Annotated in this window: 40 protein-coding genes, 1 tRNA gene, 1 rRNA gene and 1 pseudogene; 9 read left to right on the top strand and 34 right to left on the bottom strand. The window is 77.2% G+C overall.

Translation table 11 applies throughout. The features are described 5' to 3' along the window. Positions 1-201, bottom strand: a 201-nt coding sequence (locus ACFY07_RS26530) for a hypothetical protein (protein ID WP_390872078.1), incomplete at its 3' end; no start/stop codon positions are given. Positions 202-394: 193 nt separating this feature from the next. On the opposite strand from ACFY07_RS26530, the gene ACFY07_RS26525 reads away from it, so the two are divergent. Beyond that, positions 395-1,093 carry a site-specific integrase gene (locus ACFY07_RS26525; RefSeq protein WP_390872069.1) on the top strand — a complete coding sequence of 233 codons (699 nt, stop codon included), beginning with the start codon at positions 395-397 and terminating at the stop codon, positions 1,091-1,093. 78 nt (positions 1,094-1,171) lie between these two features. Here the strand turns inward: ACFY07_RS26525 and ACFY07_RS26520 are convergent. The 4 genes and pseudogenes from ACFY07_RS26520 to ACFY07_RS26505 form a co-directional block, all read right to left on the bottom strand. Beyond that, a tRNA-Pro gene (locus ACFY07_RS26520) sits at positions 1,172-1,245 on the bottom strand. A gap of 144 nt (positions 1,246-1,389) precedes the next feature. Next, positions 1,390-2,661 carry an MFS transporter gene (locus ACFY07_RS26515; protein WP_390872076.1) on the bottom strand — a complete coding sequence of 424 codons (1,272 nt, stop codon included), beginning with the start codon at positions 2,659-2,661 and terminating at the stop codon, positions 1,390-1,392. Positions 2,662-3,119: 458 nt separating this feature from the next. Continuing rightward, positions 3,120-3,983, bottom strand: coding sequence for an acyl-CoA thioesterase (locus ACFY07_RS26510; RefSeq protein ID WP_390872068.1), 864 nt, complete (start codon positions 3,981-3,983; stop codon positions 3,120-3,122). A gap of 405 nt (positions 3,984-4,388) precedes the next feature. Then, positions 4,389-4,964: pseudogene (locus ACFY07_RS26505) on the bottom strand (transglycosylase family protein); the annotation flags it as partial. A gap of 1 nt (position 4,965) precedes the next feature. Here ACFY07_RS26505 and ACFY07_RS26500 point away from each other — a divergent pair. Further along, positions 4,966-5,202: a hypothetical protein gene (locus ACFY07_RS26500; RefSeq protein ID WP_390872077.1), complete on the top strand. Its 237-nt coding sequence runs from the start codon at positions 4,966-4,968 to the stop codon at positions 5,200-5,202. Positions 5,203-5,540: 338 nt separating this feature from the next. On the opposite strand, the gene ACFY07_RS26495 is transcribed toward ACFY07_RS26500, so the two are convergent. Next, complete coding sequence (locus tag ACFY07_RS26495; RefSeq protein WP_390872067.1) at positions 5,541-6,272, bottom strand: transglycosylase family protein; 732 nt, start codon at positions 6,270-6,272, stop codon at positions 5,541-5,543. A gap of 592 nt (positions 6,273-6,864) precedes the next feature. Between ACFY07_RS26495 and ACFY07_RS26490 the strand changes: the two genes are divergently transcribed. Further along, positions 6,865-7,707: a hypothetical protein gene (locus tag ACFY07_RS26490; RefSeq protein WP_390872066.1), complete on the top strand. Its 843-nt coding sequence runs from the start codon at positions 6,865-6,867 to the stop codon at positions 7,705-7,707. 511 nt (positions 7,708-8,218) lie between these two features. Beyond that, on the top strand, positions 8,219-8,653 hold the full coding sequence (locus ACFY07_RS26485; protein ID WP_390872065.1) for a hypothetical protein: 435 nt from the start codon (positions 8,219-8,221) through the stop codon (positions 8,651-8,653). A 124-nt stretch (positions 8,654-8,777) separates the two neighbouring features. Here the strand turns inward: ACFY07_RS26485 and der are convergent, their stop codons facing one another. The 5 genes from der to ACFY07_RS26460 all read right to left on the bottom strand — a co-directional run bounded on the left by der (position 8,778) and on the right by ACFY07_RS26460 (position 14,546). Continuing rightward, positions 8,778-10,250: a ribosome biogenesis GTPase Der gene (gene der / locus ACFY07_RS26480; RefSeq protein ID WP_230654407.1), complete on the bottom strand. Its 1,473-nt coding sequence runs from the start codon at positions 10,248-10,250 to the stop codon at positions 8,778-8,780. 98 nt (positions 10,251-10,348) lie between these two features. Further along, complete coding sequence (locus ACFY07_RS26475; RefSeq protein WP_390872075.1) at positions 10,349-10,948, bottom strand: lysophospholipid acyltransferase family protein; 600 nt, start codon at positions 10,946-10,948, stop codon at positions 10,349-10,351. A 128-nt stretch (positions 10,949-11,076) separates the two neighbouring features. Then, positions 11,077-11,796, bottom strand: coding sequence for a (d)CMP kinase (cmk, locus tag ACFY07_RS26470; protein WP_230654409.1), 720 nt, complete (start codon positions 11,794-11,796; stop codon positions 11,077-11,079). 233 nt (positions 11,797-12,029) lie between these two features. Further along, positions 12,030-13,115: a prephenate dehydrogenase gene (locus tag ACFY07_RS26465; protein WP_390872063.1), complete on the bottom strand. Its 1,086-nt coding sequence runs from the start codon at positions 13,113-13,115 to the stop codon at positions 12,030-12,032. Between the two features lie 417 nt (positions 13,116-13,532). Beyond that, positions 13,533-14,546 carry an ADP-ribosylglycohydrolase family protein gene (locus ACFY07_RS26460; protein ID WP_390872062.1) on the bottom strand — a complete coding sequence of 338 codons (1,014 nt, stop codon included), beginning with the start codon at positions 14,544-14,546 and terminating at the stop codon, positions 13,533-13,535. A gap of 197 nt (positions 14,547-14,743) precedes the next feature. Between ACFY07_RS26460 and ACFY07_RS26455 the strand changes: the two genes are divergently transcribed. After that, entirely contained in the window at positions 14,744-15,106 is a 363-nt protein-coding gene (locus ACFY07_RS26455; protein WP_390872061.1) for a DUF952 domain-containing protein, read from the top strand. Between the two features lie 138 nt (positions 15,107-15,244). Here ACFY07_RS26455 and ACFY07_RS26450 read toward each other — a convergent pair whose 3' ends face one another. The 10 genes from ACFY07_RS26450 to ACFY07_RS26405 all read right to left on the bottom strand — a co-directional run bounded on the left by ACFY07_RS26450 (position 15,245) and on the right by ACFY07_RS26405 (position 29,338). Then, positions 15,245-16,225, bottom strand: a complete 981-nt coding sequence (locus ACFY07_RS26450; protein WP_390872060.1) for a helix-turn-helix domain-containing protein — start codon at positions 16,223-16,225, stop codon at positions 15,245-15,247. 174 nt (positions 16,226-16,399) lie between these two features. Further along, positions 16,400-17,605: a pseudouridine synthase gene (locus tag ACFY07_RS26445; protein ID WP_390872059.1), complete on the bottom strand. Its 1,206-nt coding sequence runs from the start codon at positions 17,603-17,605 to the stop codon at positions 16,400-16,402. Positions 17,606-17,653: 48 nt separating this feature from the next. Continuing rightward, positions 17,654-18,235: an SMC-Scp complex subunit ScpB gene (locus tag ACFY07_RS26440; protein WP_390872074.1), complete on the bottom strand. Its 582-nt coding sequence runs from the start codon at positions 18,233-18,235 to the stop codon at positions 17,654-17,656. A gap of 641 nt (positions 18,236-18,876) precedes the next feature. After that, on the bottom strand, positions 18,877-19,965 hold the full coding sequence (locus ACFY07_RS26435; RefSeq protein WP_390872058.1) for a segregation and condensation protein A: 1,089 nt from the start codon (positions 19,963-19,965) through the stop codon (positions 18,877-18,879). Positions 19,966-20,058: 93 nt separating this feature from the next. Further along, on the bottom strand, positions 20,059-20,631 hold the full coding sequence (locus ACFY07_RS26430; RefSeq protein WP_390872057.1) for a hypothetical protein: 573 nt from the start codon (positions 20,629-20,631) through the stop codon (positions 20,059-20,061). Then, positions 20,628-21,755, bottom strand: coding sequence for a ParA family protein (locus tag ACFY07_RS26425; protein WP_390872056.1), 1,128 nt, complete (start codon positions 21,753-21,755; stop codon positions 20,628-20,630). The genes ACFY07_RS26430 and ACFY07_RS26425 overlap by 4 nt, the downstream gene beginning before the upstream one ends. Before the next feature lie 518 nt (positions 21,756-22,273). Then, positions 22,274-23,389, bottom strand: coding sequence for an alanine dehydrogenase (ald, locus tag ACFY07_RS26420; RefSeq protein WP_230654425.1), 1,116 nt, complete (start codon positions 23,387-23,389; stop codon positions 22,274-22,276). A 287-nt stretch (positions 23,390-23,676) separates the two neighbouring features. Next, entirely contained in the window at positions 23,677-26,511 is a 2,835-nt protein-coding gene (locus tag ACFY07_RS26415) for a tetratricopeptide repeat protein (RefSeq protein ID WP_390872055.1), read from the bottom strand. A gap of 301 nt (positions 26,512-26,812) precedes the next feature. Continuing rightward, positions 26,813-27,457 (bottom strand): NUDIX domain-containing protein, encoded by a 645-nt coding sequence (locus tag ACFY07_RS26410; RefSeq protein WP_390872054.1) that lies wholly within the window; start codon positions 27,455-27,457, stop codon positions 26,813-26,815. A 219-nt stretch (positions 27,458-27,676) separates the two neighbouring features. Then, positions 27,677-29,338 (bottom strand): CTP synthase, encoded by a 1,662-nt coding sequence (locus ACFY07_RS26405; protein WP_390872073.1) that lies wholly within the window; start codon positions 29,336-29,338, stop codon positions 27,677-27,679. A 582-nt stretch (positions 29,339-29,920) separates the two neighbouring features. Here ACFY07_RS26405 and ACFY07_RS26400 point away from each other — a divergent pair. Next, positions 29,921-31,846, top strand: coding sequence for a glycoside hydrolase family 15 protein (locus ACFY07_RS26400; protein WP_390872072.1), 1,926 nt, complete (start codon positions 29,921-29,923; stop codon positions 31,844-31,846). 86 nt (positions 31,847-31,932) lie between these two features. Here ACFY07_RS26400 and ACFY07_RS26395 read toward each other — a convergent pair whose 3' ends face one another. From ACFY07_RS26395 to recN, 4 genes are all read right to left on the bottom strand, one after another. Beyond that, complete coding sequence (locus tag ACFY07_RS26395) at positions 31,933-32,643, bottom strand: acetoacetate decarboxylase family protein (RefSeq protein WP_390872053.1); 711 nt, start codon at positions 32,641-32,643, stop codon at positions 31,933-31,935. Positions 32,644-32,869: 226 nt separating this feature from the next. Continuing rightward, positions 32,870-34,036: a glycosyltransferase family 4 protein gene (locus tag ACFY07_RS26390; RefSeq protein ID WP_390872052.1), complete on the bottom strand. Its 1,167-nt coding sequence runs from the start codon at positions 34,034-34,036 to the stop codon at positions 32,870-32,872. A 196-nt stretch (positions 34,037-34,232) separates the two neighbouring features. After that, positions 34,233-35,099, bottom strand: a complete 867-nt coding sequence (locus tag ACFY07_RS26385) for a hypothetical protein (protein WP_390872051.1) — start codon at positions 35,097-35,099, stop codon at positions 34,233-34,235. A gap of 131 nt (positions 35,100-35,230) precedes the next feature. Further along, on the bottom strand, positions 35,231-37,015 hold the full coding sequence (gene recN, locus ACFY07_RS26380; RefSeq protein ID WP_390872071.1) for a DNA repair protein RecN: 1,785 nt from the start codon (positions 37,013-37,015) through the stop codon (positions 35,231-35,233). 219 nt (positions 37,016-37,234) lie between these two features. On the opposite strand from recN, the gene ACFY07_RS26375 reads away from it, so the two are divergent. Further along, positions 37,235-37,516 carry a hypothetical protein gene (locus ACFY07_RS26375; RefSeq protein WP_390872050.1) on the top strand — a complete coding sequence of 94 codons (282 nt, stop codon included), beginning with the start codon at positions 37,235-37,237 and terminating at the stop codon, positions 37,514-37,516. Positions 37,517-37,628: 112 nt separating this feature from the next. On the opposite strand, the gene ACFY07_RS26370 is transcribed toward ACFY07_RS26375, so the two are convergent. From ACFY07_RS26370 to ACFY07_RS26355, 4 genes are all read right to left on the bottom strand, one after another. Further along, positions 37,629-38,531 (bottom strand): NAD kinase, encoded by a 903-nt coding sequence (locus ACFY07_RS26370; protein WP_230654437.1) that lies wholly within the window; start codon positions 38,529-38,531, stop codon positions 37,629-37,631. A gap of 116 nt (positions 38,532-38,647) precedes the next feature. Next, positions 38,648-39,454 carry a TlyA family RNA methyltransferase gene (locus tag ACFY07_RS26365; protein WP_390872070.1) on the bottom strand — a complete coding sequence of 269 codons (807 nt, stop codon included), beginning with the start codon at positions 39,452-39,454 and terminating at the stop codon, positions 38,648-38,650. Between the two features lie 21 nt (positions 39,455-39,475). Beyond that, on the bottom strand, positions 39,476-39,832 hold the full coding sequence (locus ACFY07_RS26360; protein WP_390872049.1) for a hypothetical protein: 357 nt from the start codon (positions 39,830-39,832) through the stop codon (positions 39,476-39,478). Further along, positions 39,825-40,835: a hypothetical protein gene (locus ACFY07_RS26355; RefSeq protein WP_390872048.1), complete on the bottom strand. Its 1,011-nt coding sequence runs from the start codon at positions 40,833-40,835 to the stop codon at positions 39,825-39,827. The genes ACFY07_RS26360 and ACFY07_RS26355 overlap by 8 nt, the downstream gene beginning before the upstream one ends. 280 nt (positions 40,836-41,115) lie before the next feature. On the opposite strand from ACFY07_RS26355, the gene ACFY07_RS26350 reads away from it, so the two are divergent. Then, a complete protein-coding gene (locus tag ACFY07_RS26350) occupies positions 41,116-41,463 on the top strand; it encodes a sterol-binding protein (protein WP_230654442.1) in 348 nt (115 codons plus the stop codon). 74 nt (positions 41,464-41,537) lie between these two features. On the opposite strand, the gene ACFY07_RS26345 is transcribed toward ACFY07_RS26350, so the two are convergent. Both ACFY07_RS26345 and ACFY07_RS26340 read right to left on the bottom strand, forming a co-directional pair. Further along, positions 41,538-42,638 (bottom strand): HAD-IIA family hydrolase, encoded by a 1,101-nt coding sequence (locus ACFY07_RS26345; RefSeq protein WP_390872047.1) that lies wholly within the window; start codon positions 42,636-42,638, stop codon positions 41,538-41,540. Next, positions 42,635-43,258 carry a tetratricopeptide repeat protein gene (locus tag ACFY07_RS26340; protein ID WP_390872046.1) on the bottom strand — a complete coding sequence of 208 codons (624 nt, stop codon included), beginning with the start codon at positions 43,256-43,258 and terminating at the stop codon, positions 42,635-42,637. The genes ACFY07_RS26345 and ACFY07_RS26340 overlap by 4 nt, the downstream gene beginning before the upstream one ends. Positions 43,259-43,346: 88 nt before the next feature. Here ACFY07_RS26340 and ACFY07_RS26335 point away from each other — a divergent pair, with 88 nt between their 5' ends. Then, a complete protein-coding gene (locus ACFY07_RS26335; RefSeq protein ID WP_390872045.1) occupies positions 43,347-44,747 on the top strand; it encodes a DUF1015 family protein in 1,401 nt (466 codons plus the stop codon). 103 nt (positions 44,748-44,850) lie between these two features. Here the strand turns inward: ACFY07_RS26335 and ACFY07_RS26330 are convergent, their stop codons facing one another. The 3 genes from ACFY07_RS26330 to rrf all read right to left on the bottom strand — a co-directional run. After that, positions 44,851-45,834, bottom strand: a complete 984-nt coding sequence (locus tag ACFY07_RS26330) for a tetratricopeptide repeat protein (protein ID WP_390872044.1) — start codon at positions 45,832-45,834, stop codon at positions 44,851-44,853. Further along, positions 45,801-46,961, bottom strand: a complete 1,161-nt coding sequence (locus ACFY07_RS26325) for a hypothetical protein (protein ID WP_390872043.1) — start codon at positions 46,959-46,961, stop codon at positions 45,801-45,803. Before ACFY07_RS26325 ends, ACFY07_RS26330 begins: the two co-directional genes overlap by 34 nt. Positions 46,962-47,319: 358 nt before the next feature. Continuing rightward, positions 47,320-47,396, bottom strand: a 5S ribosomal RNA gene (rrf, locus tag ACFY07_RS26320); the annotation flags it as partial.

Genomic DNA, 47,396 nt, shown 5'->3' with positions numbered 1-47,396 from the left:
TGAACTCGCCGTCCAGGGCCTCGATGAGCGCCGGGATCTTATTGCGGGCCTTGCCGCGGGCCAGGTCTGCCAGGCGTCCAGGGTCGCGTTCTCCGTCCGCGCGGCCACCCGGATCACCTCGCCCTCGTCCGCGACGTCCTCGACAACCAGCGCCGACAGACCGGAAAACACCATGTTCACCAGGGTGTTGGCATCGAGCACGCCCGAGCATGGCATCCCGTCGCTGATCGTTACCACCGATTACGGGACAGAGCCGCTGGCTGTACAGACCCACGCCCGGCGGGACGAGGGCTCCCGTCGCTGCTGCGCCGCCGGCCGGTGCTGCCGGAGCACGCCGTCGCCCCGGACGGTCCGGGGAGCCCGCGCGGTCCTGCGCAGCGCTCTGGGCAACGCGATGACGGAGGAGGTCATCTCCAGGAACCCCGCTCAGCTGATCAAGCTCTCCACGCCCCGCCGCAGCACACCGGACCCCTGGTCGGTCGAGGAGGCCAGACGGTTCCTGGAGGCGGCCAAGGCGGCACGCGACCCCCTGTTCCCCGCCTACGTCCTGATCCTCGTCCTGGGCCTGCGCAAGGGCGAGGTCCTGGGACTCACCTGGGACGACGTGAACCTCGACGCCGGGGAGCTGCGCATCCGCCGGCAGCTCCAGCAGGTCGGCGGCCGCCTCCTCCACGCGGAGACCAAGACGCAGGGCTCCGCCGACGTGCTGCCGCTGCCGGCCGTCTGCGTCGACGCCCTCACCGCGCGAGCCCAGGCCCAGGAGCAGGCCCGGGCCGCGGCCGGCGAGCTGTGGACCGACTCGCGGTTCGTCCTCACCACCCGCTACGGCACCCCGGTCGAACCGCGGAACTTCAACCGGGAGTTCGCCCGGCGCTGCGAGCGGGCCGGCGTGCGCCGCATCCGGGTCCACGACACCCGGCACACCTGCGGCTCCCTGCTGGCGGCCCTGGACGTGCACCCGCGGATCGCGATGCAGATCCTCCGGCACTCGCAGATCGCCGTCACGATGGAGGTCTACACCCACGTGCCTGCCGAGAGCACCCGCAAGGCCCTGCGGAAGCTCGGCAGCACCCTCGGGGACCTCGGCCCCTGACCCCCGTTGCTGTACTTCGCTGCTGTACGCAGCACAAAGCCCCGACCAGATCGCTCTGGTCGGGGCTTCCGACTTGCGTCGGGACGACAGGATTTGAACCTGCGACCCCTTGACCCCCAGTCAAGTGCGCTACCAAGCTGCGCCACGTCCCGAGGCCTCGCTGCTTTCGGCCTTGCGGCTTCCGGCTTTGCGGCCCGTCCCCGGTGTCCCGGCGACGAGGAAAACAATACAGCACGTCGGGGGGTGCTCGCTGCCGGGTTGCGGGTGGGTCGGGCGTGGCGTGGCTGGTCAGGGGTTCAGGGGGTGGGGCGGCGGGCGTCGTAGCGGGCGAAGGACGGGTAGCGGGCGGTGAGGGCGAGGATGGCGGCGACACAGGCCAGGCCGCCGCTGACGACCGAGAACGCCGTGGTGGTGAGGGCGGCGACGGTGCCCGACTCGAAGTCGCCCAGCCGGGGGCCGCCCGCCACGACGACGATGAAGATCCCCTGGAGCCGTCCGCGCATGTCGTCGGGGGCGGCCGCCTGCATGATCGTGTTGCGGAAGATCATGCTGACGGTGTCGGCGCAGCCCGCGGCGGCGAGCAGGAGCAGGCCGAGCCAGAGGTTGCGGACCAGGCCGAAGCCGGCGATGGCGAGGCCCCAGGCGGCGACGGCGGCGATCACGGCGAGTCCGTGGCGGTGGACGCGCCCGACCCAGCCGGAGAAGAGGGCCCCGGCGAGGGCGCCCACCGCCGGCGCCGAGACCAGCAGCCCGACGGTGCGGGCGTCGCCGCCGTAGAAGCCCGCGGCGATGGCGGGGAAGAGGGCCCTCGGCATGCCGAAGATCATGGCGGCGAGGTCGGCCAGGAAGCTGGTGCGCAGGTTGGGGCGGTCGCGGAGGAAGCGGAGTCCGTCCAGGACGGAGGCGCGGCCCTTGCGGGCGCCCTCGGGCCGCATGGAGGGCAGCCGCCACATGGCGTAGAGGGTGGCGCTGAAGGCGAGGGCGTCGACGAGGTAGGCCGACTGGTAGCCCCAGACGCCGATGAGGACGCCGCCGAGCATGGGGCCGACGGTGAGCCCGAGGTTCATCGAGACGGTGGCCAGGGCGTTGGCGGCGGGGAGCTGCTCGGCGGGCACCAGGCGGGGCACCATCGAGCTCCGGGCCGGGGAGCTCAGGGCGAAGAAGACGGCCTGGAGGGCGACGGCCGCGTACAGGACCGCGACCTGGCGCAGTCCGAGGGCCGCCTGGGCGGCGAGGATGGCGGAGACCGCCGCCAGGCCGGCGGCGCCGACGAGGCCGAGCCTGCGGCGGTCCACGCTGTCGGCGACGGCGCCTCCGTACAGCCCGAAGACGACGAGCGGGACGAGGGAGAAGAGCCCGACCAGTCCGGTGGCGAAGCTGGAGCCGGTGAGGGCGTAGACCTGGACGGAGACCGCGACGGCGGTCATCTGCTGGCCTATCGAGGACACGGTCTGGCCGAACCAGACCCGGCGGTAGTGCGGGCTGGTGCGCAGCGGGGTGACGTCGGCGAGGACGCTGCGGGCGGCGCGGCGCAGCCGGCCCGGTGGGGCGGGGTGGGGAGGGAGCACGGGAGGACGGGGCGGCGCCGTCGGACCGGTTGCGGCGGTGGCGACCGGGGCGGCGGTGGCGGGGTCGGGCGGCGGTTCCGGGGCGGCGGACGGGGCGGCGGGACGGGGGGCGGGCGGTGTGGACACGGGGTCTCGTCCTTGCGGCAGGGGGCAGGGGGCGGGACTGCGCGGGTGGGGGTTTGCGGGGTCGGGGCGGGAGGGTGCCGAGGAGCGGTGCCGTGACCGGCGGGCGCCGGGGGGCGGAGGCGAGGCTCGGGGGTGGAGGCGGGCCGGGCCGCCCGGGCGGTGGAGCGGCCCGGCGGGGGACGCCCGGTGTGGGGCGCCCCGCGCCGGGGCGGGTGGTCCTGCCTCCGAGAGGTGTTCTGCGGCCCGGCCGGGGGCGTCGACGCTTCCGGGGTGCGCCGCGCCGGGGCGGGCGCCCGGGGGCCGGGAGGGGGTCCGGCCCGGGGCGGGGCCCGTCAGCCGCGGGCGACGGGCCGGAAGAGGCCCTCCTGCATCACGGAGACGACGAGCTGCCCCTGCCGGTCGAAGATCTGGCCCCGGGCGAGCCCGCGGGCGCCGGTGGCAACCGGGGACTCCTGCTGGTAGAGCAGCCACTCGTCGGCACGGAACGGGCGGTGGAACCACATGGCGTGGTCGAGGGAGGCCATGTCGAAGGTGCGCGGACCCCAGAGGGGTTCGACGGGGGCCCGCACCGAGTCGAGCAGCGTCATGTCGCTGGCGTAGGTGAGGGCGCAGACCTGGATCAGCGGGTCGTCGGGGAGCCTGCCGTTGGTGCGCAGCCAGACGCTGCTGCGGGGCTCGACGCCGACGAGCTCCTCCTTGGTCCAGCGGAGGCGTTCGACGTAGCGGATGTCGAAGGGCTGCCGACGGCTGATGAAGGGCGGCCGCTCGCCGATGCGCGCGCTGACCTCGTCGAGGGCGCTGGGCAGGCCCTCGGGGTCGGGCACGTCGGGCATGGCGTCCTGGTGTTCGAACGCGGCGGGCTCGGGGACGTGGAAGTCCGCCGTGAGCGCGAAGATGCTGCGGCCCTTCTGGATGCCGAGGACGCGCCGGGTGGTGAACGACCTGCCGTCGCGGATCCGGTCCACCTGGTAGACGATCGGCACGCCGGGCAGACCCGGGCGCAGGAAGTAGGCGTGCAGGGAGTGGACGGGGCGCCCGGCGTCCACGGTGCGTCCTGCGGCCACCAGCGCCTGGCCGGCGACCTGGCCGCCGAAGGTGCGCTGCAGCTCCTCCTCGGGGCTGCGGCCTCGGAAGATGTTGACCTCGATCTGCTCAAGATCGAGCAGGTCGACGAGGTGGTCGACGGGGCTGCCCATGTCTGTGCTTCCTCTCCGTGGACGGCAGTGCCGTGGCGGGGTCTCCGGCCGGCTCGCGCTGCCTCTCCGCTGAGGGAAAGTCTGCGCCGGTCTGCGGCATTCCCCGGCATCGGGCCGGAGCGGGGCGGCGCGGTGGGTGGGAGGACACGGCGCCGCAGCGGTGTTCGGGGGACATCGGCCGGAAGCGCTGCCGGCCGGGGGACGGAACGGCGGACGGCGGGGAGCCGGGGCGGACGCGAGGACGCAGGGGCACCCTCCAGGCGGCTCCGGCGTGGCCGTCCGGGCCCCGGGGGCGGTCCCGACACGGCCGTGGGGGCTGTCCGGGCTGCGGTCCCGGCGGGTCCGGGCGGTCCCGGCGGCGTCACGGGCGGGGCAGGGCCGCCGGGCGCACGGGCGGCCTGCCGGTCACAGGGCGGGCCACGCCGCCGCGGGCGGCGTGGCGGCTTCCGGACCGGGCCGTCCCCCTGCGCCGGGATACGGGACGGGCTGCGGCACCTGTCCGGCCGCCGCCGTGCCCGGGTCGGGCTCCGGGGGCCTCCCGTGCCACGGGCCCGTTCCCGGGTGCGGCCCGTGCCCCGGGTACGGGCCCGTACCGGGGCGGGGATGGCGTCCGGGGCGGTGGCCGTGTCCGGGGTGCGGCTCCCGGCCGGGGTGCGGGCCGCGTCCGGGACGCCGGTCCGGGCGCGGAGCCGGGCGCGGGTGGAGGACCGGGGGCGGGAAGACGCCGGGGTCCTGCGGGTCGGACGGGGACCCGGGGTCCGGCGACGGCTCCGGGGCGGGGCCCGGAACGGGGTCGAGGAGCCCGAGCCGGCGGGCGCAGGCCGGCCAGGCGGGCCAGCCCTGGAGGCGGAAGATCTCCTGCCCCACGGTGATCTGCTCCTCGCGGACGGCGAGGTCGGGGCGGCGGGCGAAGCGCAGGCCGCCCGCCCACCGCCAGGTGCCCAGCAGGATCTGGAGGCCGCCGTAGAAGCCGTTTCCGGTGTTGGACCGCCAGTTGCCGCTGCTCTCGCACGCGGCGAGGCGGTCCCAGACCGGATCGTCGAGCGCGGGTGCGGCAGGGGCGGCCGCAGCGGCGGGCGTCGCCGCGAGGACCGCGGCCGCGGCCGCGACGGCTGCGGTGGCGGAGGCAGCGACGGTGACGGCGGTGGCGACGGTGACGACGGTGACGGCGGTGGCGGCGGTGCAGGGCGCCGCGACGACCGAGCGGAAAGTCCTATGAGCACACTGGGTCGACGCTACGGCCGCCCTGCGCGGCGGCGGGCTGCCCCGGCGCCCGCCGCGCCGCGGGGTTCCACCGGTCGGCGCAGGGGCGCGGAGGGCGGCCCCCCGAGCGCGCCCCGCCGCCGCGGGTCGGGGCCGGGGCCGCGGCCGGACCGGAGGACGGTACGGCGGCCCCGGACGGGCCTGCCGGAGCGCCCGGCCCGTACGCCCGCACACCCGCACGGCGGTCCGGGAACGCCGAGCGGGGCCCGGTGGGTACCGGGCCCCGCGAGAGGGGCGTGCCGGGCGCTGCGCGCCGGGCACGGGGCGACCGGTCGCGAAACCGGCGCGCAGGGGTCAGACGGAGAGCTTCTGCCCCGGGTAGATCAGGTTCGGGTTGCCGCCGATGACGCCGCGGTTCTCCAGGTACAGCTTCTGCCAGCCGATGCCGTACCGGTCGGCGATGCGGCCCAGGGTGTCGCCGGCCCGGACGGTGTAGTGGCGCCCGGAGGTGTTGACCGGGGAGGCCCCGGCCGAGGAGCCGCCGGTGTGGCGCCGGCTCTGCACCGCACCCGCCGAGGAGTGCTTCCAGGACCGGTGCCAGGTGCTGCGGTGCTCCGAGCGGCTGCTGCGCGAGCCCGCGGAGACGTCGACCCGGGCGGCGGCGCCGCCGCTGCTCAGGCCGGCCCGGGGGCCGCAGACGGGCCAGGCGCCGGGGCCCTGGCTGGCGAGGACCTTCTCCGCGACGGCGATCTGCGCGCCGCGGCTCGCGTTGTCGGCGGTGGAGGCGTACGCGGTGCCGCCGTACGCGGCCCACGTGCTGCGGGTGAACTGCAGGCCGCCGTAGAAGCCGTTGCCGGTGTTGATGCTCCAGTTGCCGCCGCTCTCGCACTGCGCGACCCGGTCCCAGGTGGACGCGGAGGCGGCGGAGGCGGAGGTGGCCGTGACGAGGCCCACCGCCGGGACGGCGGCGACGGCGCCCGCGACGACGGCGGCGCGGACCCGGTTGCGGCGGACGGCCGCACCGTTCCGGTCGGCGCCCTGCCCGGCGTTCGCGGTGGCGGCGTCGGTCTCGTGACGAAGGGTCATTGCTTCCTCTCGACAGCCCCGGGCGGGCCGGTCGGCCGGTGTCCGGTGGTACCGGAGCCGTCCGCCGCCTCGTCCGCTCCGGCGGCCGTGCACGTGTCGGACGTGACGTGCCGCCGCGGCCGCCCGCCACGCGCCGCCGGCCTGTCAGTCACCGGCGGCGGACACCTGACCGCCGCTCAACTGCGGCCGTCCGGTGCGCTGGAGGGCGTACCCGGGTGGTGCTCGTTGCACCGGTGACAGACCGTAGGAAAGCTTCCGTGCCGCTTTCAACCGGTTCACGGTTCTTCCAGATCACCTGACCGTTACCGGCGGTAATGATCTGTCGCGGGCGGCCGTTTTGCACACTCTGTCGGCATTTTCCGATCGGGCAGGCCGCGCCGGTGTGTCCTGACGCACGCCCGGCACCCTGTGACCTCCGACACGTTGTCGACACGGAGTGGACGGTCGTGCACGCTGCGCAGTCGGATTCCGCCGAATTCACGACTGCCCGGGGGCGTGGCCGTGACCCCCGCCACATCCGCCCGTTGGGTTAGGAGGCCGGGTGCACCCCGCATCCGGCGCCCCGATCCAGGAAACGATCCGAGGAGTCCCCGTGCCGCGCATGCTCGACGTCAGCGACGAGGTCCGCGCCGAGATCGGCGACGACGAGGCCGACCGGCTGCTGGCCGGCGGCAACGCCCCCGACACCTACGACTGCACGTCCTGCCGTACCCCGGGCGACTCGCTGCGCGAGCAGACCAGCACCGTGCTGTTCATGGGCGAGGAGACCGCCGTCCTCGCCTTCGCCCACGCCCGCTGCATCCCTTCGCAGGTCGTCCCGGTGACGGAGGAGCAGCTGCGCGGCGCCATGCGCAGCATCGGCGGCGACCGGGCCGGGGACGGCTCCCGGCTGCCCGCCGCCCCCTCCCCCGCCGCCCGGACCGCCCCGGCCGTCCCCGGCGACGGCGGCCCGGCGGAGGGCAGCCAGCCGGCGGTGCTCTCCATCACCTGCGGGCTGGTCCTGGTCGGCGACACCCCGCACGCCGCGCTGGTCGTCGAGCCGACGGTGCCCGTGGGGCGGCCGGGCAGCACCTCCGGCGAGGACGAGTTCCTGCAGCTGCTGCTGGAGCACGGCTTCGGCGAGGTGAAGGACGTGGACCGGACCCCGGAGCCGCTGGCGGGCTGGTCGGTGCTGATGGCGATGGGCCAGCTCCACGCGGTGCTCCAGCCGGGCCCGCAGGGCGGCACCGTGGCGTGGTGGCAGGCGCACCAGCCGCTGCAGGTCACCGACACGTGGCGGGCCGCGGCCAGCCGGCAGTCGCAGGTGTACATGTACGCGGCGCCGGTGGGCACCATCGGCAGCCAGCCCCGGGAGGACCTGCTGCGCCAGGCGCTGGACCGGGCCGCCGGGCAGGGTGTGCTCGCCGGGGCGGTGCTGCCGCTCGCCGGCACCTGATCCCGCAGCGACGCGGGAGGGCAGGGCGGCCGGGAGGGCAGGGCGGTCGGGAGGGCAGGGCGGTCGGGAGGGCGGGACGGGCGACGACACCGCCGACCCGGACCGGCCCGCCCCGCGGCTGCCGCGGACCGGCAGGACGGGGCGCACGGGACACCCAGGGCGCACGGGGCGGACGGAGCGCGGGGGGGGGGGGGGGGGGGCGCCCCCCCGGCCCCCCCCCCCCCCCCGCGGGGGGGGCGGGGGGGGCGCGCGCCCCCCCCCCCCCCCCCCCCCCCCCCCCCCCCCCCCCCCCCCCCCCCCCCCCGCGGCGGCCGGGGCCCGGCGGGGGGGGCCGCCCGGCCCCCCCGGGGCGCGGGGGGGGGCGGGCGGGGGGCCGCGGGGGGGGCCCCCCGCCGGGCGGCCGCGCGCGCCTGCGGTCGGCCCGGTGCGCGGAGGCCGCCGCACACCGGGCCGACCGCAGGTCAACCGCCCTCAGGCCGCATCCCGGAGGCCGCGCGGTCGTTGGCCGTGTGTGCAGACCTACGACCCCTCCCCCACCCCCACCCGGCGGCACGCCGGCGCCCATGCGATCCCCGGCATGCGGCCCGCGTACGAGGCGGAACGCCCCGTCTCCGCCACCCCCATCTACGACAGCCTCTGCGCCGAGTACCGGCGGCTGTTCCGCACCCTCCCCGGCGACCGGACCGGCGAGGAGGACATGAAGTTCACCGGGTTCGGCCTGCGGCGGTCGTACGGCAGCCGGGACGCGGAGCGGCAGCTGCCGGACCCGCCGGCCTCCGGTCCGGGCCACGGCGGCGCGGGGGCGGCGGGATCGCCCTTCGCCCAGGGGCACCAGTACGGCGGCGGGTGGACCCCCGTCGGGCACATCCCCCCGTCGACGGGCCGCGGCGGCCGGCACCGGGGGATGCTCTCCCTGCCGCCGGGCCGCGCAGGCGGCTCGGCCTGACGGTTCCGGCACACGGCGGACGGGCCCCGGCCGCTCCCCCGCGGGGGAGCGGCCGGGGCCCGTCCGTGCCTGCGCGTGCGGGCGGCTCCGGGGCCTGCGGCCCGCCGGCCGCCCGCGGCGGCCGCTACTTGCGGCGGCGCTTCTCGCGCACCCGCACCGAGATGGAGATCGGCGTGCCGGCGAAGCCGAACTCCTCGCGCAGCCGGCGCTCGACGAAGCGCCGGTAGCCGGCCTCCAGGAAGCCGGAGGCGAAGAGGACGAACCGCGGCGGCCGGGTGCCGGCCTGGGTGCCGAAGAGGATGCGCGGCTGCTTGCCGCCCCGGATGGGGTGCGGGTGGGCGGCGACCAGCTCGCCGAGGAAGGAGTTCAGCCTGCCGGTCGGCACGCGGGTCTCCCAGCCCTCCAGCGCGGTCTCGATCGCCGGGACCAGCTTCTCCATGTGGCGGCCGGTGCGGGCGGAGACGTTGACCCGCGGCGCCCACTTGACCTGGACGAGGTCCTTCTCGATCTCCCGCTCCAGGTAGTAGCGGCGCTCCTCGTCGAGCAGGTCCCACTTGTTGTAGGCGATGACGACCGCGCGCCCGGCCTCCACCGCCATGGAGATGATGCGGGTGTCCTGCTCGGCGAGGGTCTCGCTGGCGTCGATGAGGATGACGGCGACCTCGGCCTTCTCCAGGGCGGAGGCGGTGCGCAGCGAGGCGTAGAAGTCGGCGCCCTCGGTGAGGTGGACGCGGCGCCGGATGCCGGCGGTGTCGACGAACTTCCAGGTCCTGCCGCCGAGCTCGATCAGCTCGTCGACCGGGTCGCGGGTGGTGCCGGCGACCTCGTTGACGACGACCCGGTCCTCGCCGGCGACCTTGTTGAGGAGGCTGGACTTGCCGACGTTGGGCCGGCCCAGCAGCGCGACGCGGCGCGGGCCACCCAGCGGGGTGCCGAAGGTCTGCGGCGGGGCCTCGGGGAGGGCCGCCATGACGGCGTCCAGGAGGTCGCCGGAGCCGCGGCCGTGGAGGGCGGAGACCGGGTGGGGCTCGCCGAGACCGAGCGACCAGAGCATGGCGGCGTCGGCCTCGGTGGAGGGGCCGTCGACCTTGTTGGCGCAGAGCACGACGGGCTTGCCGGACCGGCGCAGCAGCTTGACGAGGGCCTCGTCGGTGTCGGTGGGGCCGACGGTGGCGTCGACGACGAAGAGGACCGCGTCGGCGCTCTCGATGCCGTACTCGGCCTGGGCGGCGACGGCGGCGTCGATGCCGAGGACGTCGGCCTCCCAGCCGCCGGTGTCGACGAGCTTGAAGCGGCGGCCGGCCCAGGACGCCTCGTAGGTGACGCGGTCGCGGGTGACGCCGGGGCGGTCCTCGACGACGGCCTCGCGGCGGCCGATGATCCGGTTCACCAGGGTCGACTTGCCGACGTTGGGGCGGCCGACGACGGCGAGCACCGGGAGCGGGCCGTGGGAGGCCGCGGCAAGGTCGCCGTCGACGTCCTCGGCGTCGAAGCCCTCCTCGGCGGCCAGTTCCATGAACTCGGCGTACTCCGCCGGGTCCAGCTCACCGTGCTCGAAGGCGCCCGCCTCCGAAGCGGCGGTGTTCTCGTTGCTCATGTCCAGTGCCGTCTTTCGTCCGTCGGTCCGGCCCGGGGGCCGGGGGTCGCGCCGCGGGTGTCGCGGCGCAGAAGGTCTGGGGGCGCGGAGGCCGGGGGTCAGCGGCCGGTCAGCTCCCGCGCCTGCGCGAGGTGCCCGGCCAGCCGGGTCTGCAGCCGCTCGGAGGCCTCCCGCATGGCCCTGCGGGTACGCAGCCGCGAGCCGTCGGAGGCGTCGAAGGGGTCGCCGAAGACCACGTCGATGCGGCCGCGCAGCGGCGGCAGGGCGCCCAGGGTGCGGCCGCGGTCGCCGGTCCCGAGGACCGCCACCGGGACCACCGGCGCCCCGGAGCGCAGCGCGAGGTACGCGAGGCCGCCCTGGACCTGCGCGAAGTCGGCGTCGCCGCGGGTGCCCTCGGGGAAGACGCCCAGGACGCCGCCGTCGGCGAGGACCTGCAGGGCGGTGGTGATCGCCGTCCGGTCGGCGCTGGCGCGCCGCACCGGGATCTGCCCGACGCCGCGCAGGACCGCGCCGACCGGGCCGGTGAACATCTCCTCCTTGACGAGGAAGTGCGTGGGCCGCGGGGACATCCCCATCAGCAGCGGGCCGTCGACCAGGTTGGCGTGGTTGGCGGCCAGGATCACCGGCCCGGAGGCCGGGACGCGCCAGGCGCCGAGCACCCGCACCCGCCAGCCCGCGCGGGCCAGGCCGATGCCGATGCGGCGGCCGACGGCGGCGCCGCGCGCGGTGGGGCGCTGCGGTGCGGCGGCGGTGCGGGCCGGGGGCGCGGCGGCGAGGCGGCCCGCGGGAGCGGGCCGCCGGGTGTCCGCACGGGTTCCGGTGGCGCTCACCCGGCGGCCGCCGGGCGGGGCGCGCGGGCCTCGACCAGGTCGACGACGTGGTCGATGACCTGCTCCAGGGTCATGTCACTGGTGTCCACCGCGACCGCGTCGTCGGCCTTGGCCAGCGGGGCGGTCGTGCGGCTGGAGTCGGCGGCGTCGCGGCGGCCGAGGTCGGCGGCCATGGCGGCGATGGTGGCCTCGTCGACGCCCTTGGCGCGCAGCTCGGCGGCGCGGCGGGCGGAGCGGGCCTCCTCGGAGGCGGTGAGGAAGATCTTGACGGTGGCGCGGGGGAAGACGACGGTGCCCATGTCGCGGCCCTCGGCGACGATGCCGCGCTCGGCGGCCCCGGCGGAGGTGCGCTGCAGCTCCACCAGGCGGGAGCGGACCTCGGGCACGGCGGCGACCGCGGAGACCCGGGAGGTGACCTCGGGGCCGCGGATCGGGCCGGAGACGTCGCGGCCGTCCACGGTGATGGTGGGGCCGGCGGCGTCGGTGCCGGAGACGATCACGGGCTTGGTGCAGGCGGTGGCGACCGCGTCGGCGTCGTCGACGTCGACCTCGTTGGCCAGCATCCACCAGGTCATGGCCCGGTACATGGCGCCGGTGTCCAGGAAGCTCAGCCCGAGGCGGGCGGCCACGGCACGCGAGACGGTGGACTTGCCCGAACCCGAGGGTCCGTCGATGGCGACGACGACCGGGGCGCTCGCTCGGCCGGCAGTTTCCACGGGGGACCTCTCTTCGGGACGTGGTGCAGGGGTTTCGGTGCGGGGGTCTCCCTCAAGGTTAGTCGACCCGCGGAGGCCGCCGGACCGGGACCGCACGCTCCCGGCGGGGCCGCGCACGGGAGGCGGGCCGGGGCGCGGACCGGGCGCCCCGGCGGCCGGGGCCGGGGACCGAAGGCGAGGACCGGCGGCGAGGACCGGGGCCACCGGTCGCGGACCCGCCGGCCGCGGACCCGTCAGTCGCGGACCCGCCAGCCCCGCTCGCGCAGCGCCGCGGCGAGGCCGGTCGCGGAGGACGGGGCGACGGAGAGCTGCACCAGGCCGGCCTGCTGCCCGGTGGAGTGCTCGATGGCGACGTCCTCGATGTTGACGCCGGCCAGGCCGGCGTCGGCGAAGAGGCGGGCCAGCTCGCCGGGCTGGTCGCCGATGACGACGGCGACGGTGGCGTAGCGGGTGGGCGGGGCGCCGTGCTTGCCGGGGATGCGGGCCTGCCCGGCGTTGCCGCGCCGCATCACCTCGGCCACGGCGCGGGCGCCCTCGTCGCGCTTCGTCTCGTCGGCGGCCTGGAGGGAGCGCAGGGCGGCGACGGTCTCGCCGAGGTCGGCGGCGATGTCCTCCAGGATGTCGGCCACCATGCCCGCGTTGGCACTGAGGATGTCGACCCACATGCGGGGGTTCGAGGCGGCGATGCGGGTCACGTCGCGCACGCCCTGGCCGGAGAGGCGCACCGCGGTCTCGTCGGCGTGCTCCAGGCGGGCCGCGACGAGCGAGGAGACGAGCTGCGGGGTGTGGGAGACCAGGGCGACGGCGCGGTCGTGGGCGGTGGCGTCCATGACGACGGGCACGGCGCCGCAGAGCGCGACCAGCTCCAGGGCGGCGTTGAGGGTGTCGGTGTCGGTGTCGGGGGTGGGGGTGAGGACCCAGGGGCGGCCCTCGAAGAGGTCGGCGCGGGCGGCGAGCGGCCCGGAGACCTCGCGGCCGGCCATGGGGTGGCTGCCGATGTAGCGGGTGGTGTCCAGGCCGAGGGCGGCGATGTCGGCGCGGGGGCCGGACTTCACGCTGGCGACGTCGGTGTAGCAGCGGGCGAGGCCGCGCCGCTGGCAGTCGGCCAGCACCCGGCCGACGAGGGCGGGGGGCACGGCGACGACGGCCAGGTCGACGGGGTCCTCGGGGGCCTCCGTGGTGCCGGCGCCGAGGGACGCGGCGGTGCGGGCGGCGTCGGGGTCGGCGTCCTGGAGGTGGACGGTGATGCCGCGGGCGGCGAGGGCGAGGGCGGCGGAGGTACCGATCAGTCCGGTGCCGACGACGGCGACTGTGCGCATGGCGGTGTACGTCCCTGGGAGGCGGCTCCGGGGCCCGGGGACTCCGGGGCCCGGAAGGCGGTGGCGGGGCGGTCCGTGCGGGTCGGCGCGGGCCGCGGGGACCATTCTGCCCGGACGGCGGCCTGCCGGGGACGGGTCGCGCAAAGGTGCGGAGGGGCCGAGGCGCGGAGGCGCGGAGGGGCGGAGGCGCGGAGGTCCGGAGGGGCGCGGGCGGGACCGGCGGCCGGGCGGCTGCGCAGGCCCGCCCGGCCCCCGGGTGCACGCGGGCGGCGTGCGGGGCCGTCTGCGGTCCCGCACGGGGTGCACGCCGGTTCGGGCCGCCCGGCATCCCGCTCCGGGCGGCCGGGCCCAGGCTAGTGACACCGCCCGCGCTGCGGGACCGGCGTCCCGTTCCGTGAGACGTCCGCGGGGCGGGCGTCAGGCGCCCGTGTCCCAGAGCTCCCCGAAGGCGAGCAGCTCGTCCCGGTACTCGACGGCGTGCACCCACTCCGCGGGCCACGCGTCGGCGCCGTGGCGGGCGCCCGCGAAGGCGCCGGCGAGGCAGGCGATCGAGTCGGAGTCGCCAGAGGAGTACGCGGCACGGCGGATCGCGGCGGGCGGGTCGTCGGGCAGCATCAGGAAGCAGAGCAGGGCGGTGGCCAGGGCCTCCTCGGCGATCCAGCCCGCACCGGTGGCCAGGCACGGGTCGGCCTCGACGTCGGGGGCCCGCAGGGCGGCCTCCAGCCGGTCCAGGACCTCCAGACACTCGTCCCAGCCGCGGGCGGCGAAGTGCTCCGGCGAGGGGTCCTGGCCGAGGCCGTCAAGGCCGCCGAGCCAGTCGCGCCGGTACGTGCCGCGGCTCTCCCGCGCGTGGTCGCGCAGCAGGGCCGTGAGCTCGCGGGGCTCGGCGCCCTGCGCGAGCAGGTGGACGGCGTGGGCGGTGAGGTCGGAGGCGGCGAGCGCGGTGGGGTGGCCGTGGGTGAGGGCGGACTGGAGCTGGGCGGCGCCGGACCGCTGAGCCGCGGTGAGGCCGGGGACGAGGCCGAGCGGGGCGACGCGCATGTTGGCGCCGCAGCCCTTGGAGCCGGTCTGCGACGCCTCCTGCCAGGGCAGGCCGGGGCGGCTGAGCAGCCGGCAGGCCTCCATGCAGGTAGCGCCGGGGGCGCGGTTGTTCTCCGGGGAGCGCCACCAGTCCACGAACTCCTCGCGGACGGGGGCCTCCAGCCGGCTCGGGGTGAGGGGGCCGCGCTCCAGGGCGGTGCGCAGGCCGCGGGCGAGGGCGAGCGTCATCTGGGTGTCGTCGGTGACGATCGCCCGTCCGGGCAGGCGCATCTCCCGCCACGGGCCGGACTTCGCCGCGATCGACTCCATGTCGTTGAACTCCGTGGGGAACCCCATCGCGTCCCCGAGCGCGAGCCCCAGCAGTGCTCCGGCGGCCGGCCGCCGTCCCATGGGCCCTCCCCTGTCGTGCGGACGGCCAGGACTACCGCACCGGGCGGCGCCGCGGCCACCGGTGTGCGGACGCGGCGCGCGGGCCGGGCGCGCGCTCCCGCACCGCGGCGGACACGGCGGGCGGCGGGAGCCGGTGAGGGAGCCGGTGCGGGTGCGGGTGCGGGTGCGGCGGGGCCGCGCTCCGGTACAACAGGGGGATGATCCTGCACCTGACCCCGCTCGACGACTGGCTGGCGACGCCGGAGCGCCCCTACGCGCCCGCGTCCCTCGCCACCGAGGGCTTCGTGCACTGCTCGCCGGACGAGCGGACGGCGCTGGCGGTGGCCAACGCGTTCTTCGCCGAGGTCCACGGCCCGCTGATGGTGCTGCTCATCGACGAGGACCGGCTGGACGCGGCGGTGCGGTGGGAGGAGCCGGACGGCCCGCCGCCGCCCGGGTCCGCCGCGGACGTGCTGTTCCCGCACGTCTACGGGGCCGTCAACCGCGGCGCCGTCGTCGGGATGCTGGAGGTGCGGCGGGGGCCGGACGGGCGCTGGGCGTCGCTGGAGGCGTGGAGCTGATCCGGCCCCGGGGCGGCCGGGAGCCGGTCCGCAGCAGGTCCGGAGCCGGTCCGGGGCCGGTCCCTGGCCGGTCCGGGGCCGGTCCCTGGCCGGTCTGCGGCCGGAGCCGGTCCCGGGCGCGGCCGGGCGCGGGTGCGGTCAGAGCCAACCGCGTTCGCGGGCGGCCATGCCCGCCTGGAAGCGGGTGGTGGCGCCCAGCTCGCGCATGAGGCCCTGCAGGCGGCGCTGGGTGGTCCGGGCGCTCCAGCCGAGGGCGCGGGCGATGGCCTCGTCGGTGAGTCCGGCCGCGAGCAGGCCGAGCAGCCGGCGGTGGTCCTCGGCCGGGCCGCCGGGGGCCGGGTCCGCCCCGTCGGCGCCGACGGCGGCGTTGAGCGGCACGGCGCGCTCCCACTCGGCTTCGAAGAGGGTGGCCAGGGCCTCCAGCAGGGAGCAGGGGTGGACGACGTAGGCGGCGTCCAGGACCCGGTTGCCGGAGCTGATGGGCAGGATGGCCATCCGGTCGTCCGCCATGATCATCTTCATCGGGAGGGCGACCCGCACCCGGGCCTCCTCGCCGTCCTCGCAGCTGATCCGGATGTCGTTGTCCAGCCGCCCCGGCCAGGCCACGGCCTCCCGGTCGTAGACGACGCGGTAGCGGATGCCGTCGCGCAGCAGGCGCCGCGCCCGCCCGAGGTTCAGCCCGGGGTTCTGGACGTACGGGGGGCGGTCGAAGCCGCGGATCTGCTCCCGGGCGGTGTCCTGCAGGTGCTCGAAGCGCTGGGATATCGCCTCGCTGCCGGTGAGGACCTCCACCGAGCGGGCCGGGTCGGTGTAGCGGGAGGCGTCGCGGAAGGCGTCCATGAGCCGGTGCATCCCGGCGCGGGCGGTGCGCAGCTCCTCCTCGCGGCGGCCGATGAGGGTGCCGATGGCCACGTCGGGGGCGACGGCGAGGTAGTGGTCGGCGCTGTCCGGCGTGCGGGTGGCCATGCCCCGCTCGGTGAGGGCGGCGAGCGAGGCCCGGGTCTGCTCCGGGGTGAGGCCGCAGCGGGCGGCCAGGGCCTCGGCGTCCGACTGCGGGGCGGCCACGAGGGCCTCGTACACCCGGCTGTCCGACTCCGGCAGGCCCAGCGAGTCGAACATCCCGCCCCTCCGTGACACCGTCGTACGTACGCCTCGGCCCGGTGGGCGGGCGCTCCGCCTCCGCCGGGACGTGGGCACCAGGGTATGCCGAACGGGGCCCGGACATGCACCGGACCCCGCCCCGCGGTCGCGGGGCGGGGTCCGGTGCGCCGCGTCACGGGCGGGGCCGGGCCGTCAGAGGCCGACCTCGCGCATCAGCTGGCCGACCTCGGGGTTGGTGAGGCGGCGCAGCCAGCCGGACTTCTGGTCGCCGAGCGCGATCGGCCCGAAGCGGGTGCGGACGAGCCGCTCCACCGGGAAGCCCGCCTCGGCGAGCATGCGCCGCACGATGTGCTTGCGGCCCTCGTGGAGGCTGACCTCGACCAGGTAGTTCTTGCCGGTGTTCTCCACCACGCGGAAGCTGTCGGCGCGGGCGAAGCCGTCCTCCAGCTCGACGCCCTCCTTGAGCCGCTTGCCGAGGTCGCGCGGGATGGGACCGACGATGGCGGCGAGGTAGGTCTTGGTGACGCCGTACCGGGGGTGGGTGAGGCGGTGGGCCAGCTCGCCGTGGTTGGTGAGCAGGATGATGCCCTCGGTCTCGGTGTCCAGGCGGCCGACGTGGAAGAGGCGGGTCTCCCGGTTGGTGACGTAGTCGCCGAGGCACTGGCGGCCGTCGGGGTCCTCCATGGTGGAGACGACGCCGGCGGGCTTGTTGAGGGCGAAGAAGAGGTACGACTGGGTGGCGACGGTGAGGCCGTCCACCTTGATCTCGTCCTTCTCCGGGTCGACGCGGACGCCCTGCTCGCGCACGGTGCGGCCGTTGACCTCGACGCGGCCCTGGTCGATCAGCTCCTCGCAGGCGCGGCGGCTGCCCATGCCCGCGCGGGCCAGGACCTTCTGCAGCCGCTCGCCCTCGGGCTCGCCGAAGGTCTTGGGGATGACGACCCGGGGCTTGTCGTGGCGGGCGCGGACGGCGTCCTCCAGCTTGGCCTCCAGCTCGCGGGGGCGGGAGGGGCGCTGGGGCGCGCGGCCCCGACCGCCCTGTCCGCCGCCCTGGCCCTGCCCGCCCTGGCCCTGCGGCCTCCCGCGGCCGCCGGAGGGGCCGCCGGAGGGGCCGCCGGGGCGGCCGCCGCCGTACTCGCCGTAGGAGCGCTCCTCGGGGCGCGGCGGGCGGCCGGAGCGCTGCCCGCGCTCGTCGCGCTGGTTGCCGGCGCCGCGGTGGTTGCCCCCGCGGCCGCCGCTCTGGCCTGCCTGGCCGCCGCGGGCGCCCTGGCCTCCCTGGCCGCTGCGGGCGCCGGGGCTTCCGCCCTGGCCGCCGCGGCCGCCGGAGCCGCCGCTCCGGTTGCCGTATCCGCCCCGGCTGCCGCCCTGGCCGCCGCTGTTCCTGCCACTGCTACGCATTGAAAGTCCGTTGTCGATTCCGTCGTCGGCCGAGCTGCGATGTCACAGTCACGTGGTGCTGACCACGTCACTGTCGTCCTGACTGCTGTCCCGTGCGGCGGCCAAGGCCTCGGCGATCGCGGAGCCCTCCAGCGACTCCGCTTCCACGTCGTCGGCCTCGGGCAGGAAGGGCGCGAGCTCCGGCAGCTCGTCCAGGCCGCGCAGCCCCATCCGCTCCAGGAAGTAGTCGGTCGTCCGGTACAGGATGGCACCTGTCCCGGGTTCGGTGCCCGTCTCCTCCACCAGGCCACGCTGTACCAGCGTACGCATGACGCCGTCGCAGTTCACACCGCGCACGGCGGAGACCCGGGAGCGGGACACCGGCTGACGGTACGCGACGACCGCCAGGGTCTCCAGCGCGGCCTGGGTGAGGCGGGCCTGCTGGCCGTCCAGGACGAAGCGGTCGACGGCCGGGGCGCAGGAGGCGCGGCTGTAGAACCGCCAGCCCCCGGCGACCAGCCGCAGGTCGAAGCCGCGCCCCTGGGCGGTGTACTCGGCGGACAGCTCGCGCAGGGCGGCGGCGACCTCGCGGCGGGGGCGTGCGAGGACGGAGGCCAGGTGGGACTCGGCCGCGGGCTCGTCGGCGACCATGAGGACGGCTTCGAGGGCGGCGCGGAGCGGCACGGCGGCGAGGGGGTCCGGCTCCTCCTGCGGCCGCGGGCCGGGTGCCGGGTGTGCCGGGGGCGCCGAAGGCGCCGGGGGCGTCGGGGGCGCCGGGGGCGCCGGGGCCGGGCCGGGCGCCGCGGACTGCGGGGGGACGGCGTGCCGGCCCGGCACCGGCGGGCCGGCGGGCCCGGACGCGTCCGCCGGGCCCGGGACGGCGGCGGGCGGGGCCGACGGCGGCGGGTCCTGCGGGGGCGGGTCGTGCAGGGGCAGGTCGTGCAGGGGCAGGTCGTGCAGGGGCGGGTCGTGCAGGGGCAGGTCGTGCAGGGGCGGGGAGGCCGGATCCGGCACGTCCGCCGCCGCCCCGCCGACCGCGGACGTGCCCGCGGACGGCCGCTCGGCGCCCGCGTGCACGGCGGTACCGGCGGCCGTGCCCGTCGCCGCCCGGACGCCGCCGTCGGGGTCCGGACCGCCGTCGTCCGGCGGGAAGTGGGCCGGCGGGAGGTGCTCGGCGGGCCGGGGCCGGCCGGGCATGCCGAGGGCGCGCCGGGCGGGCCGGGCCTCCCGGCCGGAGGGGTCACGGCCGTCCCGGCCGTCGTGCCTGCCGTCCTGCCTGTCGTCGTCCCGGTTCATGACGGACCACCGTTCCTCGTACCGCTGCTCTGCCGTCCCCCGCCGCGCCGGCCGCCGTCCTCCCCCGGCCCGCCGTCCGCGCTCCCCGGCGGCCGGTCGAACTCGTCCGTGACCTCGACCGCGCGCCCCTCCTCGCCGACCCACCGCACCTGGAGGCGGCCCAGCGCCTCCGGCTGCTCGAAGGCCAGCACCCGCTCCCGGTAGAGCTCCAGCAGCGCCAGGAAGCGGGCGACCACGACGAGCGTGCCGTCGGCGTCGTCGACGAGTTCGGCGAAGCTCGCCCCGCCCGCGGCCCGCAGCCGAGCGGCCACGAGGGCGGCCTGCTCGCGGACGCTGACCGGCGGGGTGTGGATGTGGTCGACGTACACGACCGGCTTGGGCTTCGGGGCCATGGCCCTGGCGGCGAGGCGGGCGAAGCGCTCGGGGCCGATGCTGATGACGACCTCGGGCAGCAGCGCGGCATGGTGGGGCTCCAGGCCGACGGTGCGGGGGCGCTGCCGCTGCTCGGCGTCCCAGCGCGCGGCGAGGACGGCCGCGGCCTGCTTGTAGGCGCGGTACTGCAGCAGCCGCGCGAAGAGCAGGTCGCGGGCCTCGAGCAGGGCGAGGTCCTCCTCGTCCTCGACCTCGGCCGCGGGCAGCAGCCGGGCGGCCTTGAGGTCGAGGAGGGTCGCCGCGACGACCAGGAACTCGGTGGCCTGGTCGAGGTCCCAGTCCGGGCCCATGGCGCGGATGTGGGCGATGAACTCGTCGGTGACCCGGGAGAGGGCGACCTCGGTGACGTCCAGGCGGTGCTTGGAGATGAGGCCGAGGAGCAGGTCGAAGGGGCCCTCGAAGTTCGCCAGGCGCACCTGGAAGCCGCCCTGCCCGGACTCGTGGCCGGACTCGTGGCCGGGCCCCCGGCCGGGCTCCTGCCCGGCCGGCTCCCCGTCCGGGGCGGCAGGCGCGGGTCCGGGCACAGGTCCGGGTCCGGACGCGGCTGCGGACGCGGGCGCCCCGGCGTCCGCGGGCCGCGGGGCGGGCGCGGGCCCGGCGCCGGGGGCGGGGCGGTCCGGGTCGTGCCGGGTGGGGTCGTCGGTCGTGCGCATCGCTGTCCATGGTGCGCCCTGCGGCGGGGCGGAGTCGCCCGGCAACGCCGACACGCGGGCCGCGGGCCCGACGGGTCCCGCGGGCGCGGCGGGTCAGCGTCCGCGCAGGCGGCGCACCAGGATGCTCGCCTCGCCGCGCTGCTCCAGGTCGGCGAGGACCACGGCGACCGCCTCGCGGACGATGCGCCCGCGGTCGACGGCGAGCCCGTGCTCGCCGCGCAGGACCAGGCGCGCGTGCTCCAGGTCCATCAGCTCCTCGGCGGAGACGTACACGGTGATCTTCTCGTCGTGCCGCTCCCGGCCGCTGGGCCGCCGGGCCGCGGCGCGGGTCCTGCGGCGGGCGGGGCCGTCCGCGGCGGGCGCGGGCGCGGGCACGGCGTCGGGGCGCGGCCCCTGGCCCGGGGCGGCCGTCCGGTGCGCGGGGGCGGCGCCGCCCGCCGCGCTGCCGTGCTCCTCGGCGCCGCGGCCGTCGCCGGACGCGTCCGGCGGCCGTTCCGCGGGGTGGCGTCCCTCCTCGGGGGGCCGCTGCGCGGCGGCCCCGTCCCGGTCGGCGCCGGCCCCCCGCGCGGTCTCCGGCCGGCCCTGGTCCTGCTGCCGGGCGAGGGACGGCGAGAGGGCCATCCCCCCGGTGGTCCGGAACAGTTCGTCGGCCCCCGGGAGACTCACTCGGCGGGGCACCGGGCAAGCACCTCCCTGGCGAGCTGGCGGTAGGCGGCGGCGCCCACCGAGTTGGTGGCGTAGGTGGTGATGGGCTCGCCCGCCACGGTGGTCTCCGGGAACCGCACGGTGCGGCCGATGACGGTGTGGAAGACGTGGCCGCCGAAGGCCTCCACCACCCGGGCCAGCACCTCGCGGCTGTGCACGGTGCGCGAGTCGTACATGGTGGCCAGGATGCCGTCGAGGCGCAGCTCGGGGTTGAGCCGCTCGCAGACCTTCTCGATGGTCTCGGTGAGCAGCGCGACGCCGCGCAGGGCGAAGAACTCGCACTCCAGCGGGACGATGACGCTGTGCGCCGCGGTGAGGGCGTTGACCGTGAGCAGGCCCAGGGACGGCTGGCAGTCGATGATGATGTAGTCGTAGTCGCCGAGCAGCGGCTTGAGGGCGCGGGCGAGCGCGGACTCGCGGGCGACCTCGCTGACGAGCTGCACCTCGGCGGCGGACAGGTCGATGTTGCTGGGGAGCAGGTCCATGCCGGGGACGGCGGTCTTCAGCAGCACCTCGTCGGCGGTCATGCCCCGCTCCATGAGCAGGTTGTAGACCGTGACGTCCAGCTCCATCGGGTTGACGCCGAGGCCCACCGAGAGGGCGCCCTGCGGGTCGAAGTCGACCAGCAGCACGCGGCGGCCGTACTCGGCCAGCGCGGCGCCCAGGTTGATGGTGGACGTGGTCTTGCCGACGCCGCCCTTCTGGTTGCACATCGCGATGATCTGCGCGGGGCCGTGCTCGGCCAGCGGCGCGGGGATCGGGAAGTACGGCAGCGGGCGGCCGGTGGGGCCCACGCGCTCGCGGCGCTGGCGGGCGGCGTCCGGGGCGAGCGTCGCGGCGTACTCGGGGTCGGGCTCGTACTCGGCGTCCGGGTCCTCGTAGGAGCCGTAGGGGAACTCGGCGTAGGAGAGGCCGTGTTCGGCAGGGTCGCCGTCGCGGTCGGCGGTCTGGCGCGCCTCGAAGGTACGGACGGCGACCGAGCCGACGGCATGCAACCGGGTGCCGGCGTCCTCGCCCGGCTGGCCGGCGGCGTGCTCCGCCAGTCCTGGCTGACCACCCCCGGGAGCAAATGTCGACTCATTCACAAGTCGTCTTACCTCCTTGGCGACCAGGCCACTTCTTGATTGGTCAGCGTGAAGACAGAACGGGCAACGCCGACGGTTCGCGACTCTAGGCCGTTTCAGGCGTTCGCAGCAACACAATCAGCCGGAGTCGGCAGGATGTGTCGGGTACGCGGGGGCCGTCTGTCAAGGGAGGAAAGCGGCTGTGACGGCATCGTTTTGGTCCTGCGGCAAACCGGCAGGTCGCGTTGTTCACCCGCAGGAGTGATGCCTCGCACACTTGTTGACACAGCGACACTTCCGCCGCCGGAACGCACCGCGGAACAGCAGGTCGCACGGCCCGGCACGCGGTCGGGGGCGCGCCCGCAGGGCCGTTTCCGGGCACGCCGGAGGGCGGGACACCGCGAGGGGTGTCCCGCCCGGGCAGGACGGTCGGCGGAGACGGCCGGAGCCGTCCGGATCCCCGGGTCCCCGGCGCCGCGGCGGCGGCGCCGGGGCCGCGCCGGACCGGCGCGGACATCCGGGGGACGACGGGCGCGTCGTCAGGCGAGCACGGTGTCCAGGTCAGCGGCGTGCAGACCGTGGGCCTCGGCGACCGGGCCGTAGGTCAGCTGGCCCTCGTGGGCGTTGAGGCCCAGCGCCAGGGCAGCGTCGCGGCGGCAGGCGTCCTTCCAGCCGCGGTTGGCCAGCTCCACGATGTAGGGCAGCGTGGCGTTGGTCAGCGCGTAGGTCGAGGTGTTCGGCACCGCGCCCGGCATGTTGGCCACGCAGTAGAAGACCGAGTCGTGGACCTGGAAGGTCGGCTCGGCGTGCGTGGTGGGACGCGAGTCCTCGAAGCAGCCACCCTGGTCGATGGCGATGTCGACGAGCACGGAGCCCGGCTTCATGCGGGAGACCAGCTCGTTGGTGACGAGCTTGGGGGCCTTGGCGCCGGGGATCAGCACCGCGCCGATGACGAGGTCGGCGTCGAGCACCGCCTTCTCCAGCTCGAAGGCGTTGGAGGCGATGGTGCGGATGCGGTTGCCGAAGATGCGGTCGGCCTCGCGCAGCTTGTTGATGTCGCGGTCGAGCAGGGTCACGTTGTAGCCCATGCCCAGCGCGATGGTGGCCGCGTGCCAGCCGGAGACGCCGCCGCCGATGACGACGGCCTTGGCCGCCGCCACGCCCGGGACGCCGCCCGGCAGCACGCCGCGGCCGCCGGCCGAGCGCATCAGGTGGTACGAGCCGACCTGCGGGGCCAGGCGGCCCGCGACCTCGGACATCGGGGCGAGCAGCGGCAGGGCGCCGTTGGCGAGCTGCACCGTCTCGTAGGCGATGGCGGTGGTGCCGGACTCCAGCAGGGCGTCCGTGCAGGGGCGCGAGGCGGCCAGGTGCAGGTAGGTGAAGAGGATCTGGCCCTTGCGCAGCCGGTGGTACTCCTCGGCGATGGGCTCCTTGACCTTGAGCACCATGTCGGCGGAGGCCCACACCTCGTCGGCGGTGTCGAGGATGGCCGCGCCGGCGGCGGTGTACTCCGCGTCCGGGATGGAGGAGCCGACGCCTGCGTCGCGCTCGATGACGACCTCGTGGCCGTTGCGGACCAGCTCATGCACGCCGGCGGGCGTGATGGCCACGCGGTACTCGTGGTTCTTGACCTCGCGGGGGATGCCGACCTTCACGGCTATACACGTCCCTTGCCCTGGTGTTCCCGACCGGCGGAACACCGGCGGGTGGTCGCAGGGCGGAGCACACCGTTGTGCGACGCCGCTGCGCATCTGCCATCGAGTGTAATGAAGCCCAGGCGATGCGCCAGCCTTACAAACCGACCAAATCTCTGGCGATCATTGGCACTTTCGTAGGCTTGCAAGGGCCCACGAGGGGACAAACCCGGCCCAATGCCCTTTCCGGCCTTTCGTCGCGGAAGCGGGCCGCCCCGCCGGGGCCCGGGCCGGGGCCCTCCGTGCGGTCAGGAGGGGCCGGCGGACGGGCCGGACGCGCCCTCGGCGGGCAGGCCGGCCGCGAGGCCCCCGAGGGGCGGGGCGGACGGCGGCAGGGACGACGGGGCCGACGACCGAGCGGACGGCGGACCGGGGGCGGGAGCGGGAGCGGGCGGCGGAACGGAGGCGGGGGCGGACGGCGGGGCCGCCTGACCGCGGTGGAGCCGGGCCCCCTCGGGGTCGCCGGCCGCCTCCAGCACGTCGGCCAGCGCCAGCAGCGCACGCCGCTCCAGTCCGCGGTCCCCGTACCGCCGGGCGGCGGCGAGCGCCTCGCCGGACGCCCGCAGCGCCTGCTCGGACCGCCCCGCCCGCATCAGCACCCGGGCCGCCTCCAGCAGCACCGGCACCTGGGCGGCGCCCTCCCCGAGCCGTCGCAGCAGCGCCAGGGACGCCCGGTACGCGCGCACCGCCTCCTCGGTCCGCCCCTGCGCGGCCAGCGCCTCGGCGAGCCGGGCGGACAGCCGGGCCTCCTCCCGCTGCTCGCCGCGGGTGCGGCGGACCGCGAGCGCCCTGGCGTACCAGTCGGCCGAGCGCAGCGGGTCGCCCAGTGCGCGGTGGGTGCCCGCGACGGCCTCCAGCACCCGGGCGGCCGCCCCCTCGTCGCCCGCGGCACGGGCCGGCTCCAGGGCGGCGTGGTAGCACTGCAGCGCCCGGGCGGGCTCCCCGGCGGCGGTGAGCAGGTCGCCCAGGTTGACCAGGGCGGCGGCCTCGCGGCCGGGCGCGCCGCCGCGCCGGGCGACCTCGCGGACCAGCCCGTGCAGCTCGAACAGCACGGCGGGTTCGGCGGGCCCGGCGGCCGGCAGGGTGCGCACCAGCGCCCCGGCGAGCCGGCCGGCCGGCCCGTCCAGGTCGGCGGCGCGGACCGCGTCGCGGGCGGCGGCCCGCAGCACCGGCAGTTCGCGGCGCAGCCAGTCGCGGGCGTGGGCGGCGGAGTGCAGCCGCAGCGGGCCGGGCAGCGGCTCGGGCGCGGGGGCCCCGGGCTCGGGGGCCAGCAGGGCGCGGCAGGACTCGACCAGGCGCACCAGGCGTTCCAGCAGCCGGGCGCGGGCGAGCTGGAGTTCGGCGGGGCGCTCGGGTCCGGCGGGCGTCCCGGCGAGGAGGGCGCGCACCCGGGCCGGGAGCCGGTGGCGGACGGTGCCGTCCGGTGCGGGCGGCTCCTCCTCCAGCAGCTGCTGCTCGGCCAGGGCGCGCAGGGTGCGCCCGGCCGCCTCGGGCGGGCAGCCGGCCAGGGCGGAGGCCGTCCGCAGATCGGCCGCGGAGCCGGGGGCGAGGAGGAGCAGCCGCAGCATGCGGGCCTGGGCGGGCGGCAGGCCGCGGTAGAGCAGGGTGAAGGCCCGCGTCAGCGGGTCCGCGGGGGCCGGCGGCGCGGGGTCGGCCGGCTCACGCGCAGGCGGCACGGCCGGGGCGCAGGCCACCGGGCCCGGCACGGGGACCGGCAGCGGCACGGACAGCAGGGCGGCAGGCGGCCCGGAGAGCGCTGCGGCCCCCGGCGCGGGCGGGGCGGAGGGGGCGGCCGCGGGGACCGGCGGCACGCCCGGCGCGCGGCGCGGGACGGCCGGCGGGGGGACGGCGGCAGGCGGGACGGTCGGCGGGGCGGCGGGGCGGGGCGGCCCGGCGGCCGGTCGCGGGGCGGCCGGGGCCGTCCGGCCGGACGGACGCGGGGCGGCCCCGGCGGACTCGGCGGACCGTGCGGCGGGCCCGCCGGAGCGGACCGCCTCCCACACCGACAGGACGTCGGACTCCGCGGGCCCGGCGGGCGACGGCCCGGACGGGGGCTGCAGCGGCCCCGCGGGGGCGCGGCGGGACGCCTCCCACACGGCGAGCATGTCCGACTCCTCGGCGGTGCCGGCCCCCGGGCCGCGGTCGGGGACCGGGCCGGGGGGCGCGGCCGGAGCGCCCCCGGAGGGGGGAGCGGGCGGTGCGGCGGGACCGGCCGCGAGGTCGCGGAGGGCGTGGACCGCGTCGGGGACGGCCGCCCGCGGCCGGGTCCGGAGCCAGCCGGCGGCCAGCCGGAGGGCGGCGGGGTGGCAGCCGCACGCCTCGGCGAGCTCGGCGGCGCCGACGGGGTCGCAGACGACGCGGGTCTCCCCCACCAGCGCGGTGAGCAGCGCCACGGCGGCGGCCGGGTCGAGGCCGCCCAGGACGCAGGGCCGGACGTCGGGGATCCCGGTGAGGGGCGCGGCGGCGGTGGCGACGACCAGGCAGCCGGGCTCGTCGGGGAGGAGCGGTTCGAGCTGCGCGGCGTCGCGGACGTCGTCCAGGACGAGGACGGTGCGGCGGCCGGTCAGGGCCCGCCGCAGGGCCTCGCAGGCGGGGTCCGGGCCGCCGTCCGCCTCCGGGCCGCCTCCGCCGGTACCGGCCGCACCGGCCGGTCCGGGGAGCCCGGCCGGTCCGGGGAGCACGGCCGGTCCGGCGTCGGCGGGCAGTCCGGCCGGGACGGGGGCGCCGAGCGCGGCGAGGAGCTGCCGGGCGGCCTGTCCGGGCGGGACGGGCCGGTCGCCGCTGCCGTCCAGGCGGACGAAGAGCTGCCCGTCGGGGTGGTCGGCGGCGACGGTGCGGGCGAAGCGGACGGCGAGGGCGGTGCGGCCGGAGCCCGGCCGTCCGGCGACCACCAGGACGCGGCTGCGGCGGGCGGGGGCGTCCCGGTCGCCCGGCGCGGCGAGGCCGGGGCGGCCGACCTCGGCGCGCAGGGCGGCGAGCTCGGCGCGGCGGCCGGCGAAGGGGACGGGGTCCGGGGGGAGGGTGCAGGGGCCGGGCCGCCCGCTCGGGTCCTCCGGGTGGACCGCCGCCGTCTCAGCTGCCACGCGAGCCTCTCCTGACACTCACCACCGGACAGGTGCGGCGGCCTGCGCACCCCTCGTCCGGAAGGGTAGTTCACCGTGGCCGCACGCCCCGTCACCCTCCGGTCGTACCAGCCTACGGATCACCCGGAAGGAGGGGCCGGGACGGCGCGGGACCCGCAGCGGACGGCCCCGCACCGGGCAGCGCCGCGCCGGACGGTCCCGCACCGGCCGACCGCACACCGTCCGGCGGACCGCGGACCGGCGGCGGACCGGCGGCAGGCCGACGCGCAGGCCGCCCGCAGGCCGGAGGGCGGCACCAGGGTCAGGCCGCCGGGAACGGCCGGGCCGGCCACGGCGCGTCCGCCGGCCGCAGCGCGCCGGCCCCGCCGCCGCGCAGCGCGGCGTGGGCCGCGAGCACGCCGGTGACCAGCGACGGGCTGTGGAGGTGCCCCGCGAGGATCCCGGCGACCAGGTCCGCCAGCGGCACGCGGGCGGTCTCGATCTCCGCCTCCTCGCCCTCCCCGGCGTGCCGCTCGCCCTCGGCGTCGCCGAGGCCGCGGGCGAGGAAGATCCGCAGGGCCTCGTCGGAGCCGCCGGGCGTGGTGTAGAAGTCGACCAGCACCCGCCAGTCGTCGGCCTTGCAGTGGGCCTCCTCGTACAGCTCGCGCTGCGCGGCGTGCAGGGGGTTCTCGCCGGGCACGTCGAGGAGGCCGGCCGGGATCTCCCACATGCGCTGGCGCACCGGATGCCGGTACTGGCGGATCAGCAGGACGCGCTCCTCGGCGTCGAGGGCGAGGACGGCGACCGAGCCGGGGTGCAGCTGGTAGTCGCGGCCGGCGGTGGAGCCGTCGGGCATCCGCAGCCGGTCGGTCCGCACGCCGGTGACCGCGCCCCGGAAGGGCGTCTCGGAGGAGAGGACCGGCCACTCCTCGGCCAGGTCGCGGATGTCGGCTGCGCTGCCTGTCATGGGCTCTGCACCTCTCCAGTCGTCGCTCGGGCCCGGCGGCCGGGTCCCGCCCGGCCGCCGTCCGGGGGCCGCCGTCCGGGGGCCGCTGTCCGGGGGCCGCTGTCCGGGACCAGAGGTCCGGGGCTCGGGGCCCGGGGTCCAACCTAGCGCGACGGCGGCCGCACAAGATCGTGCGGCCGCCGTCGCGGCGTGGTGCGGCCCGTGCGGCCGCCGGTGCGGCTACGTCCCGGCCTGCTCCTGCTGCCGGGTGATGGCTGCGGCGACCAGGCCCGCGAAGAGCGGGTGCGGGCGGGTCGGCCGGGACTTCAGCTCCGGGTGGGCCTGGGTGGCCACCAGGTAGGGGTGCACGTCGCGCGGGTACTCGACGTACTCCACGAGGTCGCCCTTGGGCGAGAGCCCGGAGAAGACCAGACCGGCCTTCTCCAGCTCGGCGCGGTAGGAGTTGTTGACCTCGTAGCGGTGGCGGTGCCGCTCCTCGACGTACTGCTCTCCGCCGTAGACCTCGCGGACGATGGAGCCCTCCGCGAGCCTGGCCGGGTACAGGCCGAGCCGCATGGTGCCGCCCAGGTCGCCCTTGCCCTCCACGATGTCGAGCTGCTCGGCCATGGTGGAGACGACCGGGTGCTGCGCGGCGGGCTCGAACTCGGTGGAGTTGGCCCCGTCGAGGCCGGCGAGGCTGCGGGCGGCCTCGATGACCACGCACTGCAGGCCCAGGCAGAGGCCGAGCAGCGGCACGCCGTTCTCGCGGGCGTAGGTGATGGCGGAGACCTTGCCGTCCACGCCGCGCTCGCCGAAGCCGCCGGGGATGCAGATCGCGTCGACGTCGCCGAGCTGCTCGCGGGCGCCCTCGGGGGTGCGGCAGTCGTCGGAGGTGACCCACTTGATCTGGACGCGGGCGTTGTTGCCGAAGCCGCCGGCGCGCAGCGCCTCGGTGACCGACAGGTACGCGTCGGGCAGGTCGATGTACTTGCCGACCAGCGCGACCCTGACCTGGTGCGCGGGCTGGTGGACGCGGCGCAGGAGGTCGTCCCACTCGGTCCAGTCGACGTCGCGGAAGGGCAGGTCGAGGCGGCGCACCACGTAGGCGTCCAGGCCCTCGCTGTGCACGACCTTGGGGATGTCGTAGATCGACGGCGCGTCGGGGCAGGCGATCACCGCCTCCTCGTCCACGTCGCACATCAGGCTGATCTTGCGCTTGATGGCCTGCGGGACCTGGCGGTCGGCGCGCAGCACGATGGCGTCGGGCTGGATGCCGATGTTGCGCAGGGCCGCGACGGAGTGCTGGGTGGGCTTGGTCTTCAGCTCGCCGGAGGGGCCGATGTACGGGAGCAGCGAGACGTGCACGAAGAAGACGTTGTCCCGGCCGACCTCGTGGCGGACCTGGCGGACGGCCTCCAGGAACGGCAGCGACTCGATGTCGCCGACGGTGCCGCCGACCTCGGTGATGACCACGTCGACGTCGTCGGTGGCCATGCGGCGGATGCGGGACTTGATCTCGTTGGTGATGTGCGGGATGACCTGGACGGTGTCGCCCAGGTACTCGCCGCGCCGCTCCTTGGCGATCACCGTGGAGTAGACCTGGCCGGTGGTGACGTTGGCGGAGCCGTGGAGGTCGGTGTCCAGGAACCGCTCGTAGTGGCCGATGTCCAGGTCGGTCTCGGCGCCGTCGTCGGTGACGAAGACCTCACCGTGCTGGAACGGGTTCATGGTGCCCGGGTCCACGTTGAGGTACGGGTCGAGCTTCTGCATGGTGACCCGGAGGCCCCGCGCCTTGAGGAGGGCGCCGAGGCTGGAGGCGGTGAGCCCCTTGCCCAGGGAGGAGGCCACACCTCCGGTGACGAAGAGGTGCTTGGTCGTCTGGGTCTTGCCGGAGTGGGGCAGTGCCAAGAGGGGGCTCCCGTGGGTCGCAGGTCGTGGCTGACGCCTGTGGAGGGGGGCCCGGCTGCCGCGCCGCGACGGTCCGCCGACGGCAGGAGGGCCGCGGGGGGCGTCGGGAGGGCGGGTACCGTGCGGTGAATCCCACCAGTCCACGGGGTACCAGGGTATCAGTGCCCGGGCGGGTGCGTGCTCCGGCGGGGGTCCGGGCGGTTCCGGGGGAGGCCCGGAAGGATCAGTTCCGCATGGCCCGCAGGGGTGGTCGCGCACCCTCCGGTCGGGCTACTTTTCACACGATCGCGGGTGATCGCGCCCGCCGCGGCGGCCCGAGGTCTCCACAGCCGCCCCATCCGTCGTATTCTGCACGGACGCATCGCCGACATCAGGGCCGTCGGTCGCAGGGGGGCGGTCGACGCCCCCTGCCGCCGTCCACCACCCGCCCCACACATCCGGAGCCGCCGAGGCTTCCACGGCCACCCCGGGCGCCGCCTGCGTACGAGGGAAGCTCCAGCGATCGCCGAGCGACGGCCCCCCACCATGACCACACCGCCGGACGATGCCGTGCACCATCGCGAACTGGAGATCCACGTGGCCGGCCGTATCGAGGACTACGCACTCATCGGGGACATGCAGACCGCCGCCCTCGTCAGCAGGGACGGGGCTGTGGACTGGCTCTGCCTGCCCCGATTCGACTCCCCCGCCGTCTTCGCGGGGCTGCTCGGCACCGACGAGCACGGCTTCTGGCGGATCGGACCGGCCGACGAGGCCCCCGCGCCCGCCGCCCTCCCCCGGATGGAGCCCGCCGAGTTCAGCGAGTTCGAGTCCACCGGGGAACTGCGCATCCCGGTGACCGCGCACGCCCCGGCCGTCCCCGCCGACCGCCGCCGCTACCGGGGCGACTCCCTGATCCTGGAGCAGGAGTGGGACACGCCGCACGGCGGCGTCCGCGTGATCGACTTCATGCCGCCGCGCCACCTCACCGAGGGCGGCGGCGTGCCGCAGATGATCCGCATCGTGGAGGGCCTCTCCGGCCGGGTGCGGATGCGCTCCGCGCTGCGGATGCGCTTCTCCTACGGCCGGGTGGTGCCCTGGGTGCACCGGATCGACGAGCCCGACGGCTCGTACCGCACCGTCGCCGTCGCCGGGCCCGACTCGGTCTGGCTCGACGGGGAGGCGGAGAGCTACGGGCGCAACCTCACCACCTACTCGGACTTCACCGTCGGCGAGGGCGAGCGCGTCGCCTTCGCCCTCACCTGGCAGGCCTCCCACCTGCCCGCCCCCGACCGGCCGGACCCGGAGGCGGCGCTGGAGGCCACCGAGGAGTTCTGGCGCGGCTGGGTCGCCCAGTGCACCTTCGCGGGCGCCTACCGCGAGCCGGTGGTCCGCTCCCTGATCACCCTCAAGGCGCTCACCTACGCCCCCACCGGCGGCATCGTCGCGGCCCCCACCACCTCGCTGCCCGAGGACATCGGCGGCGTCCGCAACTGGGACTACCGCTACACCTGGCTGCGGGACGCCGCCATCACCCTCTCCTCGCTGCTGCGCACCGGCTACCGCGAGGAGGCCCGCGCCTGGCGCGAGTGGCTGCTGCGCGCGGTGGCCGGCGACCCGGAGAACCTGCAGATCATGTACGGCATCGCCGGCGAGCGCGAGCTCGGCGAGATGGAGCTCGACTGGCTGCCCGGCTACGAGGGCTCCGCCCCCGTCCGCACCGGCAACGGCGCCGCCGACCAGCTCCAGCTCGACGTGTACGGCGAGGTCGTCGAGGCGCTGCACCTGGCGCACATGACCGGCCTGGCCCGCAGCGACCACGCCCACATGCTGCAGCTCAAGCTCATCGGCTACCTGGAGAAGCACTGGACCGAGCCCGACGAGGGCATCTGGGAGGTCCGCGGCCCCCGCCGCCACTTCGTGCACTCCAAGGTGATGGCCTGGGTGGCCGTCGACCGCACCATCAAGCTGCTGGAGGGCACGCCCACCGACGGGCCGATCGAGCGCTGGCGCGAGCTGCGCGACTCCATCCACCGCGACGTGTGCGAGAAGGGCTACGACGCGGAGCGCAACACCTTCACCCAGTACTACGGCGGGCGGGAGCTGGACGCGTCGCTGCTGCTCATCCCGCAGGTCGGCTTCCTGCCGCCGGACGACAAGCGGGTGATCGGCACCATCGAGGCGATCCAGCGGGAGCTGCTCACCGAGGACGGCTTCGTGCTGCGCTACCCCACCCACGGCACCGACGGCCGCAACGTGGACGGCCTGCCCGGCGACGAGGGTGCCTTCCTGGCCTGCTCCTTCTGGCTGGCGGACGACCTGGCCATGATCGGCCGGGTCGGCGAGGCGCGGGAGCTGTTCGAGAAACTGCTGGCGCTGCGCAACGACGTCGGCCTGCTCGCCGAGGAGTGGGACCCGCAGCGCAAGCGCCAGGTCGGCAACTTCCCGCAGGCCTTCAGCCACGTGCCGCTGATCGACACCGCCCTGCGGCTGAACGCCAGCGGCGCCTACCAGGAGCGCTGAAGCCCCCGCCGGACCGGGCGCGAGCGGCCCCCGGGCGGGGCCCGGCGGGTCGCGCCCCGCCGGGGGCGGGCTCACCGGGGGCGGGCTCACCGGGGGCGGGGGCGCTGCCCGCCGCCCGTCGCGCGGTGCACCGTCCGCTCGCGGGCCGAGCGCAGCTCGACGGTGCCCCAGAAGCAGTCCCGCATGCGGACCGGCTCCAGGGCGAAGAGCGGGTCCAGCTCGGAGAACGTGTCCATGGTCACCAGGCCCGGCCCGGCCTCCAGGGCCGTGCCGTCGATCACCAGGTCGGTCCGCACCAGCCGGTACGGGCCGGCCGGGCCCCGGTGCGGGATGTCCGGGTCCCCGCGCACCTGGAGCAGCGGCGGCCCGGCGAACGCGTCCACCGACGCCGGGCGGTCCGGGGTGGCGGTCACGGTGATCAGCCGTCCGCCGTCGGCGCCGCCCACGGTGAGGATGCGCTGCCCGGCGGCGGCCGACATCCCGATGTCGGCCCGCCGGCGCGGCCCGGCGGCGCCCACCAGCCCGGCCTCCGGCTCCTCCGACCGGCTGCAGTAGGCCACCGGGAAGAAGTGGTGCAGCTCGTCGGCGAAGCGCACGCGCACCGCCACCGCGGCCAGCCGGTAGGGCGGGCCGGGGAAGGGGAAGTCCAGGCCCCACACCGCGCAGCGCACCGGGTCGTCCCACGGCTCGACGCCGGCGGGCAGCAGAGGCTCCACGAGCTCGCCGTCGGCCTCGTACGTCCCCACCAGCACCCTAACCCCGGGGAACGTGCGCTCCCCGCCGGCGTCCCCGGCCATCGTCCTCCTCGCGGCACGCCCGGTCGGCACGGGCGCGGCCGTACCCGACAGTCTCGGCGCGGCGGGGCCGGGGCGCCAGCCGGGCGGATCCGGGAGGCCCGGGCGGATCCGCGCCGACCGGCCGGGAGCCTGCCTCCCGGGGCCGTCCGGGGCCGTCCGGGGCCGTCCGGGCCGTACCGGAGGGGCAGGGCCTGCGGGCCCGCGGACGGGGGCCGCGGGCGGGGCGTCAGGCCCGCTGGACCAGCTCGTCGTAGACGGAGAGCACCTGGGCGACGGTGGCCGCCTCGTCCGGCCACGTCTCGGACTGGGCCCTGCCCTGCTCCGCCAGCAGGGCACGGCGCGGCGCGTCCGCGAGCAGGTCCGCGACGGCCCGGCCCAGCGCACGCGGGTCCCCGTGGGGCACCAGCACCGCCGCATCGCCGACCAGCTCCGGCAGCCCGCCCACGGCGGTGGCCACCAGCGGCACCCCGGCGCGCAGCGCCTCCTGCGCCACCAGCGGGCGCGCCTCCCAGCAGCTGCTGATCACCACGACGTCGGCGGCGGCCAGCAGGTCCGGCACGTCGGTGCGGTGGCCGAGCAGCCGCACCGGCAGGCCCTCGGCCTCGGCGCGGTCGCGGAGCGCGGCGCCCTCCGGCCCCTCCCCCGCGATGAGGACCAGCGGCCGCGGGCCGGGGCCGGTGAACTCCCGCGAGGCGTCCAGCAGCAGGTCGAAGCCCTTCTGCGGGGCCAGCCGGCCGACCGCGAGCACCACCGGGCGGTCGCCGTCCGCTCCGGGCAGCGCCGCGCGGGCCGCGGCCCGGTCCAGGGTCGGGGCGGGCAGCGGCGGCGCCGCCACCGGCCCCAGGCGGGCGTCGCCGGCGCCCAGTTCCCGGGCGCGGGCGACCAGGTCGGAGGAGGCGCCCAGCAGCAGGTCGGCGGCGCGCGCCACCCGCCGCTCCATCAGGCGCATCAGCCGCCGCTCCATGCCGGTGCCGAGCAGGGCGTGGTGCACGGTGACGACGAGCGGGGTCTGCGGCCGCATGCCGGGCACCCGGCCGGCGGTCCGCAGGGCCAGGTCGGAGAGGAGTCCGGCGCGGAGCCCGTGGGCGTGGACCACCCCGGCGCCGGTGAAGGCCCGGCGCAGCTCTCCGATGGCGGCCGCGTCGCTGCGCGGACCGGAGCTGGGGGTGATCTCCACCGGGTGGAAGCGGGCGCCGGTCTCGGAGAAGCCGAACAGGGGGTCGGTGGCGGCCGGGCCGCACACGGTCACCTTGAGGCCGTGCGCGACGAGCCCCTGGGCGAGGGAGCGCACGTGGGCGCCGACGCCGCCGGTGCTGGCGGCGACGACGAGCACCGTGTGCAGCTGGCCCGGCTCGGGGGCGGGGGCCGCCCCCCGGGCAGAGGTGTCGTCCACGTGGTTCGCTCCGAGTCGATCTGGTCCGCCGAGCTCTCCCGGCGCGAGGGGACGGCCGGTCCGCGGCCCGGGCCGGCGCCCGGCACCGCAGGTGTGCACCGCAGAGTACAGGGGCTGCGGGGCCGGATGACGCCTCCGGCGGCCGGGGGTCGCCGGAGGGGGGCGGACGGCCGGTCCGGGGGGACCTGCCGGTCCGTCAGGAGGAGGGCCGTGCGGCCCGTCCCGCCCGGTCCAGGGTGCGCAGCGGCTGCCGCGCCCACCACCCCTCCCCGTACAGGCCCCGCCCGGCCGCGGCGTGGAGGGCCAGCAGGGCCGCCGCGCGTACCGCCAGCCCGGTCCGCCCGGACCCGGCGGCCCACGCCGTGCCGAGGGCCGCGCCCAGGGCGAGCGCGCCGCCCGTGCCGGGCGTGGTCCGCTCGCCGAGGTCGTCGGGGAGCAGCGCGGCGGCGGCGCCCACCGGGGCGGCGGCGGCCGCGGCCCCGGGGCCGCCGCGCAGCACCGTGGGCAGCCCGGCGGCCACGACCGCCTTGGCGGCGCGGCCGGGGCGCGCGTCGAGCAGGTCCGCCGCGCCGGCCGTGCCGGCGACGACCGCGGCGGCCAGCAGCCGGTCCGGGGTGTTGCGGTGCAGGAGGCAGCCGGCGGCGAGGCCGGCCGCGCCGACGCCGGCGAGCCGCACGGCGCCGCCGGTGACCCGGCCGCGCCGCAGCGCCGCCAGGTGGGCGCGCAGGCCGCGCTCCGTCCCGCCCGCCATGTCGTCGGCGACGCCGGCCCCGGCCCCGGCCACGGCGGCCAGTGCGGCGGCGGCGCGGACCGGCGGCGGCAGCTGGGGGGCGGCGGCGACGGCCGTGGCCGCCGCGACGGCGACGGCGGGGCCCTGGTAGAGGGTGACGACGCGGCCGCGGCCGTTGCGGCGCTCCCACAGGGCGGGCTCACCGGGCGGCACCCGGTCCAGGGCCGCGTACACCGCCCTGGCTGCGCCGGCCGCGGCGAGGAGCACGAGCAGCCGCCCGCGGCCGCCGCCCTCGTCCCCGTGCCGTCCCGCGCGCCCGGTCCGTCCCGCCACGGCTCCTCCTCGTCCCGTACCGGCCCGTGGTGTGCCGGCGCGTCCCGTACCGGCCCGTGGTGTGCCGGCGCGTCCCGTACCGGTCCGTCCCGGGGTGGCCCGCCCCGGCCGGGTGGGGCGGGCCCCGGCCGTCAGGAGGCGGCCCGGTCCGGGCGCCGGGGGGCGCGGGCGGCCGCAAGCAGCTCCTCGGCGTGGGCGCGGCCGAGCTCGGAGTCCTCCAGTCCGGCCAGCATGCGCGAGAGCTCGCGGACCCGCTCGGCGTCGTCCAGCGTCTTGACCCCCGAACGGGTGACGGTGCCGTCGCTGGTCTTCTCCACCACCAGGTGCCGGTCGGCGAAGGCCGCCACCTGCGGCAGGTGGGTGACCACCACGACCTGCGCGCTCTCCGCGAGCTTCGCCAGCCGGCGGCCGATCTCCACCGCCGCCTTGCCGCCGACGCCCGCGTCGACCTCGTCGAAGAGGTACGTGGGCACCGGGTCGGCCCCGGCGAAGACCACCTCCACGGCGAGCATCACCCGGGACAGCTCGCCGCCCGAGGCGCCCTTGGCGATCGGCCGGGGCGGCGCGCCCGGGTGCGGGGCGAGCAGCACCTCGACCTCGTCGACGCCGTGCGGGCCGTAGGCGACGGTGCGGCCGCCGACCTCCAGGCCGTCCCCGGCGTCGGCGTCGGTCTGCCCGATGGCGAAGGTCACCCGGGCGTGCGGCATGGCCAGCTCGGTCAGCTCGGCGGTGACCGCCTCGGCGAACCGGCCCGCGGCGGCGTGCCGGGCGGCGGACACCTCGGCGGCGAGCGCGGACAGCTCGGCGCGCAGCGCCTCCCGCTCGGCCGCCAGCTCCCCGATGCGGTCGTCGTCGCCCTCCAGCTCCGCCAGCCGGGCCGCGGCGTCCTCGGCCCAGCGCAGCACCGCGGTGGTGCCGGACCCCTGCGCGGCGTCGCCGGCGGCGCCCGGTTCGGGGGCGCCGTACTTGCGGACCAGGTGGGAGAGGACCGACCGGCGCTCCTCCACGGCCGCCAGCCGCACCGGGTCGGCGTCCAGCCCGTCGGCGTAGCCGGCCAGGTCGGCGGCGACGTCGGCGAGCAGGTAGCCCACCTCGTCGAGGCGGTCGGCGAGCGCGGCGAGCCGCGGGTCGTGCGCCCGTACGGCGTCCAGGGCGCGCCTGGCCTGGGCGACCAGCGTGCCCGCGTCCACCGAGTCGGGCTCGGCGGGGTCGCCGGCCAGCGCGCCGTGGGCGAGCGTCGCGGACGAGGACAGGGCGTCGGCGTGGCCGAGGCGCTCGGCCTCGGCGGCGAGCTCGGCGTCCTCGCCCGGCAGCGGCTCGGCGGCGGCGACCTCCTCCAGGCCGAAGCGCAGGAGGTCCGCCTCCTGGGCCCGCTCCCGGGCCCGCGTGGTCAGCTCCTCCAGCGTCGCCGCGACCTCCCGGAGCCGCCGGAAGGCCTGCTGGTACCGCTCCAGCGGCTTGGCGACGGCGGCGCCCGCGTACCGGTCGAGGGCGCCCCGCTGCCGGGACGGCTTGAGCAGCCGCTGCTGGTCGGTCTGGCCGTGGACGGCGATGAGGTCCTCGCCGAGCTCGGCGAGCAGGCCCACCGGGACCGACCGGCCGCCGACGTGCGCCCGCGAGCGCCCCTCGGCGGAGACGGTGCGGCTGACCAGCAGCGCGCCCTCGTCCAGCTCGGCCCCCGCCTCGGCGGCGCGGACGGCCGCGGGGGACGCCGCGTCGAGGCTGATCCGGCCCTCGACGACGGCCCGCCCGGCCCCGGTGCGGACCAGCGCGGGGTCCGCGCGGCCTCCGAGCAGCAGTCCCAGGCTGGTGACCACCATCGTCTTGCCCGCGCCGGTCTCGCCCGTCACCGCGGTGAACCCGGGCGACAGCTCGACGACAGCGTCGTCGATCACGCCCAGCGCCTGTATCCGCATCTCCTCCAACACGGACACGACCTTACGAGGTTCGAGGGCCCGAGTGCGACGAGCACCCGCGCCGTGGCGGAGGGTTCCTTCGATCCGGTCGGGTTTTCCGGGAGCCGGACGCGGTACCCGGCAGGCAGGACGTGCCGCGGGGCGACCGCGGCCCGGAGCCGCCGGATCCCCGGGGCGGCCGGGCCCGTCCCGGCGGCACCGGCGGAGAGGAGTGCCGCCATGACCGACTGGACGCGACCGGCGGGTCAGGGCCCCTCGGACGGAGGGCTGGTGCCGGACTTCGACCGGCTGCCGGCCTCCGACCTGCGCAACCGCATCAGGTCCCTCACCCTGGAGCAGCTGCGGGAGCTGCTCGCGCACGAGGAGGGCCACGGCCGGCGGGCGGACGTGGTGGAACTGCTCCGGGCCCGGATGGAGCTCCTCGCCGCCTCGCAGGGCCTGCCGCCCGCCGGACCGGACAGGCCCGGAGCGGACTCCGGGGCCGGTCCGGGCCGGGAGTGACCCCGCGCACCCCGTACGGCACGGGCCCGGCACGCACCGCGCCGGGCCCCTGCCGGTCGGCAGGCCCGTGCCGGGCGGCAGGCCGGGACCTGCCCGGCCCTGCGCCCGGGGCTCAGCCGGCGTGCGGAGCGCCCCGCCAGCCCGTGACCGGCAGCGCGAACTTCGCCACCAGCCGGTCCGTGAACGGCGCCCGGTGCAGCCGCGCCAGCCGGACCGGGATGCGGCCGCGCCGCACCTCCACCCGGGCCCCCGCGGGCAGCTCCACCGACCGCCGCCCGTCGCACCAGAGCACACCGTGCGGCGTCTTCGGCAGCACCTCCACCGCCAGCACCGAGTGCGGCGACGTCACCAGCGGCTTGGCGAAGAGCGCGTGGGCGCTGATCGGCACCATGAGCAGCGCCTCGACCTCCGGCCACACCACCGGCCCGCCCGCGGAGAACGCGTACGCCGTCGAGCCGGTGGGCGTCGCGCAGACCACGCCGTCGCAGCCGAAGGTGGACACCGGGCGGCCGTCCACCTCGGTCACGACCTCCAGCATCCGCTCCCGCGACGCCTTCTCCACCGACGCCTCGTTGAGTGCCCAGTCGCGGTGGATGACCCGGCCGTCGGCGCGAACGAGGACGTCGATCGTCATCCGCTCCTCGACCTCGTAGTCCGCGTCGACGACGCGCTGCACGACCTTCGCCAGGTCGTCGCGCTCCGCCTCGGCGAGGAAGCCGACCCGGCCCAGGTTGACGCCCAGCATCGGGACGCCCGTCTGCCGGGACAGCTCGGCGCCGCGCAGCAGGGTGCCGTCCCCGCCGGCCACCAGGATCAGCTCGCAGCCGCCCACCGCCCCCGGCGCCGCCGCCACGGTCTCCACCCCTGCGGGCAGGTCCATGTCCTCGGCCTCCGCGGCCAGCACTCTGATCCCGATGCCGGCCTTCAGCAGGCCGTGAACCAGGTGCTCGACGCTGCGCAGCGCGGCCGCACGGCCGGTGTGCGCGATCAGGAAGACCGTTCGCAAGTCACTCATGCCCTCTCCTACGCCTGCCCGGGCGTCCGTGGCCGGGTGGCGTCCCCTCCTGTCAGCGGTGGACCGCGTCCTCGGTGCGGCCGCGCCCTTGGTGCTGCGGGGACGTGGACCGCACCCTACCGGGGCCCTTCGTCCACGGCGCGGTCCGCTTCGGCCGGATCGAGCGGGGGCGCGCCCCGCCGGAACCAGAGGAAGTACTCGACGTTGCCCGACGGCCCCGGCAGCGGGCTCGCCGCGACCCCGAGCACCCCGAGGCCCAGCTCCCAGCCCTGGGCGGCGACCTGCCGCACCGCCTCGGCCCGCAGCGCCGGGCTGCGGACCACGCCGCCGCTGCCGAGCCGCTCCCGGCCGACCTCGAACTGGGGCTTGACCATGAGGACCAGGTCGGCGTCGGGCGCGCAGCAGGAGGCCAGCGCGGGCAGCACCAGCCCCAGCGGGATGAACGACAGGTCGCCGACGACCACGTCCACCGGCTCGCCGCCGATCCGCTCCAAGGTCAGCTCGCGGACGTTCGTGCGGTCCATGACGGTGACCCGCCCGTCGCTCTGCAGCGACCAGGCCAGCTGCCCGTAGCCGACGTCCACCGCCAGCACGTGCCCGGCCCCGGCGCGCAGCAGCACGTCGGTGAAGCCGCCGGTGGAGGCGCCCGCGTCCAGGCAGCGGCGTCCCTCGACGGTCAGGCCCCGCGGGCCGAACGCCGACAGCGCGCCGGCCAGCTTGTGGCCGCCGCGCGAGACGTAGTCCGGGTCGTTCTCGTCCTTCGCCACCACGACGGCCGCCGACGTCTCCACCTGGGTGGCCGGCTTGGTCGCGGTGGTGCCGCCGACGGTCACCCGGCCGGCCGCGATCAGCTCGCTCGCGTGCTCACGCGAGCGGGCCAGCCTGCGGCGGACGAGTTCCGCGTCGAGTCGGCGTCGTGCCACTGCCACGGGTTGCTTCAGCTCCTAGGGCCCCGGGACGGGGCCGGGTCGGTTGTCCAGGGCGGCCAAGGTGTCCCGCAGCCGCTGGTGGACATCCTCGTACAGGGGGACGTGGGCGTCGGCAGGGGTCCCGTCCGCGGCCTCCAGGCGGGCCAGGGCGGCGTCCACCGCGGCGTGGCCGGTCTCCTCCACGGCGAGGCCCAGCGGCTCCTCCGACGGCGCCCAGGGCCCGCCGCCGGGACGGGGCCCGGGCGGGACCGCGGCGGCGGTGACGGGCCCGGCGGGAGGCGCTCCAGAGCCGCCGAGGGGCCCGGCGAGGCCCGACCCGGAGGCGGGCTCAGGCGCGGGCTCGGGGGCGGGCTCGGGGGCGGGCTCAGCCATCGGCGGCCTTCCGGGCCGCGGTCTTCTTCGCCGCGGCCGTCCCGGCCGCCGCCGTCTTCTTCGCCGCCGCCTTCTTCGCCGCAGGTGCCGCAGCCGTCTTCGCGGTGGTCGTCTTCGCGGTGGTCGTCTTCGTGGCCGCCTTCCTCGCGGTGGCCTTCCTCGCCGCCGTCGCCTTCTTCGCGGCGGCCCCGGTCGCGGCCGGCTTCCCCGCGGAGGCGGCGGCGACCTGCTCCAACGCCTCGGCGGCCGAGGTCCCGGCGGGAGCGGTCCGCTTCACGGGCGTGCTCTTCTTCGCCGCCGTGGCCTTCTTCGCGGCGGCGGTGCTCCGCCCGGCGGGCGCCTTCGCCGCGGCGACCGTCGCCGTCGCGGCCACCTGTGCCGCCGTCGCCTTCTTCGCGGCGGTCCCCGCGGCGGTCCTCTTCGCAGCGGCCTTGGCCGTGGCCTTCTCCGCGGCGGCCGTCCCGCCGGCCGCAGCGGTCCTCCGCGGCGTCGGGGCCTTCCGTGCCGGGGCCTTGCGCGCGGGGGCCGGTACGGGCTCCTCCACGACCGGGATCCGCTCCGGCCTGGTCGACCGCTCCTCAGCCGTCTCCTCGTGCCAGTCGGCGAACAGCTTCCCCGCCCTGGGCTGAGGGGGCGTCTCCTGCGGCTTCCCGCCGCCCTTCTCCACCTCCCTCAGCTTGCGCTCCAGCAGTTCCAGCACCACGCCGACCTTGACGGCCTGGTCGCCGATCCAGCCGACGACGTGCCAGGCGCGCTCGGCCTCGGTGCGGGCGAAGCCGGTCAGCGCGTCCCGACCCTCACGGCCGGCCGCGGCCGCGTCCCCGGCGAGCGACTGCAGGGACCGCGCGGAGGCGGGGACCTGGTCGGCCAGCGTGTGCCGCAGGCCGTCGACGTCCACCCCCGTACGGTCCAGCAGGTCCTTGGCCGTGTGCACCGTCCGCCTGCCCGCCTCCTCGGCGATGCCTGCGGCGGACTGCACCCAGCCGCGCAGCGTGTCGCGCATCAGGTCCTCCTCGCTTCCGTCACGCCCGCCCCGGCCCACCCGGTCGGCGCCGGGGCGCCCGTGATCGCCGGGACGCCCCCTGACGACGCTACCGCCTCCCGGCGTCCCGCGGCGGCCCGGCGAGCGGGCCCGCCGCGTCGCCGGACGCGTCCGCACCCTGGGGTACCGTCACCGGGAGCCCGAACAACGGACAGGCCGGACGGCGGGCGCACCCGGACCACCGGCGGCGGACGACCCGCAGCAACGCACGAGCAGCAACGCACGAGGGGAGCGGACACCCATGGCGACCTCCGAGGAGTGCCGCACGGCACTGACCCGGCTCAGCGAGAACCTCGCGCGCTCCCAGGGCGACGTCCGCAGCGCCGCCGCGGTGGACCGCTCGCTCACCTGCTGGGTCACCGACCTGGACGTCACGTTCTCCGGCCACCTGCGCGACGGCCGCATCCAGGACGTCGTCGAGACCCCCGGGCCGCCCGCCGAGAAGGCCCAGATCCGGCTCGCGATGGCCAGCGACGACCTGGTCGCGCTCGTCGCGGGACAGCTCCACTTCGCCTCCGCCTGGGCGCACGGCAGGGTCCGGCTGGAGGCGGGGCTGCGCGACCTGCTGCGGCTGCGGTCACTGATCTGACGCCCCTGCCGGGCGGCCCCGCAGACCGTCCGCGGCCGTCCGCGGAACGGTCCCGCCCGGCAGGTCCGTACGGGTCACAGCCCCAGGTCGGCCAGCGCCTTGCGTCCGTCCGGGGCGTCCGCGCCGCCGTCCGCGGCGGTCCACGCAGCCGCGCAGAGCGCCCGCAACCCGTCGTACGGGTCGCCGCCGCCGTCCAGCCGGAGCCGGCCGTCCCCGCCCACCGAGGCCGTCCAGCCCCCGCAGCGGTACGCGCCGCCGGCTTCGGACGACACCTCGGGCTGCGCCGTCAGCAGCGCCCGCAGGTCGGCGGCGACGTACGTGGGCCGGTGCACGGGCGGCGCGGCGAGCAGCTGCGCCGCCGTGGTGACCCCGGTGAGGACGAGCAGGCTGTCGACGCCGCCGTTGGCGGCGCCCTCGATGTCGGTGTCCAGGCGGTCGCCGACCACCAGCGGCCGCTCGGCGCCGGTGCGGATCACGGTCTCGCGGTGCATGGGCGGCAGCGGCTTGCCCGCCACCTCCGGCTCGGCGCCCGTCGCGGTGCGGACCGCCGCCACGAGCGTGCCGTTGCCGGGCGCGGTGCCGCGTGCGGTGGGGATGGTGAGGTCGGTGTTGGAGGCCACCCACGGCAGGCCGCGCGCCACCGCGTACGCGGCCTCGGCGAGGTGCTGCCAGCCCACCGACGGGTCGTAGCCCTGCACCACCGCGGCCGGGCCGTCGTCCAGCGAACGCACCGGCCGCAGTCCGCGCTCCTCCAGTGCCTCCTCCAGGCCCCGGCCGCCGACCACCAGCACCGCGGAGCCCGCCGGCACCTTCTCCGCCACGAGCCGGGCCGCCGCCTGCGCCGAGGTGACCACCTCCGACGCCTCGGCGGGCACGCCCAGCTCAGTGAGGTGGTCGGCGACGGCCTGCGGCGGCCGGGAGGCGTTGTTGGTGACGTATGCGAGGCGCATGCCCGCCCGGCGGGCCGCCTCCAGCGCCTCGACGGCGTGGTCGACCGCGTGCGGGCCCGCGTAGACCACCCCGTCGAGGTCGAGGAGGGCGGTGTCGTACTCCTCGGCGAGCGGCCGGGCGCTCGCTGCGGGGGCGGTGCGCGGTGCCGGTGCGGCGTCCTGTCCGGCCCCGGGGGCCGTCCCGCCGTCGCTTCCGCCGGTGCTGCCGGCTGCCGTGTGCGTCATTCCTGCTCTTCCTGTCGGTCGCTGCGGGTGCCGTCGGGTTCCGGGAGCTGCGGTCCCGGGCCGCGCAGGTGCGGCGGCACGGGACCGAAGGCCCCGGCGCGGGCGCGCAGCGTCGCACGCGTCTGCCTCAGCGCCGCACGGTAGTGGTCGGACGTGGGGCGCATGGCGACGGCCAGCGCCAGGTGCTCGGCGGACACCTCGAAGTCGCCCGTCCGCGCCGCCGCCAGCCCCCAGCCGAACTGCGCGTAGTCGTCCGAGGGGTCGGCCAGGGCCACCGCCCGGAAGTTCTCCAGGGCAGCAGCGTACGACCCGGCGTCGAACTGGGCCCTCGCCAGGGTCTCCCGGATGGAGCGCGACCCGGGCTCGGCGGCCGCCGCCCGCGCCAGCAACTGCTCGGCGGCGGCCGCACTGCCCTGCGCCAGCAGCAGGCTGCCGCGCCGGAACCACTCGTACACGTGCTCCCGGGGGTCGTCCGCACCGTCCCCTCCGCCGGGGGCGCCCCCGGGATCCGCGCCGTCCGCAGCGCCCGCGCCGTCCGGGCCGTCCGCGCCGCCTCCGCCCCCGGTGCCGGCGCCGTCCACGGCGTCCCGGTCCTGTGCCCGCTCCCGTCCGGTGGTCATGTCCGCGCCCCTTCCCGGTCGCCCTCCGCAGCCGCCGGGCCGGGAGCCGTGATCACCCGGCCGGACGTACCCGGTTAACATGCCCACAATGGAGGCTCTCAGTGCACACGGTGCAGCAGCTTCTCACCAGGGCGGCCCCGGCGATCCCGGGCACGTCGCCGCTGCGGGACTGTCGCTGGCGCCCTTCCGCGGACTGCGCTACGTACCGGACCGGGTCGGCGGCCTGGCGGCCGTCACCTCGCCGCCCTACGACGTGGTCGACCCGGACCGGCTGGCGCGGCTGGAGACGGCCGACCCCCACAACGTGGTGCGGCTGATCCTGCCCCGGCCCGAGGCCGGCCCCGGCCGACCGCAGCCCGGGTGCGTCGACACCCGCTACCGGCACGCGGCCCGGCTGCTGGCCGCGTGGCGGCAGGAAGGCGTCCTGGCCGCCGACGAGACCCCTGCCCTGTATGTGTACGAGCAGCGCCTCCCCGGCCCCGACGGCGCACCGGACGAGGGCCTGCTCCAGCGGGGCCTGATCGGCGCCCTCGCCGTCAGCCCTCCCTCGGCGGGCGTGGTCCTGCCGCACGAGGACGTCATGCCCGGGCCCGTCGCCGACCGCGTCGGCCTGATGCGCACCACCCGCGCCAACCTCGAACCGCTCCTGCTGACCTACCGGGGCAAGGGCGGCGCGGCGGGCGTGGTGGAGGAGGCCGCCCGGCGGCCGCCGCTGCTGACCACGACCACCTCCGACGGCGTCCGCCACCGCCTGTGGGCGGTCACCGGCGCCGCCGAGCACGCCGCCGTGGCGGCGGACCTCGCCACCTGCCGGGCGCTGATCGCCGACGGCCACCACCGCTGGGCCATGTACCTGCGGCTGCAGCAGGAGCACCGGCACCTCGCGCACAGTCCGTGGGACCGCGGCATGGTGCTGCTGGTCGACACGGCCCGCTACCCGCTGCGGGTGCGGGCGATCCACCGGGTCCTGCGGCACCTCCCTCCGGCCCGGGCCCTGGAGCTGCTGGGCGAGGGCTGGCGCGTCGACGACCTCGGGTCCTCCCTCCCGGACGCCCTCGACGCCCTGGCCGCCGCGAAGCAGGCCGGCGGCGGGGGGACGGGGGAGCCGGTCCCCAACGCGTTCGTCCTGGCAGGGGACGGGCGGTACCGGCTGCTGCGCGGCCCCGGGGAGGCCGCGCTGAAGCAGGCCGTGCGGACCGACCGGCCCGAGGAGTGGCGGCGGCTGGACGCCACCGTGCTGCACTCGGTGCTGCTGGACGGCGTCTGGCGGGTGCCGGACACCGCGGAGGCCGTCGGCTACCTGCACGACGAGGCCGCGGCCGTACGGGAGGCCGAACGGAACGGCGGCACGGCGGTCCTGCTGCACCCGGTGGACGAGGGCGTGGTGCGGCGGCTCGCCGAGCAGGGTGTGACCATGCCCCGCAAGTCCACCTCCTTCGGGCCCAAGCCGGCCACCGGGCTGGTCCTGCGAAGCCTGGACCTGGGCTGACGGTCCGTCACGTACGACGGGAGGCGCCCCGCCGGAATCCTCCGGCGGGGCGCCTCCTTCACCTGTCTGCCGCCGCGTCACGGACGCGCGGGCACACCGGGGTTCAGCCCTGGGCGGGGTCGTCCTGCCCGCGGTCGGCGGGCTCGCCCGCCGCGTCCCCTGCCTTCTCCCCGGCCTCGGCCTTGCCCTCGGCCGGAGCGGCGTCGGTGCCGGGCTCCCGGAACGGGCTGTTCAGGAACGCGCCCCGGTCCGCCGGCTCCTCGTCGGCCGACGTACCGTCCGAGGCCTCTGCCTCGTCGTCCTCGTCGTCCTCGGAGTCGTCCGCCTCGTCCAGGTCGTCAGCCTCGTCCAGGTCGTCCTCGGCGTCGACGGCGCCCTCGACAGGAGCGGCGTCCGCGCCGCCCTCGACCGCGTCGTCGTCCTCGTCCATCTCAGGGTCGAGGGCGTCGACGAACTCCAGGCCGTCGATCTCGGCCAGCCGCTCGGCCGCGTTGGTCACGCCCTCCTGGTCCGCGTCGGCGGCCTTGGAAAACCAGTCGCGGGCCTCGTCGGCACGCCCCGCGGCGATGAGCGCCTCGGCGTAGGCGTACCGAAGCCGGGCCGTCCACGGCTGCACCGAGCTGGACGCGAGCTCGGGGCTCTGCAGGGTCACCACGGCCGCGTCGAACTGCCCCATGTCGCTGCGGGCACCGGCCGCCACCAGGCGCATCTCGACCTGGCCCGCCTTGTCCAGCTGCTTCACCTCGGGCTCACCGGCCATGGCCAGCGCCCGCTCCGGACGGCCGAGGCCGCGCTCGCAGTCGGCCATGACCGGCCACAGGTCGGCACGGCCGGTCATCCGCCGCGCCGCCCGGAACTCGGTCAGCGCCTCGGAGTACCGCTCGGTCACGTAGGACGCGAAGCCTGCGGCCTCCCGGACGGCGGCGACGCGCGAAGCAAGCCGCAGGGCCACCCGGGAGTAGTCGTAGGCCTGCTCCGGCTCGCTGTCCAGAAGGCGGGCCACCATCACCAGGTTGCGGGCCACGTCGTCCGCGAGGGTCTTGGGGAGGCTCTTCAGCTCCTGGCGGACGTCGGCGTCGATCTCCATGCCGGTGACGTCCTCCGGGATCGGCAGACGCCGGACCGGCTCGTAGTTCGGCCGGCGGTCGTCCGACTCGCCACGCCCCTCGAACCGGCCGCCACGACCCTCGTACGGGCGTCCGCCACGGTCGTCCCGCCGGTCACGCCCGCCGCCGAACCGGTCGTCCCGACGCGGACCGCGGTCGTCACGACGGAAGCCGCCCTCACGGGGGCCACGGTCGCGGTCGTCACGGCGGAACCCACCGGGACGCTCCTCGCGGCGGAAACCGCCGCCGGGCCGCTCGTCACGGCGGAAACCGCCCTCGCGCGGGCCACGGTCACGGTCGTCGCGACGGAAGCCGCCCTCACGGGGGCCGCGGTCACGGTCGTCGCGCTGGTAGCCGCCGGGCCGCTCCTCACGGCGGAAACCGCCCTCACGCGGACCACGGTCCTCACGGGGGCCACGGTCACGGTCATCCCGGCGGAAACCGCCCGGACGCTCCTCACGACGGAAACCACCCTCACGGGGGCCACGGTCACGGTCGTCGCGGCGGAAGCCGCCCTCGCGCGGACCACGGTCCTCACGCGGGCCACGGTCACGGTCGTCGCGCTGGTAGCCACCGGGCCGGTCGTCGCGGCGGAAACCACCGCCGGGCCGGTCGTCGCGGCGGAAACCACCGCCGGGCCGGTCGTCGCGGCGGAAACCACCGCCGGGCCGGTCGTCACGACGGAAGCCGCCCTCGCGCGGACCACGGTCCTCACGCGGGCCACGGTCACGGTCATCCCGACGGAAACCGCCCGGACGCTCCTCACGACGGAAACCACCCTCACGGGGGCCACGGTCACGGTCGTCGCGCTGGTAGCCACCGGGCCGGTCGTCGCGGCGGAAACCACCGCCGGGCCGGTCGTCGCGACGGAAGCCGCCCTCGCGCGGACCACGGTCCTCACGCGGGCCACGGTCACGGTCATCCCGACGGAATCCACCGCCGGGCCGGTCGTCACGACGGAAACCGCCCTCACGCGGGCCACGGTCACGGTCGTCGCGCTGGTAGCCACCAGGACGGTCGTCCCGGCGGAAACCGCCACCGCGGTTGTCCCCCTGGTAACCGCCGGGCCGGTCGTCGCGACGGTAGGAGGATCCACCGCGGTCGTCACGCCCGCGGTTCCCTCCGCGGGCGTCCGACCACTGGCCGCGTGCACGGGGCTCGAAGCTGCGGCCGCCTCGGGAGCCGCCACGCTCGGCGTCTCCCCGGCCCTGCGGCCCGTCTCCCGAACGGCGCTCCGGACGGTCCTGGGGTGAGTTCGACATCGAGGTTGGCTCCTTCAGGTTCTTCTAGCTCTGCCCCACCGTGCGACTGCTGCACGGTGCGGCGCGGTGCCGGCGGTTGCACACCGCTTTCCATTGTCCTGCATGCGCCCGCCTACCGTGCCGGCGCTCCCACGGCGACCGGTCGGCGGGCAAACAAAAAGCCGCGGCCCCAGCAGATCGCTGGGCCCGCGGCTTTGAATGATTGTTCGGCGGCGTCCTACTCTCCCACAGGGTCCCCCCTGCAGTACCATCGGCGCTGTAAGGCTTAGCTTCCGGGTTCG

It is taken from the genome of Streptomyces sp. NPDC001380 (genome assembly GCF_042895785.1).
Classification (GTDB): Bacteria; Actinomycetota; Actinomycetes; order Streptomycetales; family Streptomycetaceae; genus Peterkaempfera.
The sequence above is the reverse complement of the archived record's forward strand: the minus strand, read 5'-3'. Positions and strand labels throughout refer to the sequence as shown.

Excerpts from the sequence above, each read along its gene's own strand:
- ACFY07_RS26355 (WP_390872048.1), bottom strand. The coding sequence starts at position 40,835 with ATGCGCGACACGCTGCGCGGCTGGGTGCAGTCCGCCGCAGGCATCGCC.
- ACFY07_RS26450 (WP_390872060.1), bottom strand. The coding sequence starts at position 16,225 with ATGTTCGACTCGCTGGGCCTGCCGGAGTCGGACAGCCGGGTGTACGAG.
- ACFY07_RS26375 (WP_390872050.1), top strand. The coding sequence starts at position 37,235 with ATGACCGACTGGACGCGACCGGCGGGTCAGGGCCCCTCGGACGGAGGG.
- der (WP_230654407.1), bottom strand. The coding sequence starts at position 10,250 with ATGAGCAACGAGAACACCGCCGCTTCGGAGGCGGGCGCCTTCGAGCAC.
- ACFY07_RS26360 (WP_390872049.1), bottom strand. The coding sequence starts at position 39,832 with ATGGCTGAGCCCGCCCCCGAGCCCGCCCCCGAGCCCGCGCCTGAGCCC.
- ACFY07_RS26335 (WP_390872045.1), top strand. The coding sequence starts at position 43,347 with ATGGAGGCTCTCAGTGCACACGGTGCAGCAGCTTCTCACCAGGGCGGC.
- ACFY07_RS26370 (WP_230654437.1), bottom strand. The coding sequence starts at position 38,531 with ATGAGTGACTTGCGAACGGTCTTCCTGATCGCGCACACCGGCCGTGCG.
- ACFY07_RS26330 (WP_390872044.1), bottom strand. The coding sequence starts at position 45,834 with ATGGAGATCGACGCCGACGTCCGCCAGGAGCTGAAGAGCCTCCCCAAG.
- ACFY07_RS26460 (WP_390872062.1), bottom strand. The coding sequence starts at position 14,546 with ATGGGACGGCGGCCGGCCGCCGGAGCACTGCTGGGGCTCGCGCTCGGG.
- ACFY07_RS26525 (WP_390872069.1), top strand. The coding sequence starts at position 395 with ATGACGGAGGAGGTCATCTCCAGGAACCCCGCTCAGCTGATCAAGCTC.
- ACFY07_RS26440 (WP_390872074.1), bottom strand. The coding sequence starts at position 18,235 with ATGGTCGCCGACGAGCCCGCGGCCGAGTCCCACCTGGCCTCCGTCCTC.
- ACFY07_RS26395 (WP_390872053.1), bottom strand. The coding sequence starts at position 32,643 with ATGGCCGGGGACGCCGGCGGGGAGCGCACGTTCCCCGGGGTTAGGGTG.
- ACFY07_RS26350 (WP_230654442.1), top strand. The coding sequence starts at position 41,116 with ATGGCGACCTCCGAGGAGTGCCGCACGGCACTGACCCGGCTCAGCGAG.
- ACFY07_RS26465 (WP_390872063.1), bottom strand. The coding sequence starts at position 13,115 with ATGCGCACAGTCGCCGTCGTCGGCACCGGACTGATCGGTACCTCCGCC.
- ACFY07_RS26345 (WP_390872047.1), bottom strand. The coding sequence starts at position 42,638 with ATGACGCACACGGCAGCCGGCAGCACCGGCGGAAGCGACGGCGGGACG.
- ACFY07_RS26455 (WP_390872061.1), top strand. The coding sequence starts at position 14,744 with ATGATCCTGCACCTGACCCCGCTCGACGACTGGCTGGCGACGCCGGAG.
- ACFY07_RS26435 (WP_390872058.1), bottom strand. The coding sequence starts at position 19,965 with ATGCGCACGACCGACGACCCCACCCGGCACGACCCGGACCGCCCCGCC.
- recN (WP_390872071.1), bottom strand. The coding sequence starts at position 37,015 with ATGCGGATACAGGCGCTGGGCGTGATCGACGACGCTGTCGTCGAGCTG.
- ACFY07_RS26340 (WP_390872046.1), bottom strand. The coding sequence starts at position 43,258 with ATGACCACCGGACGGGAGCGGGCACAGGACCGGGACGCCGTGGACGGC.
- ACFY07_RS26410 (WP_390872054.1), bottom strand. The coding sequence starts at position 27,457 with ATGACAGGCAGCGCAGCCGACATCCGCGACCTGGCCGAGGAGTGGCCG.
- ACFY07_RS26445 (WP_390872059.1), bottom strand. The coding sequence starts at position 17,605 with ATGCGTAGCAGTGGCAGGAACAGCGGCGGCCAGGGCGGCAGCCGGGGC.
- ACFY07_RS26495 (WP_390872067.1), bottom strand. The coding sequence starts at position 6,272 with ATGACCCTTCGTCACGAGACCGACGCCGCCACCGCGAACGCCGGGCAG.
- ACFY07_RS26510 (WP_390872068.1), bottom strand. The coding sequence starts at position 3,983 with ATGGGCAGCCCCGTCGACCACCTCGTCGACCTGCTCGATCTTGAGCAG.